The organism is Azospirillum sp. UENF 111221 (assembly GCF_058780625.1).
In genome coordinates, this window is the sequence record NZ_JBSNCH010000003.1 from 810,793 (window position 1) to 868,193 (window position 57,401).

The 57,401-nt window shown below is 65.1% G+C and carries 40 protein-coding genes and 3 pseudogenes (1 of these 43 running past the window's edge); 34 read left to right on the forward strand and 9 right to left on the reverse strand.

All coding sequences use genetic code 11. The annotated features are described in order from the left end of the window. Window positions 1-559 carry the 5' portion of a ribokinase gene (locus tag ACWPN3_RS11835; protein WP_492242939.1) on the reverse strand. It extends 353 nt beyond the left edge of the window, so only the first 559 of its 912 coding nucleotides appear in the window; it begins with the start codon at window positions 557-559; the stop codon falls past the left edge of the window. Between the two features lie 28 nt (window positions 560-587). Further along, entirely contained in the window at window positions 588-1,610 is a 1,023-nt protein-coding gene (locus tag ACWPN3_RS11840; RefSeq protein WP_492242940.1) for a TRAP transporter substrate-binding protein, read from the reverse strand. 221 nt (window positions 1,611-1,831) lie between these two features. Here ACWPN3_RS11840 and ACWPN3_RS11845 point away from each other — a divergent pair, with 221 nt between their 5' ends. Beyond that, entirely contained in the window at window positions 1,832-2,875 is a 1,044-nt protein-coding gene (locus ACWPN3_RS11845) for a LacI family DNA-binding transcriptional regulator (protein WP_492242941.1), read from the forward strand. On the opposite strand, the gene ACWPN3_RS11850 is transcribed toward ACWPN3_RS11845, so the two are convergent. Next, window positions 2,872-3,819, reverse strand: coding sequence for a LysR substrate-binding domain-containing protein (locus tag ACWPN3_RS11850; protein WP_109096764.1), 948 nt, complete (start codon window positions 3,817-3,819; stop codon window positions 2,872-2,874). The genes ACWPN3_RS11845 and ACWPN3_RS11850 overlap by 4 nt on opposite strands. Window positions 3,820-4,040: 221 nt before the next feature. Here ACWPN3_RS11850 and ACWPN3_RS11855 point away from each other — a divergent pair, with 221 nt between their 5' ends. The 11 genes from ACWPN3_RS11855 to ACWPN3_RS11905 all read left to right on the forward strand — a co-directional run bounded on the left by ACWPN3_RS11855 (window position 4,041) and on the right by ACWPN3_RS11905 (window position 19,156). Then, the gene (locus tag ACWPN3_RS11855; RefSeq protein WP_492242942.1) at window positions 4,041-4,790 is read left to right on the forward strand and encodes an SDR family NAD(P)-dependent oxidoreductase; all 750 of its coding nucleotides are present in this window, start codon (window positions 4,041-4,043) and stop codon (window positions 4,788-4,790) included. 25 nt (window positions 4,791-4,815) lie between these two features. Beyond that, complete coding sequence (locus ACWPN3_RS11860; protein WP_492242943.1) at window positions 4,816-5,673, forward strand: transketolase; 858 nt, start codon at window positions 4,816-4,818, stop codon at window positions 5,671-5,673. Next, window positions 5,670-6,686 carry a transketolase family protein gene (locus ACWPN3_RS11865; protein WP_492242944.1) on the forward strand — a complete coding sequence of 339 codons (1,017 nt, stop codon included), beginning with the start codon at window positions 5,670-5,672 and terminating at the stop codon, window positions 6,684-6,686. The genes ACWPN3_RS11860 and ACWPN3_RS11865 overlap by 4 nt, the downstream gene beginning before the upstream one ends. Window positions 6,687-6,810: 124 nt before the next feature. After that, the gene (locus tag ACWPN3_RS11870) at window positions 6,811-7,851 is read left to right on the forward strand and encodes a TRAP transporter substrate-binding protein (protein WP_492242945.1); all 1,041 of its coding nucleotides are present in this window, start codon (window positions 6,811-6,813) and stop codon (window positions 7,849-7,851) included. Between the two features lie 163 nt (window positions 7,852-8,014). Further along, window positions 8,015-9,922 carry a TRAP transporter large permease gene (locus ACWPN3_RS11875; RefSeq protein ID WP_492242946.1) on the forward strand — a complete coding sequence of 636 codons (1,908 nt, stop codon included), beginning with the start codon at window positions 8,015-8,017 and terminating at the stop codon, window positions 9,920-9,922. Window positions 9,923-9,981: 59 nt separating this feature from the next. Further along, complete coding sequence (locus tag ACWPN3_RS11880) at window positions 9,982-10,899, forward strand: NAD(P)-dependent oxidoreductase (RefSeq protein ID WP_492242947.1); 918 nt, start codon at window positions 9,982-9,984, stop codon at window positions 10,897-10,899. A gap of 50 nt (window positions 10,900-10,949) precedes the next feature. Further along, window positions 10,950-11,699, forward strand: coding sequence for a response regulator (locus ACWPN3_RS11885; protein WP_109096770.1), 750 nt, complete (start codon window positions 10,950-10,952; stop codon window positions 11,697-11,699). Between the two features lie 154 nt (window positions 11,700-11,853). Next, window positions 11,854-12,903: an ABC transporter substrate-binding protein gene (locus ACWPN3_RS11890; RefSeq protein ID WP_247872870.1), complete on the forward strand. Its 1,050-nt coding sequence runs from the start codon at window positions 11,854-11,856 to the stop codon at window positions 12,901-12,903. Window positions 12,904-13,039: 136 nt separating this feature from the next. Then, on the forward strand, window positions 13,040-15,229 hold the full coding sequence (locus tag ACWPN3_RS11895; protein WP_492242948.1) for an ABC transporter permease: 2,190 nt from the start codon (window positions 13,040-13,042) through the stop codon (window positions 15,227-15,229). Beyond that, window positions 15,226-16,314 (forward strand): ABC transporter ATP-binding protein, encoded by a 1,089-nt coding sequence (locus ACWPN3_RS11900; protein ID WP_492242949.1) that lies wholly within the window; start codon window positions 15,226-15,228, stop codon window positions 16,312-16,314. Before ACWPN3_RS11895 ends, ACWPN3_RS11900 begins: the two co-directional genes overlap by 4 nt. 106 nt (window positions 16,315-16,420) lie before the next feature. Beyond that, window positions 16,421-19,156 (forward strand): PAS-domain containing protein, encoded by a 2,736-nt coding sequence (locus ACWPN3_RS11905; protein WP_492261408.1) that lies wholly within the window; start codon window positions 16,421-16,423, stop codon window positions 19,154-19,156. A gap of 82 nt (window positions 19,157-19,238) precedes the next feature. Here ACWPN3_RS11905 and ACWPN3_RS11910 read toward each other — a convergent pair whose 3' ends face one another. After that, window positions 19,239-20,420: an ABC transporter substrate-binding protein gene (locus ACWPN3_RS11910; RefSeq protein ID WP_492261409.1), complete on the reverse strand. Its 1,182-nt coding sequence runs from the start codon at window positions 20,418-20,420 to the stop codon at window positions 19,239-19,241. Between the two features lie 72 nt (window positions 20,421-20,492). On the opposite strand from ACWPN3_RS11910, the gene ACWPN3_RS11915 reads away from it, so the two are divergent. After that, window positions 20,493-21,185, forward strand: coding sequence for an LbetaH domain-containing protein (locus ACWPN3_RS11915; RefSeq protein WP_492261410.1), 693 nt, complete (start codon window positions 20,493-20,495; stop codon window positions 21,183-21,185). Here ACWPN3_RS11915 and ACWPN3_RS11920 read toward each other — a convergent pair. Both ACWPN3_RS11920 and ACWPN3_RS11925 read right to left on the reverse strand, forming a co-directional pair. After that, the gene (locus ACWPN3_RS11920; RefSeq protein ID WP_492261411.1) at window positions 21,126-22,220 is read right to left on the reverse strand and encodes a hypothetical protein; all 1,095 of its coding nucleotides are present in this window, start codon (window positions 22,218-22,220) and stop codon (window positions 21,126-21,128) included. The genes ACWPN3_RS11915 and ACWPN3_RS11920 overlap by 60 nt on opposite strands. Before the next feature lie 43 nt (window positions 22,221-22,263). After that, window positions 22,264-23,187, reverse strand: coding sequence for a glycosyltransferase family 10 fucosyltransferase (locus ACWPN3_RS11925; RefSeq protein ID WP_492242953.1), 924 nt, complete (start codon window positions 23,185-23,187; stop codon window positions 22,264-22,266). A 346-nt stretch (window positions 23,188-23,533) separates the two neighbouring features. Here ACWPN3_RS11925 and ACWPN3_RS11930 point away from each other — a divergent pair, with 346 nt between their 5' ends. Together ACWPN3_RS11930 and ACWPN3_RS11935 are read left to right on the forward strand one after the other, a co-directional pair. Next, window positions 23,534-25,960 carry a glycosyltransferase gene (locus tag ACWPN3_RS11930; RefSeq protein ID WP_492261412.1) on the forward strand — a complete coding sequence of 809 codons (2,427 nt, stop codon included), beginning with the start codon at window positions 23,534-23,536 and terminating at the stop codon, window positions 25,958-25,960. 93 nt (window positions 25,961-26,053) lie between these two features. Next, the gene (locus tag ACWPN3_RS11935) at window positions 26,054-27,028 is read left to right on the forward strand and encodes a glycosyltransferase family A protein (protein WP_247872872.1); all 975 of its coding nucleotides are present in this window, start codon (window positions 26,054-26,056) and stop codon (window positions 27,026-27,028) included. A gap of 390 nt (window positions 27,029-27,418) precedes the next feature. Here the strand turns inward: ACWPN3_RS11935 and ACWPN3_RS11940 are convergent, their stop codons facing one another. Further along, a complete protein-coding gene (locus ACWPN3_RS11940; RefSeq protein WP_492261413.1) occupies window positions 27,419-27,796 on the reverse strand; it encodes a hypothetical protein in 378 nt (125 codons plus the stop codon). A gap of 1,008 nt (window positions 27,797-28,804) precedes the next feature. Here ACWPN3_RS11940 and ACWPN3_RS11945 point away from each other — a divergent pair. From ACWPN3_RS11945 to ACWPN3_RS11985, 9 genes and pseudogenes are all read left to right on the forward strand, one after another. Next, window positions 28,805-36,229: a beta strand repeat-containing protein gene (locus ACWPN3_RS11945; protein ID WP_492261414.1), complete on the forward strand. Its 7,425-nt coding sequence runs from the start codon at window positions 28,805-28,807 to the stop codon at window positions 36,227-36,229. A 379-nt stretch (window positions 36,230-36,608) separates the two neighbouring features. Then, window positions 36,609-38,243, forward strand: a complete 1,635-nt coding sequence (locus ACWPN3_RS11950; RefSeq protein ID WP_492242955.1) for a glycosyltransferase 61 family protein — start codon at window positions 36,609-36,611, stop codon at window positions 38,241-38,243. A gap of 64 nt (window positions 38,244-38,307) precedes the next feature. Continuing rightward, complete coding sequence (locus ACWPN3_RS11955) at window positions 38,308-40,161, forward strand: thiamine pyrophosphate-binding protein (protein ID WP_492261415.1); 1,854 nt, start codon at window positions 38,308-38,310, stop codon at window positions 40,159-40,161. Then, window positions 40,161-41,690 (forward strand): glycosyltransferase family 2 protein, encoded by a 1,530-nt coding sequence (locus ACWPN3_RS11960; RefSeq protein WP_492242957.1) that lies wholly within the window; start codon window positions 40,161-40,163, stop codon window positions 41,688-41,690. Before ACWPN3_RS11955 ends, ACWPN3_RS11960 begins: the two co-directional genes overlap by 1 nt. Beyond that, window positions 41,690-42,403, forward strand: a complete 714-nt coding sequence (locus ACWPN3_RS11965) for a NeuD/PglB/VioB family sugar acetyltransferase (RefSeq protein ID WP_492242958.1) — start codon at window positions 41,690-41,692, stop codon at window positions 42,401-42,403. The genes ACWPN3_RS11960 and ACWPN3_RS11965 overlap by 1 nt, the downstream gene beginning before the upstream one ends. Before the next feature lie 105 nt (window positions 42,404-42,508). Beyond that, on the forward strand, window positions 42,509-43,543 hold the full coding sequence (locus ACWPN3_RS11970; protein WP_492242959.1) for a glycosyltransferase family 2 protein: 1,035 nt from the start codon (window positions 42,509-42,511) through the stop codon (window positions 43,541-43,543). Window positions 43,544-43,564: 21 nt separating this feature from the next. Next, window positions 43,565-44,227 (forward strand): NAD-dependent epimerase/dehydratase family protein, encoded by a 663-nt coding sequence (locus ACWPN3_RS11975; RefSeq protein WP_492243191.1) that lies wholly within the window; start codon window positions 43,565-43,567, stop codon window positions 44,225-44,227. Between the two features lie 13 nt (window positions 44,228-44,240). Further along, window positions 44,241-44,501 (forward strand): hypothetical protein, encoded by a 261-nt coding sequence (locus ACWPN3_RS11980; RefSeq protein ID WP_492242960.1) that lies wholly within the window; start codon window positions 44,241-44,243, stop codon window positions 44,499-44,501. Between the two features lie 416 nt (window positions 44,502-44,917). Beyond that, window positions 44,918-45,867, forward strand: a pseudogene (locus ACWPN3_RS11985) (IS630 family transposase). 12 nt (window positions 45,868-45,879) lie between these two features. Here the strand turns inward: ACWPN3_RS11985 and ACWPN3_RS11990 are convergent. Then, a complete protein-coding gene (locus ACWPN3_RS11990) occupies window positions 45,880-46,014 on the reverse strand; it encodes a hypothetical protein (protein ID WP_492242961.1) in 135 nt (44 codons plus the stop codon). 256 nt (window positions 46,015-46,270) lie between these two features. On the opposite strand from ACWPN3_RS11990, the gene ACWPN3_RS11995 reads away from it, so the two are divergent. Genes ACWPN3_RS11995 through ACWPN3_RS12010 form a run of 4 tightly spaced genes read left to right on the forward strand, consistent with a single transcriptional unit; the run spans window position 46,271 to window position 48,325 of the window. Next, entirely contained in the window at window positions 46,271-46,720 is a 450-nt protein-coding gene (locus ACWPN3_RS11995) for a hypothetical protein (protein ID WP_492242962.1), read from the forward strand. Window positions 46,721-46,749: 29 nt separating this feature from the next. After that, on the forward strand, window positions 46,750-46,896 hold the full coding sequence (locus ACWPN3_RS12000) for a hypothetical protein (RefSeq protein ID WP_492242963.1): 147 nt from the start codon (window positions 46,750-46,752) through the stop codon (window positions 46,894-46,896). Beyond that, window positions 46,893-47,729 carry a substrate-binding domain-containing protein gene (locus tag ACWPN3_RS12005; protein WP_492242964.1) on the forward strand — a complete coding sequence of 279 codons (837 nt, stop codon included), beginning with the start codon at window positions 46,893-46,895 and terminating at the stop codon, window positions 47,727-47,729. Before ACWPN3_RS12000 ends, ACWPN3_RS12005 begins: the two co-directional genes overlap by 4 nt. Window positions 47,730-47,731: 2 nt before the next feature. Continuing rightward, complete coding sequence (locus tag ACWPN3_RS12010) at window positions 47,732-48,325, forward strand: DUF2478 domain-containing protein (protein ID WP_492242965.1); 594 nt, start codon at window positions 47,732-47,734, stop codon at window positions 48,323-48,325. A 114-nt stretch (window positions 48,326-48,439) separates the two neighbouring features. Here ACWPN3_RS12010 and ACWPN3_RS12015 read toward each other — a convergent pair whose 3' ends face one another. Continuing rightward, complete coding sequence (locus tag ACWPN3_RS12015; RefSeq protein ID WP_492242966.1) at window positions 48,440-49,672, reverse strand: benzoate/H(+) symporter BenE family transporter; 1,233 nt, start codon at window positions 49,670-49,672, stop codon at window positions 48,440-48,442. A gap of 114 nt (window positions 49,673-49,786) precedes the next feature. Here ACWPN3_RS12015 and pdxR point away from each other — a divergent pair, with 114 nt between their 5' ends. The 6 genes and pseudogenes from pdxR to ACWPN3_RS12045 all read left to right on the forward strand — a co-directional run. Further along, window positions 49,787-51,277 (forward strand): MocR-like pyridoxine biosynthesis transcription factor PdxR, encoded by a 1,491-nt coding sequence (pdxR, locus tag ACWPN3_RS12020; protein ID WP_492242967.1) that lies wholly within the window; start codon window positions 49,787-49,789, stop codon window positions 51,275-51,277. Between the two features lie 248 nt (window positions 51,278-51,525). Beyond that, the gene (locus ACWPN3_RS12025) at window positions 51,526-52,188 is read left to right on the forward strand and encodes a nitrogen fixation protein NifQ (protein WP_492242968.1); all 663 of its coding nucleotides are present in this window, start codon (window positions 51,526-51,528) and stop codon (window positions 52,186-52,188) included. Between the two features lie 151 nt (window positions 52,189-52,339). Beyond that, on the forward strand, window positions 52,340-53,779 hold the full coding sequence (locus ACWPN3_RS12030; RefSeq protein ID WP_492242969.1) for a TonB-dependent receptor plug domain-containing protein: 1,440 nt from the start codon (window positions 52,340-52,342) through the stop codon (window positions 53,777-53,779). A 75-nt stretch (window positions 53,780-53,854) separates the two neighbouring features. Beyond that, window positions 53,855-55,424 (forward strand): annotated as a pseudogene (gene istA, locus ACWPN3_RS12035) (IS21 family transposase). Continuing rightward, window positions 55,354-56,083 (forward strand): annotated as a pseudogene (gene istB, locus ACWPN3_RS12040) (IS21-like element helper ATPase IstB). Before istA ends, istB begins: the two co-directional pseudogenes overlap by 71 nt. Before the next feature lie 247 nt (window positions 56,084-56,330). Continuing rightward, window positions 56,331-57,401: recombinase family protein (locus ACWPN3_RS12045; protein WP_492261416.1), on the forward strand; the 1,071-nt coding region annotated here is incomplete at its 3' end.

Here is a 57,401-nt window from a genome sequence, read left to right on the forward strand (position 1 = left end):
CCAGCCATTCCGCCTCATCCTCGTTCACCACAAGGATGTCGACGGACTTCAGCACCGGCAGCGGCAGCGGGGCGGCCGGTGCGAGGTTCAGGATCACCCGTGCGCCCAGCCGGCGGGCGCGCAGGATCAGCGCCGCGGTCTCGCCGGGATCGGACTCCATCTGCACGATCAAAGTCGTGCCGGACGACAGAAGCGCGTCCTCGACCTGATCGGCGCGCGCCTGCAGGTTGGCCCCGCCGGCAACGACGATCTGGTTGCGGCCCGCCGCATCGGTGCAGACGGCGGCGGTGCCGGTCGCCCGGTCTGTCACCGCAACGCGGGACAGATCGACACCGGCGCCGCGCAGCCCGCCCAGCGCGGTTTCCTTCAGTCCGTCGCCGCCGACGGCCCCGACCATCGTCACCCTGGCGCCATCGCGGGCGGCGGCGACGGCCTGGTTGGCCCCCTTGCCGCCGGGATGCAAGTCCAGCGACCGCGCCAGCAGGGTCTGCCCGGCAAGGGGCAGATCCTCCATGGCGAAGATCATGTCGAGGTTGATGGATCCGAAGACGACGATCATGGCTCTGCTCCGCTGCCTTACCGCACCGTCACTGGGCGGCGCGCGCCTTGGCGATCTCGGCCTGGGCCTGCGCCATCAGGGCGGGATCAACCTTCTGCGAGAACTTCTCGACCACCGGGCGGATCTTGGCGCGGAACTTCTCGACCTCCGCCGGAGCCAGTTCGGTGACGGTCATGCCCTTCGCCTTCAGCTCGTCCACGGCCTTGCTCGCCTGCTCGCGCGAGACGCGGCGCTCGTAGTCGCGGGCCTCCAGCGTGGCGTCTTGGATCAGCTTGCGCTCGTCCTCGTTCAGCTTGGCCCAGAACTTGGCGCCGACCAGCACGGCCTGCGGGTTGTACATGTGGTTGCTGAGCGTCAGGTACTTCTGCACCTCGTTCAGCTTGGCGGTCAGGATGCTGGGGGCCGGGTTCTCCTGGCCGTCCACCGTCTTGCTCTCAAGCGCGGTGTAGACTTCCGGGAAGGGCAGCGGCACGGCGTTGGCGCCCAGCGTGTTGAACAGGTCGATGTAGATCGGCGACTGCACGACGCGGATCTTCAGGCCGGCGATGTCCTCCACCGTGGCGATCGGACGGCGGCTGTTGGTCAGCTGACGGAATCCCAGTTCCCAATAGCCGAGACCGACCAGCCCCTTGGCCGACAGCTTGTCCAACAGCGTCTTGCCCACCGGGCCGTCCATCACGGCATCGGCCACCTTCGGCGAGTCGAACTGGAACGGCAGGTCGACCATGACGAAATTGTCGTCCAGGCTGGACAGCAGCCCGGCATTCAGCACCGTCATCTCGACGATGCCGCCCTGCAGCGCGGAGATCATCTGCACGTCGCCGCCCAGCACGCCGTTGGTGAAGAGCTGGACCTTGATCTTGCCGCCGCTCTTTTCCTTCACGATCTCGGCGAACTTCGCCATGCCCAGGGCCAGCGGCGAGCCGTCGGCACCGGCGCTCGCCAGCTTCATGGTGTGCGCGCCGATCTCGGCCGCGTTGCCCATGCCGCTGAACAGCAGCATGCCTGCCGTGACGGCGCTCGCCAGAACCGACTGAAGACCGTAGCGCATACCATTCCTCCTGATGTGGCCCGTTCGTCGGCGGGCCTTCGCGGGTTGCCATGGGAAAACGGGCCGGAAAACGTGAGAGCGTCACAGGGCCGGCACCATTGATGTAAGCGCTTACATAGATCGCATCACGGACTGATGCAACAACAAACTTGACGTAACAATGAGGATGTGTAACCGCTTTCAATGAAACGGTTCCGCACAACCTTATGGAGATGCCGGCGATGTCAGAGCGCGATCCGAAGACCGGACCTGCGCCCCGCGCTCCCCGTGCCGTGGATGTTGCCGCGGCGGCGGACGTGTCGATCGCCACCGTATCGCGCGTCTTCAACAATCCGGAAAAGGTCGCCCCGGCGATCCGCGAACGCGTGCTGGCGACCGCCAAGGCGATGGGCTGGATGCCGCATGCCGCCGGCAGCGCGCTGGCCCGCCGCCGCACCTCCATCGTCGGGGCGGTGATCCCCACCCTCGACAACGAGGTGTTCGCCGCCCAGGTCGGGGCGATGCAGAAGGCCTTCGCCGAGCGCGGCATCACTCTGCTGTTGAGCTGCTTCAACTACGACCAGGATCAGGCGGTTCACGACGTGCAGGCGATGCTGGCCCGTGGGGTGGAGGCGCTTGCCATCGTCGGCGAGGCCCACCGGCCCGATCTGTTCGCCGGCATCCAGGCCCGGCACATTCCCTATGTCGTCACCTACAGCCACCGGCCTGACAGTCCACATCCCTGCATCGGCTTCGACAACCGGCAGGCATTCCACAGCATCGCCAGCCACCTGCTCGACCTCGGCCACGAAACCATCGGGGTGATCATCCAGCCGACGGCCGGCAACGACCGCGTCGCCGCACGCCTGGACGGGGTGCGCGCGGCTTTGGCCGAACGCGGCCTCGGCATCCGCCCGCAGCATCTGTGCGAAGGGGAATGGAGCATCGATTTCGGCCGGCAGAGCGTGCGCGCCATGCTGGCGACCGATCCGCCGCCGACCGCGGTGATCTGCGGCAACGACTACCTCGCCCTCGGCGCCCTGCTGGAGGCGCGGGCGATGGGGCTGACGGTGCCGCAAGGCCTTAGCATCACCGGCTTCGACGACATCGCCATCAGCCGCCAGCTCGATCCGCCGCTGACCACCATGCACGTCGACAATCACGAGATCGGCCGGCGCGCCGCCGACTATCTGCTCGCCTGCCTGGAGGGGAGCCGGCCGGCCGCGCTGCCGCCGCTGGTGCCGACCCTGATCCGCCGGGGAACGACGGCGGCTCCGCACACTTAACGCGGCGCCGCTCCTCCTTGCAGGGACGCGAGGTGGCGCTCCTCCCACTGGCGGCAGGCTTCCAACTCGTCGAACAGCCAGTCGCGGAAGAGCCGGACCTTCGGCAGGTCGAAGGACGACTTCAAGGTTACGAAGCCATGCCCCTGCGCCTTGAGCGGCCGGGGCGGGAACGGGATCACCAGCCTGCCCGACTCCAGTTCCCGCCGGGCGAGCAGCAGGCTGTCCAGGCAAACCCCCATCCCGTTCACCGCGGCGTTGATCGCCATGAAGGACCGGTCGAAGCGCAGACCGCGCTCCATGTCCAGCTGCACGCCGCGATGCCGGCGGGCCCAGTCGCGCCAGCCGACAATGTTGATTTCCGAATGGATCAGGATATGGCGGCTCAGATCCTGCGGCCGGCGGATCGGGTTCAGGCCATTGGCCAGTTCCGGAGCGCACATCGGCACGATGGTGTCCTCCGGGAACTGGGCCATCACGCAGCCGGACGGCGGCGGACCGGGTTTGTAGCGGATGTCGATGTCCACCGCCCCCGTCGTCAGGTCGATGGGTGAGACCGAGGCCTGCAACCGGATGTCGATGGCCGGGTGAAGCTCCTTCACGCGGTTCAGCCGCGGCATCAGCCATTGCGTGGCAAAGCTCGGCATCGAGCGCACGGTCAGGATGGTGGTGCCGACGCCTGCGGTGGTGGCGTTGCGCGTGGCGGTGTCGATGCGGGCGAAGGCGGCGATGATTTCCGCGGCATAGGCCCGCCCCGCATCGGTCAGCGTCACCGACCGATGCACCCGGTGGAACAGCGGAAAGCCCAGCTGTTCCTCCAGAATCTTCACCTGATGGCTGATCGCCGACGGCGTCAGGCCGAGATCCTGCGCTGCGGTTGCAAAGGATTGCAGCCTCGCGGCAGCCTCGAACGCTTGCAACGCCTTGATTGAGACCCGCTTCCGCATCGCAGCATTTCAGTGAATTCAATTCATGTGACTGCGATCTTATTCGTTTGTCAGGCTCATCTCAAGAACATAGTATTTCCTCAACGGTCTGCCCAACAAACCATCGGCGGACCACGCTAAACATCCCGATAGCCCGACCAAACTCCCTACAAATCCGATGCTCCGTCGCGGCCCCCGCATGGCCGCCACGGCGGAGCCTGCTTCGAGAAGAGGAAGCGACCATGCTGCTGTCCAACAAGGTCTGCGTGATCACCGGGGCGGCGTCGCGCCGCGGCATCGGCCGGGCGACCGCCAAGCTCTTCGCGCTGCACGGCGGACGCGCGATCATCCTGGACCTCGACGGTGCCCAGGCCGCCGAAGCCTCCGCCGAACTGGGCGAGGCGCACCGCGGCTTCGCCTGCGACGTGACCGACCGCGACGCCTGCTTTGCCGTCGCCAACCGCGTGGTGGAGGAGTTCGGCCGCATCGACGTGCTGGTCAACAATGCCGGCATCACCCAGCCGCTGAAGTTCATGGACATCGGCCCGAAGAATTACGAGGCGGTGACCGACGTCAGCCTGCGCGGCACGCTGTACATGAGCCAGGCGGTCGTCCCCCACATGCGGGAGCGCAAGTCCGGCTCCATCGTCTGCATCTCGTCGGTTTCGGCGCAGCGCGGCGGCGGAATCTTCGGCGGTCCGCATTACAGCGCGGCAAAGGCCGGCGTGCTGGGTCTGGCAAAGGCGATGGCGCGCGAACTGGGGCCGGACAATGTCCGCGTCAACTCGGTCACGCCCGGCCTGATCCAGACCGACATCACCGGCGACAAGCTGACCCCGGAGCTGCGGACGGAAATCCTCAAGGGCATTCCGCTGAACCGCTTGGGCGACGCCGACGATGTGGCCCGCTCCTGCCTGTTCCTGGCGTCCGAGCTGTCCTCCTACGTCACCGGGGCTACGCTCGACGTCAACGGCGGCATGCTGATCCACTGATCCCGAAATGCTGGAGACACCTCCCGTGGACACCGCACTCGACACCACTCCGCTGGGGCACAATGTGCCGCTGGCCGAACGCGCCTACCGCATCCGCCGCAACGCCCTGCTGATGGGCGAGGTGCAGGGCCAGGGCTATATCGGGCAGGCGCTGGACATCGCCGACGTGCTGGCGGTCTCCTACTTCCACGCCATGACCTACCGGCCCGAGGATCCGCACTGGGAGGGGCGCGACCGCTTCCTGCTGTCCAACGGCCATTATGCCATTGCGCTCTACGCCGCCCTGATCGAGGCCGGCATCGTCCCGGCCGAAGAGCTGGAGACCTACGGCAGCGACGACAGCCGCCTGCCGATGTCGGGTATGGCCGCCTACACGCCGGGCATGGAGATGTCGGGCGGTTCGCTCGGCCTCGGCCTCGGCATCGCGGTCGGCATCGGGCTGGGGCTGAAGCGCAAGAACTCCGATGCCCGTGTCTACACCCTGTTCTCCGACGGCGAACTGGACGAGGGCTCCGTCTGGGAAGCCATCATGTCGGCCGCCCATTACAAGCTCGACAATGTGATCGCCATCGTCGACGTCAACAACCAGCAGGCCGACGGCCCGTCGACCCAGGTGATGGCGTTCGAGCCGCTGGTGGACAAGCTGGAGGCCTTCGGCTGGTTCGTCCAGCGGGTCGACGGCAACGACATGGACGCGGTGGTCGCCGCCTTCGACGCCGCCAAGACCCACCCGGAGCCCAAGCCGCGGATGATCGTCTGCGACACCAAGATGGGCAAGGGCGTGCCCTTCCTCGAAGCCCGCGAAAAGAACCACTTCATCCGCGTCGACGCGCACGAATGGCAGCTGGCGCTGGACGCGCTCGACGCCGGGAGGACCGCATGAGCACCGCAACCGCCACTGGCACCGACACTGCCTCCAAGCCGCGCCTGAAGACCTCCGCCATGATCGCCTCCATCGCGGCGGAGGGGCAGCGGACGAAGCCGGCCCCCTTCGGCCATGCGCTGGTCGAGCTGGCGAAGCAGCGGCCGGAGATCGTCGGCATGACCGCCGACCTCGCCAAATACACCGACCTGCACATCTTCGCCCAGGCCTTCCCGGACCGCTTCTATCAGATGGGGATGGCCGAACAGCTGCTGATGGGGGCGGCGTCGGGCATGGCGCACGAGGGCATGATGCCCTTCGTCACCACCTACGCCGTCTTCGCCTCGCGCCGCGCCTACGACTTCGTTCACCAGACGATTGCGGAGGAGAACCGCAACGTCAAGATCGCCTGCGCCCTGCCTGGCCTGACCTCCGGCTATGGCCCCAGCCATCAGGCGGCCGAGGATCTGGCGCTGTTCCGCGCCATGCCGAACATGGTGGTGATCGACCCCTGCGATGCGCACGAGATCGAGCAGGTGGTGCCCGCGATGGCCGCGCACAACGGCCCTGTCTATATGCGCCTGCTGCGCGGCAACGTCCCGCTGGTGCTGGACGAGTACGACTACAAATTCGAACTCGGCAAGGCCAAGCTGCTGCGCGACGGCGCGGACGTGCTGGTCATCTCGTCCGGCATCATGACGATGCGGGCGCTGGAGGTGGCGCAGCGGCTGGAGGCCGACAAGGTCGGCATCGGGGTGCTGCACGTCCCCACCATCAAGCCGCTCGACACCGAAACCATCCTGCGCGAGGCGGCACGCACCGGCCGCATGGTGGTGGTGGCGGAGAATCACACGGTCATCGGCGGGCTGGGCGAGGCGGTGGCCGGCACCCTGCTGCGCGCCGGCGTCGCCCCGGTCTTCCGCCAGATCGGCCTGCCCGACGAGTTCCTGAAGGCCGGCGCCCTGCCGACCCTGCACGACCTCTACGGCATCTCCACCGATGCGATGGCGGCCAGCATCAAGGGCTGGCTGTAAGGGCCTCCGGGACGCGGGGAGTCTGCTTCCCCGCCCCTGCAACCGGCCCCTGCCGCCACCCGCTTGCCGCCCAAAAAGGCCAAACCCCAAAGAAGCCGAACCATAGAATTCCGGAGAGGAAACCATGCTCAAGATGCCGACCTTCCGCGCCACCTCCTTCCGTCCCAGCCGCCGCGCCGTTCTGGCAGCCGCCGGCGCCATGCCGCTGGTCACCATCCTGAAATACCCGGCGGACGCCGCCGAATTCCAGTTCAAGTACGCCACCGGCCAGGACCCGACCCATCCCGTCAACATCCGCGCCCAGGAAGCGATCGACCGCATCCGCGAGGCAACCTCCGGCCGGCTGGACATCAAGCTGTTCCCGGCCAACCAGCTGGGCAGCGACACCGACCTGCTGGGTCAGGTGCGCAACGGCGGGGTCGAGATCTTCAATCTCAGCTCGCTGATCCTCGCCACCTTCGTCCCGGTGTCCGGCATCACCAGCATGGGCTTCGCCTTCAACGACTACAGCGCCGTCTGGCAGGCAATGGACGGCGACCTCGGCAAGCACATCCGCGCCGAGATCGCCAAAACCCCGATCATGACGCTCGGCAAGATCTGGGACAACGGCTTCCGCCACGTCACCTCTTCCACCCGCGTCATCAAGACCGCCGACGATATCAAGGGCTTCAAGATGCGGGTGCCGCCGGCGCCGGCTCTGACCTCGCTGTTCAAGGCCATCGGCGCCGCTCCCGCCCCGATCAATTTCAACGAGCTGTATTCGGCACTCCAGACCGTGGTGGTGGAGGGGCAGGAAAACCCGCTGGCGATCATCGCCACCGCCCGCCTGTACGAGGTGCAGAAGACCTGCAGCCTGACCGGCCATGTCTGGGACGGCTACTGGGTGCTGGGCAACAAGCGCGCCTTCGCCAAGCTGCCGGCCGATGTCCAGGGGATCGTCGGCCGCGAACTGGACCGCTCCGCCGACGACCAGCGCGCCGACATCGCCGCCCTGAACGACAGCCTCCAGAAGGATCTGGCCGCCAAGGGGCTGACCTTCCACACCGTCGATCGCGAGCCGTTCCGCAAGGCGCTGTCCTCGACCAGCTTCTATCAGGAGTGGAAGGACAAGTACGGCGCCACCGCCTGGGAACTGCTGGAGAAGGTGTCCGGCAAGCTCGGCTGAGACCGTCCGGGCTGAGACTGGCGTCCATTGAGACTGCCGTCGATTGCGACCCGGCCGATCCGCACCCCCGCCCTCGACCCGGTCCCAATGGCACCGGCCCCAGGGGCGGCGGGTCCAGGTCGGCCGTCCCGTCCACCGATCGTCCTTCCGAAGGGCTGGCCTCATGAACACTCCCATCAATGCGGCGGCCACGGCCGCTCACGATTCCGGCGCTCACGGTTCCGGGCAGCGGTCCGGCATCCAGGCCCGCTGGCTGGGTCAGCTCGACCGGGGCATCGGCTTCCTCGTCGAACTTCCGGCGGCGCTGCTGGTGCTCGCCGAGGTCGGCGTGCTGCTGGTCGGCGTCATCTGGCGCTATCTCCTCCACAGCCCGATCATCTGGTCGGACGAGTTGGCCTCCATCCTGTTCCTCTGGCTCGCCATGTTCGGCTCGGTCGTCGCGTTGCGCCGGGGCGAGCATATGCGGATGACGGCGCTGGTCGGCATGCTGGGACCGCGTGCCCAGGCCTTCCTCGACGTGCTCGCCATGACGGCGGCGCTGGCCTTCCTGCTGCTGATGGCCGAACCCGCCTATGAATTCGCCTCGGAAGAGGTATGGGTCACCACCCCGGCGCTCGACATCGCCAATTCCTGGCGCGCATCGGCGCTGCCGGTCGGCATCGTCCTGATGATCTCGGTCGCCCTGCTGCGGCTGGCCCGTGTCGGCCGCGCCGCCGACGTGCTGTGGGCGGCGCTGGCGGTGGCCGCGACCATCGGTGCGGCGGTGCTGGCCGGTCCGGTCTTCGCCGGGCTCGGCAACCTCAACCTGCTGCTCTTCTTCGTCGTCGGCGTCGGCGTGATGGTGTTCCTCGGTCTGCCCATCGCCTTCTCTTTCGGGCTCGCCACCTTCGGCTACCTGTCGCTCGCCACCTCGACCCCGGCCATCGTCATGGTCGGCCGCATGGACGAGGGGATGAGCCACCTGATCCTGCTGTCGGTTCCGCTGTTCGTCTTCCTCGGCCAGTTGATCGAGATGACGGGGATGGCCCGCGCCATGGTTGGCTTCCTCGCCAGCCTGCTCGGCCATGTGCGCGGCGGCCTGTCCTATGTGCTGATCGGTGCCATGTATCTCGTGTCCGGAATCTCAGGCTCCAAGGCGGCGGACATGGCGGCGGTGGCGCCGGTGCTGTTCCCCGAGATGAAGGCGCGCGGCGCCAAGCCCGGCGATCTGGTCGCCCTGCTGTCCGCCACCGGCGCCCAGACCGAGACCATTCCGCCGTCGCTGGTCCTGATCACCATCGGCTCCGTCACCGGCGTGTCCATCGCCGCCCTGTTCACCGGCGGACTGCTGCCCGGCATCGTTCTCGGCGTGGCGCTCGCCGCCCTGGTCTGGTGGCGCTACCGCGACGAGGATTTGTCCCATGTCCGCCGCGCCAGCCGGGGCGAGATCGGCAAGGCGTTCCTGATCGCCCTGCCCGCCATCGCCCTGCCCTTCATCATCCGCGCCGCGGTGATCGAAGGCGTGGCGACGGCGACCGAGGTGTCGACCATCGGCATCGTCTATGCCGTGATCGCCGGGCTGCTGGTCTACCGCCAGTTCGACTGGCGCCGCATCTATCCGATGCTGGTCGATACCGCGGCCCTGTCCGGCGCCATCCTGCTGATCATCGGTGCCGCCACCGGCATGGCTTGGGCGCTGACCCAGTCCGGCTTCTCCAACACCCTGGCGACGGCGATGCGCGAGCTGCCCGGCGGCGTGCCGGTGTTCATCGCGGTGTCCATCGTCGCCTTCATCATCCTGGGCAGCGTGCTGGAAGGCATCCCCGCCATCGTGCTGTTCGGACCGCTGCTGTTCCCCATCGCCCGCCAGATCGGTGTGCACGAGGTCCACTATGCGATGATCGTCATCCTGGCGATGGGCATCGGCCTGTTCGCCCCGCCCTTCGGCGTCGGCTACTACGCCGCCTGCGCCATCAGCCGCATCAGCCCGGACGAAGGCATGAAGCCCATCCTGGGATATCTGGCGGCGCTGGCGGTCGGGCTGATCGTCGTCGCGGCGTTCCCCTGGGTGTCGATCGGCTTCCTCGGCTGACCCGCTCCGGCACCGGCCTCTCCCTCCTTCACAGTCTCCGTATCCAAGGAAACCGGACAATGACGACCGTCGGATTCATCGGCCTCGGATCCATGGGAATGCCCATGGCGAACAATTTGCTGGCCAAGGGCTTCGCCGTGCAGGGCTTCGATGTCCGCGCCGACAGTGTCGCCGCCCTGGCGTCGCGCGGCGCCCGGCCGGCGGCCAGCGCCGCGGCGGCAGCGGCCGGTGCCGATGCGCTGGTGCTGATGGTGGTGAATGCCGCCCAGGCCGAGCAGGCGCTGTTCGCCGACGGCGCGCTGGAGGCCTTGCCGGACGGATCGGCGGTGGTCCTGATGGCGACCTGCCCGCCGGGAGCGGTCGCTGCCCTGGCGGCGCGGGTGGAGGCGGCGGGACGCCGCTTCGTCGACGCGCCGGTGTCCGGCGGCGTGGTGGGCGCGGTCGCCGGCACCCTGTCGATCATGGCGGCGGCACCGGCCGCGGTGGTGGAGCGGCTGCGCCCGGTGCTGGCGGCGATGGGGGACAAGGTCTTCCATGTCGGCGAGCGGCCGGGCCAGGGCGCCACGGTGAAGACCGTCAACCAGCTGCTGTGCGGCGTCCACATCGCCGTGGTCGCCGAAGCCTTCGCGCTCGCCGCCAAGGTCGGCGTCGATCTCGACATCCTGCTGGAGATCATGGGCGGCTCCGCGGCGTCCAGCTGGATGCTGAAGGACCGCGGCCCGCGCATGCTTCAGGCCGATCCCGGCATTACCAGCGCCGTCGACATCTTCGTCAAGGATCTCGGCATCGTGCTGGAGGCCGGCCGCGACACCAAGGCGGCCTTGCCGCTGGCTGCCGTCGCCCACCAGATGTTCCTCGCCACCTCCGGCCGCGGAGAGGGGGCGATGGACGACAGCCAGGTGATCCGCAGCTATCACGCGCTCAATGGAACAGGCCAGGCTGCGGGACCGGTTGGAAATCCCGGCCAGACCGGTTGATCCCGGCGGAAAGGAATGCGATCCTGCGCCCTCATCAGCGGGCGGGCAGGATGTCATCGAACACGTCACCGAATGGCGGCAGGCGTCTGACGATCGGGATCGTCGACGACGATCCTGATGTCCTCCAGATGGTCGCCGACCTGCTCGCCGGGGAAGGGTACGAGACGGTCCGCTGCCCCGACGCGGCGACGCTGATGACGGTGCTCGGCGCCGGACGGCTCGACCTGATCGTGCTCGACCTGCGGCTGCCCGACCGCGACGGCATCTCCATCGCCGCCCAGGTGCGGGGCACGATGGATATCCCGATCATCATGCTGACCGGCCGCGGCGACGACATCGACCGCATCATGGGGCTGGAGGTCGGCGCCGACGACTACATCGTGAAGCCGTTCAACAACCGCGAGTTCATCGCGCGCGTTAAGGCTGTCCTGCGCCGCACAGCCCGCGAGAGCGTTCCCGTCCCCGCCCCCTGCAAGCGCGGCTACCGCTTCGCCGGCTTCACCCTGGATGAGGACGGGCGGCGGCTGTTCGACCCGGCCGGCAAGCCGGTGCCGCTAACGGTGGCAGAGTTCGATCTGCTGGTGGCGCTGGTCCGCGCCCATGGCCGGGTGCTCAGCCGCAACCAGATCCTCGACCTGACCCACCATGACCGGGACGACGTCTTCGACCGGACCATCGACGTGCTGATCCTGCGCCTGCGCCGCAAGATCGAACGCAACCCGCAGCAGCCCTGGCTGATCCGCACCGAGCGCGGGCTGGGATATGTCTTCGACTGCGACATCGAGGCGTTCGGCCACTGACCGCCGGTTCCACCGAAACCGGCCTCTGTTAACAAAGTTACAGCCACTCCCTTGAAGCGTGACATTCGCCGTTCACCCTGGCCGCTTACGCTGGCGAAGCGAACAAATGTGCGATCGTCAAAAATCAACCCGAACTCCAAGGGAGGAGTGTTCCGTGACATCCGCTGGCAACTGGATCAAGTCGGTCGGCCTCGGCATCCTGGCGGCCGGCTCCGTGATCGCCCTGACGGCGACCCCGGCCAAGGCGCAAGGCCCCCTCACCGTTCTCTGCGGCGTGCAGGAGGAATGGTGCAAGGCGATTGCGGTCGCCTTCGAGAAGAAGACCGGCACCGCCGTCGCCATGAGCCGCAAGAGCGCCGGCGAGGCGCTGGCGCAGATCCGCGCCGAGTCCGCCAACCCGAAGACCGATGTCTGGTGGGGCGGCCCCGGCGACCCGCATCTGCAGGCGGCCGAGGAAGGGCTGACGCTGGCCTACGAGAGCCCGCAGTTCGCGGACCTCCAACCCTGGGCACAGAGCCAGTACAAGCAGTCGCAGGGGCGCAGCGTCGGCATCTATGCCGGTGCGCTCGGCTTCGTCTACAACACCGAGCTTCTGGCCAAGCGCAAGATCAGCGCGCCGAAATGCTGGGCCGACCTGCTGCGTCCGGAATTCAAGGAAGAGATCCAGATCGCGAACCCCAACGCGTCGGGCACCGCCTACACCGCGCTGGCCACCCTGGTCCAGGTTCTGGGAGAGGACGGGGCGTTCGATTACCTGAAGAAGCTGAACGACAACGTCAACCAGTACACCAAGTCGGGCAGCGCCCCGGCGGCGGCCGTCGCGCGCAGCGAAACTCTGGTCGGCATCATCTTCATGCATGACGGCATCAACCAGAAGGTGAACGGTTTCCCGGTCGATGTCGCCGCCCCCTGCGAGGGCACCGGCTACGAGATCGGCTCGGTCAGCATCATCAAGGGCACGAAGAACCTCGACACCGCCAAGGCCTTCTACGAGTTCGCCCTGTCGCCGGAAGGTCAGGCCACCGGCGCCGAGACCAAGCAATTCCAGATGCCGTCCAACCGCAAGGCGGCGATCCCGCCCGAAGCGCCGAAGCTGGAGGCGATCCGCATGATCGACTACAATTTCCAGAAATTCGGCACCGCCGAAGAGCGCAAGCGCCTGCTGTCGCGCTGGGACGCCGAAATCAAGGCCGTCGCCAAGTAACGGTTGCCGAATGGCGGTTACAGCCTAACCGCCTCCGCGCCTTTCCTCCGATCGGGACATCCGTCGTCCCCCTCCCCCGTCACGGGGGAGGGAAGGGGCGGTCATACCCGGACCGCAAAAATTCGCAGGTGACGTGATGCGTCCTCGTTCAGCAGTCTGGCTGGCGCTGGGGTGGGTGGGCTTCGCCCTGCTGCCCTGGTTCGCCGGCAGCGGCACCCAACCCGCACTTGCACCACCGTCTCCAGGCCCGGCCGGCTCCGCCCTGATCGACGGACTGACCAACGGGCGCTGGTGGCTCCTGCCCGCCGCCCTGCCGCTGATCCTGGCGCTCGTCGCCACCGCCTTGCCCCGCCTTCACGCCCGGCAACCGGCGATCCTGCTGGCGAGCGGAGCCTTCGGGCTGGCCTGGGTCGCCGCACAGGGCTTCGCCATCGGGCTCAACGGCTGGGCTTGGGGTTGGCTCGGCGCCCTGTTCGGCCCGCTGCCGCTGGGTCAGGGCGGCTTCGGCGCTGGCGCGGCACTGACCGCGCTGTCCTTCCTGTTCCTGATGACCAACGGCTTCGCCGGTCTGGGCTTCATGAAGGGCGACCGCTTCACGGCGGGGGCCATCGGTCTGGTGCTGGCCGCCATCGCCGCCTTCGTTTTCCTGCCGGTCGGCTATGTCCTGAGCGGGGCTGGCGACACCGGCAGCGGCGCCTTCTCGGCCGCGGCGCTGTGGTCACGCCTCGCCGCTCCCGACATCTGGCGCCTGTCCTGCCTGACCGAAGCGAAAGCCTGCGGGGTGGTGTGGAACAGCGTCTTCCTGGCGGTGATGACCGGCATCGCGACGACCCTGCTCGGGCTGGCCTTCGCCCTGGTGGCGGTGCGCACCGGCTTCCGCGCCAAGAAGCTGCTGCGCGTTCTGACCGTGCTGCCGATCATCACGCCGCCCTTCGTCATAAGCCTTGCCGTGATCCTGCTGTTCGGGCGCAACGGCACCGTCACCCTGGCGCTGGCCGACTGGTTCGGCATCCCGGTCTCGCGCTGGATCTATGGGCTTCCCGGCGTCCTGCTGACCCAGACGCTGGCATTCACGCCGATCTCCTTCCTGGTGATGATCGGCGTCGTCCAGGGCATCGGCCCTTCGCTGGAGGAAGCCGCGCAGACCCTGCGGGCCAGCCGCTGGGTCACCTTCCGCACCGTCACCTGGCCGCTGATGCGTCCGGGCGTCGCCAACGCCTTCCTGATCAGCTTCATCGAGAGCCTGGCCGACTTCGGCAACCCGCTGATCCTCGGCGGCAATTTCGAGGTGCTGTCAACCAAGATCTATTTCGCGGTCGTCGGCGCCCAGAACGATCCCGGCCGTGCCGCAGCACTCGGCATCATCCTGCTCTGCATGTGCCTCGGCGCCTTCTGGGTGCAGCGGCAATGGCTCGGCAAGAAGTCCTACGCGACGGTCGGCGGCAAGGGCGACAACGGCATCCCGTCGCAGCTTCCGCGCGGCATCAAGATCGCCGCCTATGCCACCGCCCTGCCCTGGGCCGCCTTCACCTTCGTGCTCTACGGCCTGATCCTGTTCGGCGGCTTCACCGAGAACTGGGGCCGCAACAACAGCCTGACCCTGCGCCATTATCTGGCCGCCTTCGACCTCAGCTGGGGGCCGGGCGGGCTGATCTGGTCCGGCCGCGCCTGGGGCTCGCTGTTCACGACCATCGAGGTCGCCGCCCTGTCGGCGCCGCTGACCGCCGCCGTCGGCCTGCTGACCGCCTATCTGCTGGTGCGCCAGCGCTTCAAAGGCCAGGGCGCCTTCGAGTTCCTGACCATGCTGAGCTTCGCCATCCCCGGCACGGTGATCGGCATCAGCTACATCCTCGCCTTCAACCAGCCGCCGATCGAGCTGACCGGCACCGTCACCATCCTGATCGTCTGCTTCGTCTTCCGGAACATGCCGGTCAGCATCCGGGCCGGCGTCGCCGCCATGTCGCAGATCGACCGCAGCCTCGACGAATGCTCCCTGACGCTGGGGGCCGGCAGCGTTCAGACGATCCGCCGGGTGATCCTGCCGCTGCTGCGCCCGGCCATCGTCGCCTCGCTGGTCTACAGCTTCGTCCGGGCCATCACCTCGATCAGCGCGGTGATCTTCCTGGTCAGCCCGAAATACGAGCTGGCCACCGCCTACATCGTCGGCCGCGTCGAGCAGGGCGATTTCGGCCTCGCCATCGCCTACAGCTCGGCCCTGATCGTGCTGATGTCGGTCGTCATCGCCCTCATCCAGCTGCTTGTCGGCGAACGCCGCATCGGCCGCCGCACCGCCACCCCCGTCACGCTTCAGGAGAAGCCGGTATGAGCATCGCCAGCAAGCCCGCGGGCGTCGAATTCCGCAACGTCAGCCGCCGCTACGGCAACACGGCGGCGGTGGACAACGTCAGCTTCACCATCGAATCGGGCACCCTCGTCACCCTGCTGGGGCCGTCCGGCTGCGGCAAGACCACCACGCTCCGCATGATCGCCGGGCTGGAGATGGCGAGCAGCGGGACCATCCTGATCGGCGGCAAGGACGTCACTCGGCTGTCGGCGACCGACCGCAACGTCACCATGGTGTTCCAGTCCTACGCGCTGTTCCCGCACATGAGTGTGGCCGACAACGTCGCCTACGGGCTGGTGGTCAGCGGCGTGCGCAAACGCGACGCCGCAGCCAAGGCGGCCGAGGGGCTGGAACTGGTCGGGCTTGGCGGCTACGGCCAGCGCCTGCCGAGCGAGCTGTCCGGCGGGCAGCAGCAGCGCGTCGCCGTCGCCCGCGCCCTGGTGCTGGAGCCGGAGGTTCTGCTGTTCGACGAGCCGCTGTCCAACCTCGACGCCAAGCTGCGCCGCAAGATGCGCGACGACATCCGCGAGCTTCAGCAGAAGCTCGGCCTGACCTCCGTCTACGTCACCCACGACCAGGAGGAGGCGCTGGCCGTCTCCGACCGGATCATCGTGATGAACAAGTCGGTGATCGCCCAGACCGGCACGCCGGACGAGCTGTACCGCCGGCCGAAGAACCGCTTCGTCGCCGACTTCATCGGCGGCGCCAACCTGATCGACGGCGAACTGGTGGGCCGCAGCGGCGGCATGGCTACGGTGGCGCTCGGGGCTCTGACGCTGTCGGTTCCCGATCCCGGACTGCCGGCCGGCGAGGTGCTGCTGGCTGTCCGGCCCAACGCGATCCGCCTGCGGACCGTATCGGCCGGCGGGAGCGGTGGAGAAAATGGCGACGGCATCCCGGTGACGGTCCGCAAGGCCACATATCTCGGCTCGCACATGGAGTATGGGCTGGTCAGCGAGTTCGGCGACCTGTTCGTGGTCGATCCGAACGTCGCCAGCCCAGTGCCGGCGGGAGCGAGCGCGCTCGCGACCTTCACCGGCGACGGCATCGCTGCCGTCGCGCGCTGACGCCTTCCACCCCGTCTCCTACCGCCCCGTCTTGCGCCGGCCGCCGCTTTTACCGCTGGCGTCGGTGGGGCGGCCGGCGCTAGCCTCCAACCCGATGGTCAGACGCATGCTGTCCCCCGTTAGTGTTCGCGGTCGGCTGCTCGCCGCCTTCGGAGCCATGGTGGTCCTGACGACAGCGGTCGGCGGGGTCGGCTGGTTCGGGCTGGGGGAAACGGAACGCGCCCTGCTCTCTCTCCAGCGCGAGGGGTTGGGCAACATCGCGCTGGCAATGCGGATGGCGGAGCTGAGCACCGGCCTCGCCGCCCGCGCCCCCTTCATCGCCGCCATCGAAGCGACGCCCAGCCTGGACGAGGAGCGCAGCCAGCTCGAACTCAAGCTCGCCGACTTGACCGGGCTGGTCAACCGGCTGCCGGGGCTGGAACGCGCCTCGCTGCATGTCCCGTCCGACGTGCCGTCGCTGGTCCGGCTCGCCGGCCGGCTCGACGGCACGCTGCGCAACCTGATGGACGTCACCGGCGAGTTCATCGCGGTGCGGGCGGAGGCGTCGGCGATCCGGCTCGGGCTGGAACGCCAGCGCATCCTCGGCGAGACGTTGGCCGGGGCTGCAGCCAGGACCTTCGAGCATCCCGGCTTTCCCGGCCTCGAGGGAACCGGTACGCCGCCCTTGCCCTTCTCGGTCCTGCGGCTGGCCGACCGCACGCGCGACGCCGTCTCCGCCGCCCTGACGACCACCAGCCCGCCCGACCTCGTCCGCTGGTACGCCGGCTTCGACGCCGACCGGCAGAGCCTGCGGGCAATCGACACCACCGCCCCGGCGCTGGCGATCATGGCCCCTTCGCTCGACCAGCTTCTGACCGTGCTGGACAGCCAAGCGGCCGTCTTCGACATCCGCACGCGCCAGCTCGGCATCGAGCAGCGCAGCCGCTTCCTGGTCGCCGCCGCCAACACCCTGTCGGTCCAGTTGAACCGCGAGGTCGAGAGCGTCACCAGCACGATGCAGACGGCCGCGCGCAGCCGGGGCGACGCGACCTTCTCCGCCCTGTCCTCGGGCAAGGCCAGCATCCTCGCACTGGGCGCCCTGTGCGCGCTCGCCGCCATCGCCGCGGCGGTCTATGTCATGCGCGACGTTGCCGGCAACCTGCGCGCGGTGACGCGGGCGATGTCGGCGCTGGCAGGCGGCGACAGGCTGGTCAGCGTTCCCGCCACCGGCCGGCCGGACGAGATCGGCGACCTTGCACGCGCCTTCAGCGTCTTCAAGGAGAATGTCGCGGAGCGCGACGCGCTGGCCCGCAAGCTCGGCGAAAACTCGCGGATGCTGGAAGCCGTTTTCGTCAACATGAACGACGGGCTGTCGGTGTTCGACGAGAAGGGCCGGCTGGTCACCTGGAATCCGCGCTTCCTCGACCTCAACGGCTTCACCCCGGCCGAGGTCGCCGGCCGCGAGCTGGCGGAACTGCAACGCAGCCTGCTGCGGCGCGGGGTCGGTATCCGCATGCTCGACGGCAGCAGCGTCGATCTCGACGCGCTGACCCGGCTGCGCACGGAACAGGCGGTCCGCTGCGAGCATCACTTCCCCGACGGACGGGTGGTGGAGCTGCACAGCAGCCCGATGCCGTCCGGCGGCTTCATCACCACCTATTCCGACCTGACCGAGCGCAAGGACATCGAGAAGCAACTGCGCCACGCCCTGAAGATGGAGGCGGTCGGCCAGTTGACCGGCGGCATCGCCCACGACTTCAACAACCTGCTCGCCGCGATCATGGGCAATCTGCAGATGATCCACGACGAGTTGCCGGAGCAGGATCCGGTGCGCGGCAAGGCGCTGCGGGCGCTCGACGCCGCAGAGCGCGGCGCCACGACGATCCAGCGGCTGCTGGCCTTCTCGCGGCAGCAGGCGTTGCAGCCGCAGGCCGTCGACCTGAACGAACTGGTGGAGGGCATGCTCGACCTCCTGGCTTATGGTCTGGGCGGCGGCATCGTCCTGAAGACGGCGCTGACGCCGGGGCTGCCGCCCGCCCTGGTCGATCCCGGCCAGTTGGAGAACGCGCTGCTCAATCTCGTCGTCAATGCCCGCGACGCCCTGCCCGACGGCGGCACCATCGTCATCGCCACGGAAGCCGCCACGCAGGATTCCGGACAGGATGGAAGCGACGCCATCGTCTTGTCTGTCCGCGACGACGGCAGCGGCATGCCGCCCGCCGTGCTGTCGCGCGTCTTCGAGCCCTTCTTCACCACCAAGCGCTTCGGCCGGGGCAGCGGGCTCGGCCTGTCGATGGTCTACGGCTTCGTCCGTCAGTCGGGCGGCAAGGTCGACATCCAGAGCGAGGCCGGCGTCGGCACGCTGGTGGCGATGGCCTTCCCGCGCGCCCGAATGCTGCCGGAAACACTGGTCCTGCCGCGCGACCTCGGCCCGGTCGAAGGCGGCCCCGAGCGCATCCTGGTGGTGGAGGACGATCCCGCCGTCCGCACGACCACCGTCGACATGCTGACGGCGCTGGGCTACCGGGCGGTACCGGCGGCCTCGGCGGAAGAGGCGCTGGTCCTGTTGGAAGGGGCGGCTTTCGATCTCCTGTTCACCGACGTCATCCTGACGGGCGGCATGAACGGCCCCGCCCTGGTCGCCATCGCCAAGGTCCGGCAACCGACGCTCCAGATCCTCTTCTGCTCCGGCTATGCGCGGGACTTCCTGGTGGAAAGCGCCAGCCTGCCGCTCGACATCCACTTCATCCAAAAACCCTACCAGAAGCCCCTGCTCGCTGCCCAGATCCGGAACGTCCTGGCTGGCGCCCCGCCCGCGGCCCGCGGCCGGGTGGAGACTTCGGCCCTGCCGGGACAGGCCTGACGCCGAACGAAATCCCGATTACGGGAAAAGCCCGCCTCCCCCGGCATGGGGGAAACGGGCTCATCGAAGCCGGGCCGCCTGCTCAGTTGGCGGCGGACTTGATCTCGGAATCCCAGCGGCCCAGCAGCCGCTTGCGCTCCTCGGCCATGCCGTATTTCTGGAAATTATAGTCGATCAGCCGGACATCCTCGAATTTCGGCGCGTCGGGCGGCAGCACAGACTGCTTGTTGGACGGCGTCATCTGGAAGTTGGTGGCACCGTAGTCCTGTGCTTCCGGCGTTAGGGCGAAGTCGTAAAACTTCTTGGCAGCCTCAAGATTTTTGGCGCCCTTGAGGATGCTCATCGAGCCGATCTCATAGCCGGTCCCCTCGCAAGGAGTGGAAATTTCCACCGGGAATTTGTTCACTTTCTGGATCACGCTGTCGTTGACCCAGGAGATGCCGACCAGCGTCTCGCCCCGCGCCACCGCCGCTGCGGGTGCGGCACCGGACTTGGTGTATTGGTTGATGCTCTCGTTCAGCTTCTTCAGATAGTCGAAGCCGGCATCCTCCCCGAAGATCTGCACCAGGGTCGCCACCGCGGTATAGGCTCCCCCTGACGAATTGGGGTTGGGCATCTGGATCTCGCCCTTGAATTCCGGACGCAGCAGGTCGGCCCAGCATTTCGGCGGCTGGATGCCCCGCTTGGCAAGCATCTCGGTGTTGTAGACGAAACCGAGCGCACCGGCATAGATGCCGACGCTGCGTCCCTGCGACTGCTTGTACTGGCTCTCCGCCCAGGATTGCAGGTCCTTCATCTGCCCGCTCTCGTAAGCAACGCTCAGGCCTTCCTCGGCCGCCTGGAGATGCGGGTCGCCCGAGCTGCCCCACCAGATGTCGATTTTCGGATTGGCCGCCTCGGCACGGATCTGGGCCAGAGCCTCGCCGGCGCTCTTGCGGGTCATGGCGACGCTGATGCCGGTCTTCTTCTCGAAGGCGACGACCATGGCCTTGCACCATTCCTCCTGCACACCGCACATGACGGTGACGCTTCCCTGCGCATAAGCCGGGATCGCGGCAAGCGCAACCAGTGCGCCGATGCCGACACCGACAGACTTCATCTTGGCAACCGCACCAACCATGAGAAGAATCCTCCGAGTGAACTTGTGTTCTTGTTTTCTCTGACGATACCGCGCCGCCCAAAAGCTTTGGCACATCAGGGAAAGGCTGGTATCAATGGCGAGGAGGGGCAAAGGCAACTTCCCGTCTTCCTTCTGCTTCTCCATATTTGCGCATGCCGCATTGTTTGCCGGCACCATTGTTTCCAATTGTTCATACAAGGGCCGGATGAATGGCGGATGTCACCGTTATGGGAAATCGGCGAAACACTGTTAACCGAAGGCTCCCGGAGGCCGGCGACCTTGAGTGACCCCCTCGTCGCCGCCACCAACCGGGCCCGCGGATGCGCTGGCTTCCTGTCGGTCGAGGCGGTGGCAGCGCTCGCCGGCGACGGCGTTCTGGCGCTCGATCCGTTTTCGACCCTGGTCTCGCCGGGCGTCACCCTGGCGGCCGGCGTCACGCTCTGGCCCGGCACGATCATCCAGGCGACGGAGGGAGGCGAGGTGACGGTCGGCAGCGGCACCCGGCTCTTTCCCGGCACGCGCATCGTCGCTGTCGGCGCGCGTGTGACAATCGGTGCCGACACCGAAATCGGCGAAGAGGGTGGCTTCACCATCAAGGCCGATCACACCGACGGCCTGATCGAGATCGGCAGCCGCGTCCGACTGCTCGGCGCCGGTTCGCTCGCACTCGACAACCACATCGGCGATGGAGCCCAGGTCCTCGGCGCGATCCGGATGCAGAATTGCAGGCTCCAGGCCGGCGGCAGTCACCGCGACCCGGATCCGGACCGGCGGGGTGGCGTCCTCAAGGGCAGCGGCGTCGCCCGCGGCCTCACCGTACCGACCGGAATGGTCATCCAGGCTTTCGGCCTATTCAACGAAGCCCCTCTGCGCCCTCAGTCCTTCTTCCATCCGAAACATCGGACATGACGCCACATGAAATCGACCCCGGTTTTCCTGACGGCGAGTTGCCGGATTCAGGGGCGGTCCGGCGAAACCGGACCGCTCAATGCGGCACGCATGATTTCGATATATCGCTGTGGATGAAGTTGACGCCACACCCACTCCCCGGCCGTTGCGTCGCCGTATTGGTCGAGCCATCGCTCCAGATTTCCCTGCTCGCGCACCTCGTCCCAGCGGTCCACAACGACCACCGGCAATGAGTTCGAACAGAGGATTTATCGAGGACGACAGCGTGATGACGATTGCCCCCAGGTAAAGAGCCTCCCAGGTTCTGTGGCAATCGATCCCGTTTCCTTTCGCGCTCAGCACGAACGGAAATCTCGTGTAATGCCTCCACAGGTCGATTTGGGGCACCCGCGTCTTCAGGCCAAGAACATTCGGGCAGTGCGACAGGCTGCGGTACGCATCCAGCCGCTCCGGCGTGTTCGGGTTGAAATCGCACAACACCTTGAGAGGTTGCGTCCTAGCCGGTGCGCGGGCGGCTCGCAGAGCGACGATGTCACGGAAAAGACCAGCCGCGGATGCCGAGGGGCCGGGGGTATGGAGATCGAGCCCGATTGGAACCGGTCGTATCCGGGGGGACTGCGTTCCGTCGTGGTTCTGGGTATACCAGGCCTTCAACCAGGGACAGGACAGGAGGCTTTTGACCGTTTCCGGCTTGAGATCGAAAGGAACCGTCGCGTCGCCATCCGTCGTCACAAGGACGAATGGCGAGTTGATCGTGGAAAGGACCGAATTTGCGAAGTGATCCAGATCGCAAGGCAGACCGTCGCGTGCCTTTGTGCCCAGCCGGATCCAGACGATCCCTTGTGCATTCCCGTAATGACGGCTGAAGAAATCCTCATTCTGGACGGATTCCGTATCTGCCCTCCAATACCAGTCGGGGCCGCTGACGTCGCAGAACCGGCTGATCCCCTTCGACCAGAACACGGGCAGCTTCTCGGGCTCTCCGGCGCCCGGAGACACGTCTCCAAGGATCGATTGCAGGTCCGGGGACAACATCAATGATGACCTCTGCAAAGCGGAAGAGCGGAACGGACTGCCATCATGCGGGCCCATCCCGTCGGAGGCGCTGTGCGACCAATTGTCCCAATCGGCAGAACGCTTCCGTTTCACCGTCCTCAAGCAACCTCAGGAAGGAAGGCCGCAACGGCTTTCTCCTCCATTCGAAATAGCGGGAATATTCGGCCTCGTCTCTCGCCAGATCGGTGAGATAAGCCGCGAGCGCCTTCGGGCCTGAGAATTTCCTTACATCGATATAGCAATGATCTCCTGGAGAGAATTCATCGATGTTGGGAGCTCCCATATAAATCGGAACAGACCCACAGAGGAGAGGCTGAAAAAACTTTTCGGTCACATAATCATTTTCTATAGTATTTTCAAAAGATATGCTGAATTTGTATCTGGATACCACATCCATTTTTGTAGAAAATCCTCTGTCTTCGACAGATAGATGTTTGTTTCTGAGGAAATTACCAAATGAATCCACAGACATATACTTCATAAATTCCGCAGCATAGGCATTGCGGCCACTCAGGTCACTCGGCGCGGACTGGAACATCACAGCCTCGGCGGTTCCGGTCTTGAAGGGGATCGGCTTCGACACTGCCGCCTCCCACTCTTCCCGCTTGGGCAGGTAGGAGCACCAGACGTCGGCCGAGCGCTCGAAGGTCATCTGGACATCGAAAAAGCGCATGATCGCAGGATCGTTCCGAACAGGCGTATGCCCACGGCTTTCCATCGACCATGCCACCCAGATTTGACCGCGGCGCTTGGGGACCGTCCCAATCTCGTTCCATTGCGGCAGATGGAAGACGACAGCATCCGCGTCGCCCAGGAGCTCCCGGTTGTTGGTGAAACGATACTCCGAAGAGCAGGGGAAGCTGGCCCAGTCCGGATAGGAACCGAAAAAGCTATTATAGAACAATATTATAGCTTTTCGCCCCGCTGCTGCGCCATCCAGCGACATGTCATTCCGCTCCGTTCAAGCCGAGGGAGAGCCATCACAAAACGCTTTCCCTACAGACTCAATATAATATATGGCTATGACATCCTAGAAATACCTATAAGGCACCGCCATAAACCGCAAAAAGCGGAATTGAATTTTGAGAAAGAACATCCAGAGTGGAGTTGCTGGAAACCTTTGACTTCTGGATTATTAGGATTGAAATACAAATTGTCACTTAAAATATCTGCGCAATCCTTGACGCCCGTTAGGCAAGTTTAATATTTTTGGAATCCGTCTTGAGCCCTTTCATCAGACTCCATCGATGTGATTTTTCCTTCTGCTCCGCCTTGACGATATCTGGAAGGACATGAGCGACTTGGACCTCGTCATCCCGTCTGTGATCCACCAGACATGGAAGAGCCAGGAGATTCCGAGCGAGTTCCTGGCCCTTCAACGAAGCTGGATCGACCACAATCCAGGCTTCGCCTATCGGTTCTGGACCGACGATGACATCGAGCGTTTCGTTGAGGCCGAGCATCCGGCGCTGCTCCCGGTCTTCCGCGGCTATGCCGATCCGATCGCGCGGGTCGATCTGGCACGCTATCTGATTCTGCGCCGGTTCGGCGGGGTGTATGCCGATCTCGATTTTGAATGCCTTCGCCCGATCGGCGGGCTGCTGGACGGTCGGAGCTTCGTCGTCGGGCTGGAGCCGGAGGAACATGACGGCTTGACGAAGGCAGTCGAACGCGGGCTCTCCCGCATCCTCTGTCCGTCCTTTCTCGCATCCGTTCCCGGTCACCCGTTCTGGGATCATCTGATTGACCGGCTGGTCGAAGCGCGCCACTGCGCGGATGTGCTCGACGCGACCGGCCCGTTCCTGCTGACACGCGCCCATGCGTCCTACGAAGCCGCCCATCCGGGCGGGACGGAGGCTGCGGCCGCTGTGACGGTGCTGCCGCCGAGCCAGCTCTATCCGGTCACCAAGGACGATTGCTGGAGCGGCAGGCTGTTCGATCTCGTCTTCTGGGAGCAGGCGACGCGAAACGCCTACGCCATCCACTATTGGGAAGGCACCTGGTTCCGCGGCGATGCCGAACGCAAGCCGAAATTGCCGGATCGGGTCACGGCGGTGGTGTCGAACGGTTCTGCCGCCCCGCCGGCCGGCTCCGCGGCGACCGCGGAAGATGCGGGCGGTCCGCCGCTCATCTCATGCCTCATGGTCACCAAGGGCGGGGATGGCGGACGGACGGGCATGCTGGCCCTGGCGATCGACAGCTTCGCGCGGCAGAGCTGGCAGAACAAGGAACTCGTCATCGTCTGCGACGCAGCCACCCGCGATGGAGATGGGCCGGACGCTCCGCTGGACGCGCTGGACGCCATGATCCGGGCCGCCGGCAGGACGGATATCCGCCTTGTCCGGGTCGACGGGCCGGGCCGGGCGCTCGGGGAGCTGCGCAACATCGCGGTCGACAGCGCAAAGGGCCGCTACGTCTGTCAATGGGACGACGACGATCTCTACGACCCGATGCGGCTTGAGGTCCAGCACATGGCCCTCGCCCGGACCGGTGCCCATGCCTGCCTGCTCGGGCGTTGGATGATCTGGTGGCCGGGCCGGCAGAAGCTCGCGGTTTCCTGCGAAAGATACTGGGAAGGATCGCTGCTGTGCGAGAAGGCGGTGATGCCCCGCTATCCGCATCTGCGGCGCGGCGAGGACACCCCGCTCGTCGACCAGCTCCGGCAGACCGTGCGCGTCGTCCGCCTGGACATGCCCCGGCTCTACACCTACGTCGTGCATGGCGCCAACACCTTCGCCACCGACCATTTCGACGAGCATTGGCAAGTCGCCACCAGCCGTTTCACCGGCGACCGCTACGAGTTGGTCCTGCGGGAGATGGCCAAACGGCTGCCGATCGACGCAGTCCGGCGACAAGCCGCGGAGATATCCGGGCCGGGCCCTGCCTCCCAGCCCCCTCCCCCATCGGATCGGACGGGACACGCTCCCGCGGCCCCCATAGGGTCCACAGGGGCGTTCCGGACCGCCAAGGTCCTGGTGTTGACACCGGTCAAGGATGCGCGCAGCCATCTGCCGCGCTATATGCAGCTGCTCGACCAGCTCGACCATGACCCCGGCTGCCTGTCTCTCGGTTTCCTGGAAAGCGACAGCGTGGATGGGACCCATGCGTGGCTGGCCGAACGTTTGCCGGCCCTGCGCGACCGCTACCGCCGCGTGACACTGCTGCGCCAGGATTACGGGTTCCATCCGGAGGGACCGCGCTGGCTGCCGGCGGTGCAGCGTACCCGCCGCGAGATCCTCGCGCGTTCGCGAAACCGCCTCCTGCAGGCCGCCCTTGCCGACGAGGACTGGGTGTTGTGGCTGGATGCGGACCTGATTCACTATCCGCCCGATTTCCTGGGGCGTCTGCTGGCGGCGGGGCGGGACATCGCGACGCCGCATTGCGTCCTGCCGAACGGCACCACCTTCGACCTCAACAGCTTTGCCCTGGAACCGGACGGCGAACGGCCGGAGCATCTGATCGACGGCCTGTTCCAGCCGCCGAGAGGCATCGGGCGCCGCTACCTCGACTCCTTCCCGGACAAGGACGCCGTGGCGCTGGACGGTGTCGGCGGCACGGCGCTGCTGGTGCGGGCCGACCTTCATCGGGAGGGGCTTTGCTTCCCGCCCTACAGCCATCGGGGCTACATCGAGACGGAAGGGCTGGCAGCGATGGCGAAAGACATGGGGATCACCTGCTGGGGGCTCCCGGCGGTGAAGATCGTCCATGCCGACCATTGACGCGGCGGTTTTCCAGTTCCGCTCGTCGGGCCACGGCAGTGGCGGCAGCCGGCGCTTCGGCCCCGACAACTGCTCATTCAAGGGATGACTCCAGTGTTAGAACCCGAACCGGCCCAATCGGGCCCATCGCCGGCCGCGGGCGGCCCGGCACTGCCCGCCTTCGCGGCGAGCATCGTCATCTGCACCTATCGGCGTCCCGAGCTGCTGGATGCCTGTCTGGCCAGCCTGCTGGATCAGCAGCTCCCGGACGGTTTCCACGAAATTCTGGTGGTCGACAATTCAACCGGCTGCGAAGCCCGCCCGGTCGTGGAACGCTGGCAACCCTTCTTCACCTTGCGGCGCACCCCGCTGCGCTATTTGCTGGAAGAGCGCAGCGGGGTCGCCTTTGCCCGCAACCGGGGGGTGGCGGAGGCGGTGTCGCCGCTGATCGTCTTCATCGACGATGACGAAACGGCCTGCGACGGCTGGCTTGGGCAGATGGTCGAACCCTTTATCCGCTTCGGCGACGCGGTGGATATCGTCGCTGGAGAGGTCGAGCCGGATTTCGGCGACCAGCCTCGTCCCGACTGGCTGAGCGACGACCTGCTGCAATTCTTCTCATGCCGTTGGGGTTGGGACACCCAGCCACGCTTTCTCCAGCTGCCGGAATGGTTCGGTGAAGGGAACTGCGCCTTCCGCAAGGCTCTGATGGCCGGCCGGCAATTCCCGACCGACATGGGGCGCAAGGGCGGCGGACTGATGTCCAACGAAGGCATCATCTTCCAGGACATGCGGCGGGAGGGAGCCAGCGCCTATTACGTGCCAAGCGCCTTCGTGCTGCACCATATCCATCCCGACCGGCTGAACCGGAGCTGGCTCATGCGGCGCATGTTCTTCCAGGGCGTGTCCAACCGCAAGACGGTGGACCGCATGGGCGTGGACGTTCCGCAGGCCGACTTCATGCTGAATCTGGCCAAGCTGGCCACGCTGGATGTCGAGGCGCTGGAAGGCGAGAGCATCCGCGCCGTCGCGGGTCTGTATCACCAGATCGGCTACGCGATGGGAAGCGTGCTGCATGGAGACGGCTGAGGACGGATTGCTCCGCCGACACCGTCCCAATTCCCCGGCCTGCCCGATCCCCGCCCCGAAGCCGCGAAAGAAATGGCAACGGGCCAAGACCTAAAACATCTCAAGCCGGCCGCTTTTTCATACGTTGTCACAGCATTGCACGAATTTCAGTCTCGTGAAATATCGTTGTTTAAACCTGATACAATTGGTTCGTTGATAACGACACTGATCTTTTGATATGGCGGAGCGGGAAGGTTCGGCGTGCCTAAAAGGCAGGTCCTTTTCGTGAATTGAATGTTACCAGAAAGTTAACTGGTTTTCGCTTCGCGCGAATTGCAAGGAGATCGACGTGGCCGGCACACTTGACCTGAATAATCCAAATGATATGTATGGATCGACGCAGACCGTTGGTCAGTATTCTACGATCATTGGTAGTGGTAGCGTCGACGTAATTACTTTCGGTTCCAACGGGAATACTGTATCGATCTCCTTGCTGGAAACTCTGATCGGTAGCGCCGGGACCGATTTCGCTACGGTGAATTCCCAGGGCATCACCCTGATGATCGGCGCGCTCGAGACGCTGACAGGCGGTGCCGGCCAAGACGTCATCAGCGTGATGCCGACCGGCATCACCACGCAGGTCGGCGCGATCGAAACGCTGACCGGCAGCAACAGCAGCGATGTGATCAGCCTGGGTTCGGCCGGTAACACGATGCTGGTGATCGATCTCGAGACGCTGACCGGCGGCGCCGGCACCGACGTCATCACGGTGGACTTCAACGGCACCACGATGGCGGTCTCGGGGCTCGAGACCCTCGTTGGCAGCGGCGCCAACCAGGATCTCGATCACGCTGGCGGGCACGCTCGGCAGCACCCTGCAGATTTCGCTGCTCGACACGCTGCTCGGCAGCATCGGTACCGATGTCGTCAAACTGGGCGCGGGCGGCAACACCCTGCGGGTGATGGACGTCGAGACGCTGACGGGCGGAGCCGGCCGCGACGTCGCCACCTTGATCGGCACGCTCGGCAGCACGCTGCAGGTCTCGCTTCTGGAGACCCTGGTCGGCGGCGTGGGCAATGACCTGGTCAGCCTGGGCACCGCCGGCAACACCATGCTGGTCAGCAACGTCGAGACGCTGACTGGTGGCGCCGGCACAGACGTGATCACGCTGACCGATGTCGACAACACGACGACGGTCAGCGGGATCGAAACGCTGTTCGGCGGCACCGATAGCGATGTCATCATCCTGGCCGGGACGAGCGGCAACACGCTGGCGGTCGCGAGAATCGAGACGCTGACCGGTAGCGCTGCCAACGACGTGATCACGCTGTCCGCTACCGGCAACACGACGACGGTCAGCGGGATCGAAACGATATTCGGCGGTACCGGCAGCGATGTCATCATCCTGGCCGGGGCGGGCGGCAACACGCTGGCGGTCACGGGGCTCGAAACGCTGACTGGCAACAGCGGCACCGATGCGGTCACCCTGGGCAACGTCGGCAACACCATGCTGGTGAGCAGCATCGAGACGCTGACCGGCGGCACCGGTCGCGACGTGGTCACGCTGGGGGGCACGCTCGGCGCGACGCTGCAGGTTTCGCTGCTGGAGACCCTGGTCGGCGGCGCCGGCAACGACGTGGTCAACCTGGGCGCGGCCGGTTCGACAATGCTGGTCAACGGCATCGAGACGCTGACCGGCGGCGGCGGCAGCGACGTGGTCACGCTGGGGGGCACGCTCGGCGCGACACTGCAGGTTTCGCTGCTGGAGACTTCTGGTCGGCGGCGACGGCAACGACGTGGTCAACCTGGGCGCGGCCGGTTCGACCATGCTGGTCAGCGGCATCGAGACGCTGACCGGCGGCGCCGGCAGCGATGCCATCACCATCGGCACGGCCGGTGCAACCCTTCTGGTGAGCGGCATCGAGACGCTGATCGGCGGCGTCGGCACCGAAATCGTCACCTTGGACGCAGGCGGCAACACGCTGCTGGTTTCCGCCATCGATACGCTGATCGGCGGCGCGGGCAACGACGTGGTGACGTTGGCCAACACGGCCGGCAACACGGTTTCGCTTGCCGGCATCGAGACGCTGACCGGCAGCATCGGCACCGACGTGCTGACGCTGGGAACCGGCGGCGGCACGGTGACGGTCTCGCTGTTTGAAACGGTGAGCGGCGGCATCGGCATCGACGTGGTCGGCCTTGGCGATCTGGGCAACACCGTGTTCGTGTGCGCCGTGGAGACGCTGACCGGCGGTGCCGGCAACGACGTCGTCACCCTCTGCTCGAACGGCACGACCCTGCTGGTGAACGGCATCGAGACGCTGACCGGCGGCGCGGGCATCGACATCGTCACGCTGGGCGGGACGCTCGGCGCGACGCTGCAGGTCTCGCTGCTGGAAACGCTGGTCGGCGGCGCCGGCAACGACGTCGTCACGCTGGACGGGACCGGTTCGTCCATCCAGGTCTCGCTGCTGGAGACGGTGATCGGCAGCGTCGGGACCGACATCATCACGCTGGGCGGAACTCTCGGCACGACGCTGCAGGTTTCGCTGTTGGAAACCCTGGTCGGCAGCGCGGGCAACGACGCGATCAACTTCGGCAGCGCCGGCAACACCTTGGTGGTTGCGGGTCTGGAAACGTTGACCGGCGGGGCCGGCACCGATGTCGTCACCATCGGCTCGGCCGGTTCGACCCTGGTTGTCGGCGGCATCGAGACGCTGATCGGCGGCTCCGGCATCGAAGTCGTCACACTGGCCGCTACCGGCAACACGCTGGTGGCTTCGGCGATCGACAGCCTGATCGGCGGGGCCGGCATCGACGTGGTGACGCTGGCCAATACGGGCGGCAATACGGTGACGCTGGCCGGCATCGAGACGCTGATCGGCGACGTCGGCAACGACGTGCTGGCGGTCGGCACCGGTGGCGCCACCGTGACGGTTTCGCTGTTCGAGACGCTGACAGGCGGCGTGGGCATCGATGCGATCAGCCTGGGCAGCACCGGCAACACCTTGGTGGTCGCGGGTCTGGAAACGCTGACCGGCGGGGTCGGCACCGATGTCGTCACCATCGGCTCTACCGGTTCGACCTTCCAGGTCAGTGGAATCGAGACGCTGATCGGTGGCATCGGCACCGACATCGTCTCCATCGGCACGGCCGGTTCGACCATGCTGGTCAGCGGCATCGAGACGCTGGTCGGCGGTATCGGCACCGATGTCGTCACCATCGGCTCCGCCGGCAGCACGCTGGCGATGACCGGCATCGAGACGCTGATCGGCGGTGTCGGCACCGACATGGTCTATCTGGCGACCACCGGCAGCACCGTCACGCTGACGAGCATCGATATTGTGATCGGCAGCACCGCCAACGACGTGGTGACGCTGGCCAATACGGGCGGCAACACCGTTCAGATGCTCGGGATCGAGACTCTGACCGGCAGCATCGGCGTCGATGTTCTGACGCTGGGCAGCGGCGGTGGGACGGTCACGGTCTCGCTGTTCGAAACGGTGAGCGGCGGCGCCGGCCTTGACATCGTCAACATCGGCACGGCCGGCAGCACGCTGGCGGTGTGCGCCGTGGAGTCGCTGACCGGCGGCCTTGGCACCGATGTCATCACCCTCTGCCCGAACGGCAACACCATTCTGATCGCGGCTGTCGAAACGCTGATCGGCAGCACGGCCACCGACGCCGTCACTCTGGGCACCGCCGGCAACACCATCCTGGTGTCGGCGCTGGAGACGCTGACCGGCAGTGTCGGCACCGATGTCGTCACCCTCGGTTCGGCTGGCAGCACGATGCTGGCGACCGGGCTTGAGACCCTGACCGGCGGCGCCGGCACCGATCTGGTGTTCATCGGCCTGACCGGCAGCACCCTGCTGGTGTCCGGCATCGAGACGCTGGTCGCCGGATCGAACATCGACACCGCGAACACCCTGGTCGACATCGTCACTCTGGGTACCGCCGGCAACACCATCCTCCTGCGCGGGCTGGAGACGCTGATCGGCGGGGCCGGCACCGATGTCGTCACCATCGGCGACACCGGCACCACCATGCTGATGTCGAATGTCGAGACGCTGTCCGGCGGCACCGGCATCGACGTCATCAGCCTGGGCACGGCCGGCAACACCCTGGTGCTGGTCGGCCTGCTCGAGACCCTGACCGGCGGCGTCGGCACCGACGTCGTCACCCTGGGCTCGGCCGGGACGACCCTGCTTGTCAACGGTCTTGAGACGATCACCGGCGGCACGGGTTCGGAACTGATCTATCTCGGCTCGGGCGGCAACACGCTGCTGGCATCCGGGATCGACATCCTGATCGGTGGTGTCGGCACCGATGTCGTCACGCTGGGCACGGCCGGCAACACGGTGCTGCTGCGCGGCATCGAGACGCTGACCGGCGGTGTCGGCACCGACGTCCTGACGCTGGGCAACACAGGCAACACTGTCACGGTTTCGCTGTTCGAAACGGTGGGCGGCGGCACCGGCGTGGACGTCATCAACATCGGCACGGCCGGCAGCACGCTGGCGGTGTGCGCCGTGGAGTCGCTGACCGGCGGTGTCGGCACCGATGTCATCACCCTTTGCCCGAACGGCAACACCATTCTGGTCGCGGCCGTCGAAACGCTTATCGGCAGCACGGCCACCGACTTCGTCACTCTGGGAACCGCCGGCAACACCATCCTGGTGTCGGCGCTGGAGACGCTGACCGGCAGCGTCGGCACCGACGTCGTCACCCTCGGTTCGGCCGGCAGCACGATGCTGGCGACCGGGCTTGAGACCCTGACCGGCGGCGCCGGCACCGATCTGGTGTTCATCGGCCTGACCGGCAGCACCCTGCTGGTGTCCGGCATCGAGACGCTGGTCGCCGGGTCGAACATCGACACCGCGAACACCCTGGTCGACATCGTGACGCTGTCGTCCACCGGCAACACCATCCTGCTGCGCGGGCTGGAGACGCTGATCGGCGGGGCCGGCACCGATGTCGTCACCATCGGCGACACCGGCACCACCATGCTGATGTCGAATGTCGAGACGCTGTCCGGCGGCACCGGCATCGACGTCATCAGCCTGGGCACGGCCGGCAACACCCTGGTGCTGGTCGGCCTGCTCGAGACCCTGACCGGCGGCGTCGGCACCGACGTCGTCACCCTGGGCTCGGCCGGAACGACCCTGCTTGCCAATGCGCTGGAAACCATCGTCGGCGGCACGGGTTCGGAACTGATCTATCTCGGCTCCGCCGGCAACACGCTTCTGGCGTCCGGGATCGACATCCTGATCGGCGGCGTCGGCACCGATGTCGTCACACTGGGCACGGCCGGCAACACGGTGCTGCTGCGCGGCATCGAGACGCTGACCGGCGGCGTGGGCACCGACATCCTGACGCTGGGCAACACGGGCAACACCGCCACGGTTTCGCTGTTCGAGACGATCATCGGCGGCACCGCCACCGATGCCATCACCTTGGGCACGGCCGGCAACACCCTGCTGGTTTCGGGTCTGGAGACCCTGACCGGTGGCGTGGGCACCGATGTCATCACCCTCGCCTCGGTCCTCGGCAACACCACGCTGGTGTCCGGCATCGAGACGCTGACCGGTCAGGTCGGCACCGACGCCATCGCCCTGGGCACCGCCGGCAACACCATCCTGGTGTCGCTGCTGGAGACGCTGACCGGCGGCGTCGGCACCGATGTCGTCACCCTCGGTTCGGCCGGCAGCACGATGCTGGCGACCGGTCTGGAGACCCTGACCGGCGGGGCCGGCACCGATCTGGTGTTCATCGGCCTGACCGGCAGCACCCTGCTGGTGTCCGGCATCGAGACGCTGGTCGCCGGGTCGAACATCGACACCGCGAACACCCTGGTCGACATCGTGACGCTGTCGTCCATCGGCAACACCATCACCCTGCGCGGGCTGGAGACGCTGATCGGCGGGGCCGGCACCGACGTCGTCACCATCGGCGACACCGGCACCACCATGCTGATGTCGAATGTCGAGACGCTGTCCGGCGGCACCGGCATCGACGTCATCAGCCTGGGCACGGCCGGCAACACCCTGGTTCTGGTCGGCCTGCTGGAGACCCTGACCGGCGGTGTCGGCACCGACGTCGTCACCCTGGGCTCGGCCGGGACGACCCTGCTTGTCAACGGTCTTGAGACGATCACCGGCGGCACGGGTTCGGAACTTGTGTTCCTGGGCTCGGGCGGTTCGACGGTCTCGGTGTCGGGCATCGACATCCTGATCGGCGGCGTCGGCACCGACGTTGTCACGCTGGGCACGGCCGGCAACACGGTCCTGCTGCGCGGCATCGAGACGCTGACCGGCGGCGTGGGCACCGACGTCCTGACGCTGGGCAACACGGCCAACACCGCGACAGTTTCGCTGTTCGAGACGATCATCGGCGGCACCGCCTCCGATGCCATCACGATCGGCACCACGGGCGGCACCCTGCTGGTTTCGGGTCTTGAGACCCTGACCGGTAGCTCGCTCTCCGACGTCGTCACCCTCGGCTCGGCCGGCAACACCCTCGCGGTGACGCTGATCGAGACGCTGAACGGCGGCTCGGGCGCCGACGTCGTGTCGCTGGGCACGGCGGGCAACACCCTGCTGGTCTCGGCTCTGGAAACCATCACCGGTTCCACCGCCACCGACCTGATCACCATCGGCACGGCCGGCAGCACGCTGCTCGCCAACCTGCTGGAGACGGTCACCGGCGGTCTTGGCACCGACGTGATCTTCCTGGGCTCGTCCGGCAACACGATGCTGGCTTCGGGCATCGAGATCCTGGTCGGCGGCACCAACACCGACGTCGTCACGCTGGGCACCACGGGCAACACCCTGCTCCTGCGTGGCCTGGAGACCCTGACCGGCTCCGTCGGCACCGACGTCGTCACCATCGGCGACACCGGCACCACCATGCTGGTTTCGGGCATCGAGACCCTGGCCGGCGGCGCAGGCCTCGACCTGATCCAGCTGAGCACGGCGGGCAACACCTTGCTGGTTTCGGGTCTGGAGACCCTGACCGGTAGCGTGGGCACCGACATCATCACGCTGGGCACCGTGGGTAACACCCTGGTGGTCAACGCGATCGACACGCTGACCGGCGGCACGGGTTCCGACCTCGTGTTCCTGGGTTCGGGCGGTTCGACGCTGCTGGCGGCTGGCCTGGAAATCCTGGTCGGCGGCACGGGCGTCGACGTGGTCACGCTGGGCACGGCTGGCAACACGGTGCTGCTACGCGGCATCGAGACGCTGACCGGCGGTCTGGGTACCGACGTCATCACGCTCGGCAACACCGCCAACTCGCTGATCGTCGGCGGCATCGAGACGCTGATCGGTGGCCTCGCCTCCGACATCGTCACGCTGGGCACGGCGGGCAACACCCTGCTGGTTTCGGGTCTGGAGACCCTGACCGGTGGCGTGGGCACCGACATCGTAACCATCGGCTCGGCCGGCGGCACGCTGCTGGTGAGCGGCATCGAAACGGTGATCGGCGGCACGGGCCTGGAGGTGATCTTCACCAGCACGGCTGGTTCGACCCTCACCGTCTCGGGTGCGGACTTCGTGATCGGCAGCGCCGGCACCGACGTCCTGACCCTGGGCACGGCCGGCAACACCACCACCATCCGCGGCATCGAGACGCTGATCGGCGGTGCGGGCAGCGACCTGGTGATCCTGGGCGACACCGGCAACACGCTGAACCTGGGCTTGGGCATCGAGATCCTGGTCGGCGGCACTGGCACCGACGTGCTGACCATCGGCACCTCGGGCACGACCCTGCTGACCCGCGGCATCGAGACGCTGATCGGCGGCGTGGGCACCGACGTCATCACGCTCGGTGACACGGTGAACACCATCACCGTGACGGGCATCGAGACCCTGACCGGCGGTGCGAACACCGACGTCGTCTTCACCGGTTCGGCCGGCGTGACGATGACGGTCTCGGGCGTCGAGTTCCTGGTCGGCGGCACCGGTTCGGATGTCGTGACCCTGGGCTCCTCGGGCAACACGGTCATCACCCGCGGCATCGACACCCTGTCGGGCGGTGCGGGCAGCGACCTGGTGTTCCTGGGCGACACCGGCGTCACCATGACGCTGGGTTCGGGCATCGAGATCCTGGTCGGCGGCGCTGCCACCGACGTCATCACTCTGGGCACCTCGGGCAGCACCCTGCTGACCCGTGCGGTCGAGACGCTGATCGGCGGCGTGGGCACCGACGTCATCACCCTGGGCGACACCCCGAACACGGTCACCGTGACGGGCGTTGAGACCCTGGTCGGTGGCGCCAACACCGACATCGTCTTCACCGGTTCGGCCGGCGTGACGATGACGGCCTCGGGCGTCGAGTTCCTGGTCGGCGGTACCGGTTCGGATGTCGTGACCCTGGGTGCGGCGGGCAACACCGTCATCACCCGCGGCATCGACACCATGATCGGTGGTGCGGGCAGCGACCTGGTGATCCTGGGCGACACGGGCGTCACCATGCGGGCCGAGAGCGGGATCGAGATCCTGGTCGGCGGCGCCGGTTCCGACCTCGTCAGCCTCGGCGATGGCGGCAACACGGTCCTGCTGCGTGGCATCGAGACCCTGACCGGCGGCACCGGCAACGACGTGATCACGCTGGGCAACACCGGTGTGACGATGTCGGTCTCGGGCATCGAGACGCTGATCGGCGGCACGGGCACCGACGCCATCACGGTGACCGGCGGTGCGGGCATCCGCTTCCAGGCCGGCACGGGCGACAGCCTGAGCCTGGCTTCGGGCAGCGGCACCGACACGGTGGTGTACTCGTCCTTCACCGACATCTCGGCGCTGGGCGCGAACACCGGCTTCGTCTCGGTCTCGAACTTCCAGTCGGGCACCGACAAGGTGCAGCTGACCGGTACGGCCCGGACCGCTGCGGATAAGAACGGCGATGCCTCGCTCTCGACGGCCTCTGCTGCGACCAACGGCGTGAACATCGGCTCCAACGAGCTGGTGAGCCTGACCTCGGTCGTCAGCGGCAGCCTGACGGACGCTTCGCTGGCCAGCTTCCGCTCGGCCCTGGGGACGCTGACGAACTCGTCGGCTGGTGCAAGCACGCTGGTTCTGGCCAACAACGGCACCAGCTCCGGCCTGTACCAGGTGGTCGACACCAACGGCGACGGCCAGGTGGCCGCCACCGAGGTCCGGCTGCTCGGCGTCTACAACGGCACCGTCCTCTCGCTCTCCGACATCAACCTCGGTTGATGATGGGGCTCGGTTGATGAAGGGGGCGTGAGCCCAAGCCTGCTGAAAGGAGGGGGCGCCCGCAGGGGCGCCCCCTTTCTCTTTGTGCGGACGGTCGGCTGTCGTCCGGCGCACGGACGGACGATCCTTCGCACTTCAATGCTGAAGGTTAAAGACCGGTCGAAACGGGTCAGGCACTCTTGCAGCGGAGCACGTAACTTTCTTACGGCGTGTCGGCAAATGCCGGGAGCAAGAAACCGTCAAAGGACTCCCAGCAAAATCGCAACCAGCAGCAGTGGTATGTTTAAAATAATGCCAGTGTCATATTGATTGATTTGAAAATATTTCATATAATCGCAGACTATTATTTTCTGTTCTCGCTTGGTGGCAAGGCAAGCCTATGGATGTCGATCCGAGTATGATGCACAAGCTCACCATGGATTATGTCGCTGCCGCTCGCTCACGCGACTATGGGCGTGCGAAAAGAATCCTGAGGAAATTTGTCGCATTGGAGCCTGCTTCAGCAAGATTTTATATCCACATCTCCGGGGTCTGTTCGGAGGAAGGCGATTTTGCCGAAGCAATCGGCTTGTTGAGCCATTCCAAGATTCTGGACCCGAATGATGGGTCTCTTCACCTCGCGCTTGCCTATTGCTACGAAGCAGTGGGGCAAATACATCTCGCCAAAAGCATTATCGAAAAAGAACTCGCAAGAGATCCCGGATCGTTCATCCTCCGCCAACTGTCTTTTTCTCTTGCGATGAAGGACAATGACCATGCGGTGGCGGCGGAGATTGCCGAAGATTTGCTGGAACACCCGGAAATAGACAAAGAAAAATTCGTGGATACCGCTGACCTGCTGATCTCCCTGATGGGACCGGCAGCGGCACTCCAGAAATTCAAAAACCTGTCGGTGAGAAGCACCAAGCCAAACATCGACAGCTCAGTAGAGGCTTATAAACACCTGTTGACGGAAGGGATCAAATCCCCGGATAGCGTCGATGTCTGCCGCATTCAGGATATGGAACAGGAAAACCTGTGCCATCGACTTCCTTTGTCTGAACATCGAAAGCTCCTGCATATTCATGACGCTTACATTGGTATCTCCAGCCAGACGCTAATGGTACAGAACAAGCTGTGCCGGGATTTCTGTTACCATATCGAGAGCGATGCCTCGTCGGACATCGTGAGACTCCCGAACACGAGATTCGGCACAAAGAAGAAATTCAATTTCATTGATGTCAAGGAAGCAATACTCGTCGGCGGAGGAAGCAATTACTATCATTGGATGATAGACTATCTACCGAACCTGGGAATTCTCGAAAAGACCGGAATTCTCAGGAATGTCCCCGTCATATTCAATGCGAACCTTACAAGCTTTCAAAAGCAGTCCCTGGAACATATCGGTTTCGACTTCTCCAGACATCTCGATCCGGGTGATACGAAAATATTCCGCTGCTCGCAGCTTTGGGCAACCGTCAGGCTCCCCGGCAGAAGGCACATCATGGGCGTCCCCGATTGGTGGCAGTCGGAGGTCGACATTGAAACGTTGTCCTGGCTGCGAGACTCGTTTCTCGGGAAATCGGCTGGTGAAGGTCGGCAAGGGAAGCGAAAGCTGTATCTGTCTCGCGGAAACTCTCGCTCCAGACGTCTGTTGAACGATGGAGAGGTCGTCGACCTCATGATGGCTGCCGGCTATGAGATCGTCCACCCGGAACTGCTTTCGGTTGCAGACCAAGTCAGCCTGTTCGCCAATGCCAGTCATGTCGTTGGCGTGCATGGTGCCGCATTCACAAATATTGCCTTCATGCCTTCGGGATCGAATATTCTGGAGATAGTGGGAAATTTCAAGCCTCCAGAATTTTATAAAAAAATCTCTGATTTGCTTGGTCTTAAGCATGAATTTATTGAGGGATCGATCAATAAAATACACAAAACAACGTTTTCGTCGGATCCGCGTTTTGGCGATATTTTGATCGATATGTCAAAGCTCAAGAGAAAGCTATCGGTATTCGACGACAGTTTTTGCAAATGAATTGGCCACCCCCCGAAATCGGCCAGGGTTATACAACCGGCCAGCCGTTCCGTACGAGTGTCAGATGACGATCAGGGTTTCCGACTATATCGCCTCGTTCATTGCAGAAACTCTCGGCCTGCGAGATGTTTTTCTCATCTCGGGTGCCGGAATCATGCACCTGACCGACAGCATCGCCCGCCATCCCACTCTGCGGGCGGCTTGCCTTCATCACGAACAGGCGGCCGCCATGGCGCTGGACGCCTATGCCCGCATCAACGGACATTTCGCGGTCGGCTGCTTCACCACCGGGCCGGGGGCCACGAACGCCATAACCGGCCTGGTCGGAGCATGGCAGGACAGTGTGCCCTGCCTGTTCCTGTCCGGGCAGGTCAAGCTGGCAGCCGCCTCCCACACCGCCGGCGTGCCGGGCCTGCGTCAGTTCGGCGTGCAGGAATTGGACATCGTTCCCATTGTTTCGTCGATCACCAAATATGCGGTCATGCTGACCGACCCACTCCGAATTCGCTACGAGCTGGAAAAGGCGGTCCACATGGCCCGCTCCGGGCGCCCCGGTCCCGTGTGGATCGACATTCCGATGGATGTTCAGGCGGCCTGGATCGAGCCGGACGATCTGGCCGGGTACGACATCGGAGAGTGCGGAGCCGGCGTTCCGCGTCCTGCATCCGACGAGGTGACGCAGGTATGGGAGCGGCTTCGCCTTGCCGAACGACCCGTCATCATCGCCGGACAGGGCGTCCGATTGGCGGGAGCGTGCGATGCTCTCCGGTATCTGGCCGAACGCCACCAAATCCCGGTAGTCACCCCCTATCTCGGGCTCGACGTCATGAGCCACGATCTCCCCGTCTATATCGGCAAGCCGGGCGTCCGGGGCGACCGTGCGGCGAATTATGCCATGCAGAATGCCGATCTGATCCTGGCGATCGGCACCAGCCTGCCCGTTTCCGTCGTCGGCTATGACCATGCGCAGTTTGCCCGCGCCGCCACCCGGATCGTCGTCGATATCGACCCCACCGCCCATCGAAAGCCGACGATCTCCATCGATCAGTTGGTGGTTGCCGATGCGAAGGACTTCATCGACCTTCTGCTTGAGACGGCGGAGCATGCCGCCCCCTCCGCCCCGCCATCCACGGCAACCGCGTGGCTGGCGCGCTGCGTCGACTGGAAGACCCGCTACCGGGCGGACCTTCCCGATCCTGCCGACACCCTTGGCGGTGTTCACAGCCATAGCCTGATTGCGGCCTTGTCCCGACGGTCGCAGGATGGTGACATCTTCGTCTGCGACACCGGGACGGCCATGTATGCCACGGCGCAGGCGATCCGGCTGACCGAACAGGGGCAGCGCTTCATCACCTCGGGCGGCATGGCCTGCATGGGCTATGCACTTTCGGCCGCCATCGGAGCGGCTTTCGCCGGAGGCGACCGGCGCGTGCTGGCAATCACCGGCGACGGCTCGCTTCAGATGAACGTTCAGGAGTTGCAGACCCTTTTCCATCACCAGCTTTCCATCAAGCTGTTCGTGCTGAACAACGCCGGCTATCTGTCGATCCGATCGACCCAGCAGAAGTACTTTGCCGGCCGCCTGATCGGGGAAGGCGCTGAAACGGGTGTCAGCATGCCGGACACGCTCAAGCTTTGTGCCGCCTATGGCCTGCCGGCGGAACGGGTGACATCTTTGGAGGAGCTGGACGAGGCGCTGGAGCGGGCCCTGGCCGCATCGGGCCCCTATGTCGTCGATGTCGTCATGCCGGACAACCAGCCGGTGGTTCCGGCGCTCTCCTCCAGAATCGAGCCCGACGGCAGCATGTCCTCCAGCCCACTGGAGGACATGTATCCCTTTCTTCCGCGCGCCGAGCATCATGCCAACATGCTGATCGACAAGGCATCCCGGCGAAAAAACGACGTTGGTGACGCCTGATGCAGCAGGTGCAATCCAACCAGATCGAAACCCTCGACGCGGTTAGACGGGAAATCGTCGCGGCCCAGGCCTTTCTGGGCAAGGCCCTTTCGGATGGTGTTCCTGTTCCGCCGAAGCCGGTCAACCCGACGATCAGCATCGGGATTCCCATCTACAACCGGCATGCCGAGACCCAGGATCTCATCGCCGTTCTGTGCTGGCAGATTTGCCAGCTCGATCAACACATATCGGTCGATATTCACGACAACGGTAAGGATGAACGCAACGTCCGGTTCATAGCAGGAATTTGCGAAATATTTCCATTCGTCAGGTATCGACGCTGCTTCTGCAATGTCGGAGCGGATCTGAACATTTCATCGCTCTATATGCTCAGCGAAACCCCGTTCCGGTGGATTCTGGGCGACGACGATCTGCCGGCCCCAGGCGCCTTGGGACAGGTCGCGGATGTCGTTGCCCGCCATGGCGACAAGACCGTGACCTTGTTCCATCTCGGCAATCTGATTGTCGACGCAGAATTACGCGACATCACCCACGATAAGGACATGCCAAGCTCTCAATATGAGCCTGGAATTCATTTTCTTGACATGGATCGATCCGTTCTGGGCATCGGCCGCGAATTTCTTAGAATGAGCGCCAACATCGTCAAGGTCCTTCCTTTCCATGACATCGTGGAACGTCATCTGGTTGGGCTCGGCCTTTCGCCCATCTGCTTCAATCTGAACGCCCTGACCCACGGCAAATGCTGCTTCATCAATCATCCCTTTCTCATCTATCGCGAAGGAGATAAATCGCACTGGATTTCCAGGTGGCCGCATATCGCACACTATAATTTTCCACGATTTCTTGGCGCGATGGCGCTGAACGGGCTGCTTTCCACCGCGACGGTGGACAGCTTTTTCAATGCACGGCCGGATTTCGTCTTCGGTGAAAATGCGGAACGTGCATCGGCCTTCAACCACAGGAACTGGCATCGGATGCTCGCGGCGACCGAGCTTGAAAATGCCGAGGCCAATCTGGCCAGCAACGATCTGATGAGCGGGCTTTTGAAGGATTGGGCGAACGGCCGACCCGTGGAGATCGATTGCCTGGTCCACGGGCGGGCTTTCCGGCCCGAATGTTTCGGCGAAATCGCGCCCGGCTTTTTCGAGATCGACGAGCGGCTGATGTATGTCATCACCTCGGCCGACGGCAGCGGCAGTTGCGCCGGATTCCGCCTCTTCGGCATTCCTGCCTTCGGGCAGGCGGTGTGCGAGCTTCAGACCTGGGTGCGCGACGATGGGCAGCCTCCGGTGGTCAGCAGCCTGGGCATCAGGCCATCCGGAGAAAACTGTCCCTTCCGGCAGATTGCGGCCATCTCTCCCGCACCGGGCCGGCCGATTCTGTTCAAGGTTCCGCTGGGACAGGTCGATGGTCCGGTCGATCTGGAAATCCGCTTCACGCTTGACAGCAGGCAGCCGGCAGGAACAACCGCACTGTGTGTCTTGAAACGGCTCGTCATCTCTCTGTCGACAATTGAAGGATGCGCTTGATGGTGCCGCTTGAAGGGCAACCGACCGGATCGGGAGCGGAGCGCGTCGTGATCCTTGGCGGAGGCGCAATCGGCACCATGGCAGCCGATCTCTGCACCGTCACCGGCCGGGAGCTTGTGGGCTTCCTCGACAATAACAAGGAGCCGCAAACACATGTTTACGGCACTCCGATCCTCGGCCCCTTCGATCTGCTGGAGAGGGATGCCGGGTTGCGCGCGGCCTGCCATTTCATCGTGGCGGTCAGCGATGCCGGGCTGCGCCGCGAATGGCTCGGGCGGATCGCTGCAGCAGGGGCGCGGCTGATCACGCTGATCCATCCGTCGGTCTCCTGCTCGCCTTCGGCCTGCCTGGGTGAAGGCATCATGATCTTCCCTTTCACCACGATCTATCCCGGAGCACAGATCGGCGAGGGTTGTCTGATCGAAGGCCATGCCTGCGTTGGGCCGGAGGTGTCGGTCATGCCGGTCTGCGTGATCGCAGAGGGGTCGATCTTAGGCCATCAAACCCACATCGGTGCCGGCAGCTTCATCGGCGCCGGAGCCGTAACACGTCCAAACGTCACCATTGGCGAGGGGTGCCTGATCGGGGCGAACAGCACGGTCATCCGCGATATCCCGTCATTCAAGGTTGCGGTCGGATCGCCGGCACGCGTGCTGCGGGACAATCTTTCTCTCAATCCCGCGCTTGCGGAACGGAGCCGGCAGAACCGCTGACGGAAGCATTCCTGGGTGCCAAACCCAGCCTCACCAGCATCATGACAGTTCCATTGCCGTGCTTCGGCACAGACTTGAAATTCCTTCTCCAGCCATTGGACAGCCATGATTCCTCTTCTGTCGATCGTCATTCCCACTTACAACCGCGACAGCTTCCTTTCGACACTGCTGACGGAACTGGCCAGACAATCGGCCGGTCTGCCTGCGGGAACGGTAGAGGTCGTTGTGCTGGACAATGCCAGTTCCGACCGCACCAACAGCGTGTGCCACGATATCGCGGCCGAACTTCCCTGCTTTCGCTACATTCGCAACCCGGTGAACATAGGCGCCGATGAAAACGTCCTGCGCTGCCCGGAGGCGGGAAGCGGCGAATGGCTGTGGATCTTCGGCGACGACGACATTCTGCATGATGGGGCATTGGCCCGTATCGTCGACCTGCTGAGGGAAACGCCCAGCGATATGGTGCTTCTGAACTACAGACAGGTTCATCGGGATGGTCTGACTTTGCTGGCCGAGAAGGTTTGCCCACTCGACGACGACATGACGCTCCCATCGTTGGGCCAATGGCTCGAACAGCCTGCCTCGCTTTGTCTGCTTGCCTTCATCACGTCCGCAATTGCCCGCCGGGCGCCGATGGTGAAGATCGACCCGTCGCCATACCGGACAAAAAGCTATTTCACCTTCCTCGGTGTCCGTTTCGAGCCGTTTGGGGACCGACCGGTGCACATCGTTGCAAATCCCTGCATCACCCAGCGCCAGTACAATTATCGTCCGGAACATGCCGATGCCCCGACCATAGGCATCGATACTTTTACTGGAATCGCCATTTACCGACTTCTCTTGCAGATCGCCAAGCGCAGCCATCTGCGTCCAGGAGAGCTATGGTCCGCCTCGGTCATCGATGGCATCGGTCAGGAGCTGCCGGTCATGAATTTTCTGGACTGGTTGATGAAGCACTCAATCGTCCCATCGCTTTCCGCCAATTTCCACGCGATGACGCCAGAGCAATGGAAGGCTCTCATGGACTTTTACCGGAACGAATCCGGTGAACTGCCCGAGCGGATCAGGAACCGCCTGCTGACAGCGATCAATGCCGCAATCGAGGCCCACAATGCGCTGTTCCGTTTGAAAGGAGCCTGACCCGTGACCTGACGCCGGATGATGTTTCGGACGGCGATCCTCGGCGCAGGGGGCTTTCTGGGTGCCTGGCTGACACGGGAACTGCTTGCGTCAGGCCATGCGGTTCTGGCCGTCACCCGGCCGGGCGGTGGTGAATGGCGCCTTGCCGGACTGGCTTGCGCCAGAGCTGCCGCAGATTTGGCGGACACCGACGCCCTGCGTTGGCTTCTGCGCGAGTTCCGGCCCCAGTCGATTGTCAATATGGCTTGGTCCGGTGTCGCCAACGCCCATCACGACGATCCGGCGCAAGCCGGCAACGTCGCCATGACGGTGCGGCTCGTCGCTTTGGCCGCAGAGTTGCGCTTGAGCTGCTTCGTCGGCGTCGGATCCCAAGCCGAATATGGGCCGCAGAACCGTATCCTGCGGGAGTGCGATGAGTTGAGGCCGACCACGCATTATGGCAGGGCGAAGGCAGATGCCGGTCGGGAGGCTGCAAGAACTCTGTGCCGACAGCGGGATGCGTTTCGCTTGGCTGCGCGTCTTTTCGACCTATGGAGCGATGGACAACGGGAAATGGCTGATCCCGATGGCGATCAGTCAGCTTCTGCACGACAAGCCCGTTCCCTTGACGGGCTGCGAGCAAAGATGGAGCTTTCTGCATGCCAGCGACGCCGCCGCCGCCTTCCGCGCGGTGGTGGAGCATGACAAAGCGAATGGCATGTTCAACCTTGGCCATCCCGAGGCTCCGCCCTTGAAGGAAACGCTGATCCGGCTTCGCGATCTCGTCGACACGCATGGCATCCTCGACTTCGGCCGCCTGCCTTACGGCCCGAACCAAGTCATGCTGCTCCAACCGGATGTCCACCGTTTGCACCGGCTTGGCTGGCAGCCGAAAGTCGAACTCAATGCCGGATTGCGGGAGACCGTTCGCTGGTTCACAGATCGGCCCACCCCTCAAGGCTTTCCGCTCGCCCCCTGACAGACATGAGCACAGTCCTCAGCAGCAAAGTTGGATCGTGCCCCGGCCGTGGTTTAGATGCTTAATGTTTGGTCCCGGCATGCGCTGGTCCGCATGAAAAGCCCCCACATCAGTGTCGCCGCAGACAGGCCGCGCCCGTCCGGTTCCGGCTGCATGGCGTTCAGCACCCGCGCCATCTCTCCCTCCAGATGGTGGAAGACCGTCACCACCCGCCCCCCTCCGGTGTCAGGACGGCGCCACCGCCTGTGCGCCGCCGGCCCTGCCATCGACCAGTGGACGGCCGAACAGGTTGTTCATGGCGTCGACGGCGTTCCAGGCCGCCTTTTAGAGCGGATTGACGTGCATGTGAATCGGGTGATTCCCGTGAGGTCGGAAATGTGATTCAAGATTCGGGCTGGTGAAGGAGGCTGGCCCGCATGTCCAAGGCGCTTTCCGTCGATCTGCGTCAGCGCGTTGTCGATGCCGTTCATGCCGGGTCTTCCTGTCGGGCGGCGGCGGCGCGCTTCGGTGTTGGCGTATCGTCTGCGATCCGCTAGGTGGCACGGGCGCGCACGCGGGGTGACCTGACACCGGACAAGCGCGGCGGGAACGTGCGCTCGCGCCGGATCGATGAGCACCGGGAGTTCCTCCTGGCTCTGATCACGGCGGAGCCGGACCTGACCCTGGCGGAGGTAGCCGAGCGTCTGGACGCGGCAACGGGCTATCGCCCCTTGCCCAGCATCGTGTGCCGGTTCTTCCAGCGCCACGGCGTGACGCGGAAAAAAAGACGGCGCATGCCGCCGAACAGAACCGGCCGGACATAGCAGAACAGCGCGAAGCCTGGTTCGACGGCCAACCGGACCTCGATCCGGAGCGTCTGGTGTTCATCGACGAGTGCGGCACCTCCACGAAGATGGCCCGGATGTACGGCCGCGCGCCAAGGGGCGAGCGATGCCGCGCTCCGGTCCCGCATGGCCACTGGAACACGACCACCTTCGTCGGCGCGCTCCGGCTGTCCGGCGTCACCGCGCCGATGACGCTGGGCGGCGCCATGAACGGTGCGGCCTTCCTCACCTACGTCGAACGCGTTCTGGTGCCCACGCTGACGCCCGGCGACATCGTCGTGATGGACAACCTGCCACCCCACAAACTTCCCGCTGTTCGAAACGCCATCGAAACAGCCGGGGCGACGGTGATGCTCCTGCCGCCCTACAGTCCCGACTTCAATCCGATCGAGATGGCCTTCTCCAAAATCAAGACCCGGCTGAGAAAAGCCGCCGCCCGAACCCTGCCCGATCTCTGGGAAGCCATCCGCGACGCCATCGACGCCGTCACCCCCAATGACTGCCGATCCTACTTCACCGCCGCAGGCTATGAACCAGAATGATCGGAATTCGCTCTAGGTGATGCCGTCCGACCGCGCCGCGGCGGAGATGCCGCCCTCCCGCGCCACCGCCTCCAGCAGCCGGATGCGATCCGCGCCGACCGGCGATGCGTTGGCCGCAGCGAGGGAAAGCTGTGCGCGAACGGGCATGGTCGAACTCATGATTTCGTTATGTAGCTCAATTATTTAACAATATAACACATATGGTTATTGCCCGCTTTTCCCGTCAGGGAACAACGCCGGCATCGCGAAAGTCGCCGTTGGCGTTCACCGCCGATCATGGCGACGAGACGGGAGCAGGCTCTGCCCGGCTTTCACTTCTGCGGTCACGCAACAGGATGATTGCCCGATCCTCACCGAGCCTGATACGCTATATTCAATCGAATATAGAGGTGCGGACATCCCGATGGTCCATCTCCCGGTTATTCGCAGGTCCGCCGCTGGCACGGTCGGCGCGCTGCTTCATGACGAAAGGGCCGCCGCCTTCCCCAATCCGGGGCTGGCGCCCACCGGCGCGCACCGAGCCCGCATCCGGGACATCGCGCCGAACCTGCATTGCTCGGTCATGGGTTCCTGCCTGAGCACCGGCGAATTGCGCCAGGTCTTCGTCAATCTGGGTGACGCCGACGCCCGCACCGCAACCGATCACACCCTGCATGGTCGTGGCGTCCAGTTGGCCGGGCAACACAGCACGGCCGGCAAACTGCTGCACAAGACGCTGGACCGGCGCCATGACACGGCGGTCCGCCGCTTCGCCAAGGCCGGCACGGCCGAGGATGTCCGCCGGCTCTGGCTCCAGTCATTCGAGCAGGGTGACATCCCCGGTGCCTTTATGTCGGCGGACGGCCCAGCCTGATCAGCCAGGCCGACATCGCCTTCTTTCCGGTGGACTGCGTCAGCCATGCCGCCGCCGGACGCATCAAGACGCTGTGCCGTCAGGCCGGCAAACCTTTCGTCCCGCTGCGCAGCGCCAGCATTGCCAGCTTCATCGCGGCCATCGCCGCCCCACAGATCGAGGTCGAGGATCCATGAGTCCGCTCCGCCGCCTTGCCACCCTGACGCTGCTGGCAGCCACCGCCGCCATGTCAACCGCCCCTGTGTCCACGGCCCATGCCGAGGAACTGGTTCTCTATGGGGCGGGCAGTCTGCGCGCCGCGATGACCGCCATCGCCGCCGACTACGCCAAGGCGACCGGCAACAGCGTGCGCACCGCCTTCGGGCCATCCGGCCTAATGCGCGACCGGATCGAGGCGGGCGAGGCGGTCGATCTCTTCACCTCGGCCGACATGGGACATGCGCTGACCCTGCGCAAGGACGGGCGGGCCGCCGCCGCGGTGATGTTCACCCGCAACCGGCTGTGCGCCTTCGCCAAACCCGAGGCAAGGCTGGAGCCGGCCTCCTTCGCCGAGCGGCTGCTCGACCCGTCGGTCCGGATCGGCACCTCGACGCCTAAGGCAGACCCCGGCGGCGACTACACCTGGGAGATTTTCCAGCGGATCGGGCGGAACCATCCCGGCGCCTTCGCCACCCTCGACGCCAAGGCCAAGAAGATCGTCGGCGGCAGCACCGCCGCGGACCCGTCCGATCCCGATCCGATCGCCTCGGCCTTCGCACGCGGCGACATCACGGTCATGATCGCCTATTGCAGCGGTGCCGAACAGCGGCGCCAGGCCACGCCCGACCTCCAGGTGGTGCCGGTTCCGCCGCCCTACGCCACCGGTCCCGAATATGGCTTAGCGATCACCGACCTCCGGAAGCCGGCCGCCGTCGGGCTGATGCTGGCGATCCTGTCGCCGGAGGGACAGACGACGCTGGCGCGCTTCGGTTTCGACCCGGTCGGCCTGCCATCGGGCGGGGAGCGCTGACCATGCCCCGTCCCCTCCACGGACACCCGTCCTTCGCCGGCATGCCTCCGGTCCGGCCCCGGTTCGACGACCGCTCCGACGTCGCGGCGGTCGTCTATGGCCGCACGGACGACCCCGACAGGCTGCTCTCCGGCTTCCTGCTCGACCTGCAGACCCAGGGCTTCGACGCGGTGGGGATCGTGCAGGTCCGCCGGGAGGCACCGTTGGACGGCAGGGCGGCGCATGGCTTCCGTCTGCTTTCCGGTCAGGGTACCCTTTCTCCCGATGAGGATCCCGGCGGCGAAAGCCTCGCCGGTATCGGACGGCGGCTGGCCGTTCTGGTCGAAGGGTGGCCTGACATCGTCGTGCTGAACCGCTTCGGCTGGCAGGAACTCAACGGCTCCGGCCTGCTCGACGTGTTGCACCTCGCGATGCTGCGCGAAGTGCCCGCGGTCATCGCGGTGCCCGAGGCACTGTTCCCCCACTGGCTCGACCTTGCCAACGGGCTGACCGTCAGGCTGCCCTGCGACCGGGCCGCGCTGGACCGCTGGTGGGTGTCGCTGTGGCGGGCGCCGCCGGGCGGACGTCATCCGACGGCGTGCGAACGCGACAAGTAACCGCGGCCGGCTCCACGCCACCGCCGCCAGACAGCAAGGTCGTCGGAACCGCCGTAACATTCAGCCCATGCACGACTTGGCACCGGATCGAGATGACGGAAGTGGTCATCGCCGTCACTTCGCGGTCCTTTCGGTCATGGGGAGGCCGGCCTGCTCACGGCGCGGCAGGCGGCCGTTCAGGACGAGGTGGGCGACAAGACCGATCACCAGCCCCCAGAAGGCCCCGCCGACGCCGAGCAGCGTGATGTTCGCCGCGGATGCCAGGAAGGTGATGAGCGCCGCTTCACGCGATGTCGGATCGGCCATCGCTCCGGCAAGGCTGCCGCCGATGGTGCCAAGCAATGCCAGACCGGCAAGCGTGGTGATGAAGGTGGCCGGGAAGGCCATGAAGACGGCGGCGAGCGTCACCCCGAACACGCCGACCAGCACATAGAAGCAGCCGGCCGCGATGCCCGCGATCCAGCGCTTTCGCGGGTCTTCATGCGCTTCCCTCCCGGTGGCGATCGCCGCCGTGATCGCCGCGATGTTGAAGGCGTGCGAGCCGAACGGGGCCATGACGAGCGAGCCAAGGCCGGTCACAGCGACGATCGGATTGGCGCTGGTCTTGAAGCCGTCGTTCCGCAGCACCAGCATCCCCGGCATGTACTGGCCGGTCAGCGTGATGAGAAACAGCGGCAACGCGACAGACAGCAGCGCATTCAGCGAGAACGCCGGCATCGTGAAGACGGGCATGGCGAACTCCGGCTTCAGACCTGACAGATCCACCCGGCCTTGCGTCAGCAGGAACACCAGCCCGAGAACGAGGATTCCGACCACGGCATAACGGGCGGAAAAGCGTTTCAGCACGACATAGGCGACAATCAGCAGTCCGACGAGCAGTGGATCGACGCTCGCGCCACCGAAGGCACCGACGCCGAATTGCAGCAGGATGCCGGCCAACAGCCCGGAGGCGATCCCCGGCGGGATCAGCCGGATGACCTTCTCGAAACAGCCCGAAAGACCGAGCGCGACGAAGGCCGCTGCCGAGATCATGTATGCGCCGACCGCTTCCGCATAGGGAGTCGTCGCCAACGCGGTGACGAGAAACGCCGCCGCCGGCGTGGACCAGGCGGTAATGATCGGCTCGCGAAAGCGCCAACTCAGGAACAGTCCCGTCAGTCCGACGCCGACGGAAACCGACCAGACCCACGAGGCCGTGAGTTCGGGGCTTAACCCAGCGACCTTCGCCGCCTGAAACACCAGGATGAAGGTGCCGCCATAGTTGACGATCACGGAGATCAGCCCCGCCACGATGGGATGGGTCAGGTCGTTCAGGCGGATGGACGAAGGGGAAGCATGTGAGGACATGATCCTGATGGGTCTCCTGAAGTTCGGGGCACACAGGCCAAGACAGCTGCATTGACAAATAGCCGGCCAATGGCCTGAATTGCCCATCCACTTCGTTCGAGAGACCCAGACCATTTGTTCAAGCATTCCCAACTGGAATCCGTGAAGGCATGGATTGCCCATCCCGCCCATTCCGCGATGCCGCTCCATGCGCGGATTCAACGGGCAATCCGGCACCTGATCGTCGATGGCGCGCTCGGGCGGGGAAAGCCGCTGCCAGCCTCACGCCCGCTCGCCAAATCGCTCGGTGTGTCGCGCGACACGGTTGAAGCCGCCTACGCCCAGCTTCATGCCGAGGGCTTCATCGACCGCCGGGTCGGCAGCGGCAGCTTCGTCGCCGAGATGACGGAGTTCACGCCGGGGCTCCGGCTATCCCGGCGTGACGCACTCACGCGCAATCAGGCCCCGAACCTCAGCAAACGCGGGGCCGCAATGTCCCGCAGCGGCGGGGTGCGCGAGATGATGATTCCGCGACCCTTCGCGCATGGCGTGCCGGAAACCCGTAGTTTTCCGCTTCAGCTCTGGGAAAGGCTGGAGCGACAGGTGCGCAAGGAGGCCAGCGCGCAGACGCTGTTTCATGGCGATCCGCAGGGGACCGAACCGCTGCGCCGCGCCATCGCCGACTATGTGAATCTTGAACGGGGAGCCCGCGCCACGGCCGACCGGGTGCTCATCCTCACCAGTTCGCAGCAGGCCATGTCGCTTTGCGCCAACATGCTGCTCGATCCCGGCGACCGCATCTTCATCGAAGATCCTGCCTATTACGGCGCACGCAAAGCATTCGATGCGGCGGGATTGGAATGCGTGCCGGTTCGTGTGGATCGGCAGGGCATCGTCGTCGATCAGATCATTGCCGAGCCCCGTAAGGCGAAAGCCGTTTCCCTGACGCCTTCCCACCAATTTCCAACCGGAGCCACACTGGCGCTGGACCGCCGCCTTGCACTCATCGAATGGGCCTCACGGAATCAGGCCTGGATCATTGAGGACGATTACGACAGCGAATTCCACTATGCGGGCAAGCCGACCGCCTGTTTGCAGGGGCTCGATGCCCACGACCGGACCATCTACATCGGCACCTTCACCAAGTCGCTGTTTCCGGGTTTGCGGATCGGCTACGTCGTGCTGCCGCCCCAGCTCGTAAAGCCGATGACTGTGGCGCGCACCCTGCTTGATGGGCATTCGGCTCCGATGCCGCAACTGACGCTTGCCCGTTTCATGGAGGGAGGGCATTTCGGCGCCTATGTGCGCACCATGCGCGCCATCTATGCCGAACGTCTCGATGTGCTCGTCGACCTCGTTCAAAAGCATCTGTCCGATTTCGTCGAGCCGCGCGTTCCAATCGGCGGACTGCAAATGCCGTGTCTGCTCATTGGCGATCTGTCGGAGCGTATGGCGATCGACGCCGGGCGGCGCGTCGGGGTCGAGCTTCTGGGATTGACGGCACTTCACGCAACGAGCGACGCCAAGGACGGTTTCCTGATGGGCTTTGCCGCTTACACGCCGGCCGAGATCGAGAATGCCGTCAAGAAGCTGGCGAACGCCTTTCTGGCGGTGGCCAAACCGTAGAAGACCGCCACTGCATTCCTTTGCCGAGGCGTTGCAACCGTCCATTAAACCCCATGCGCACTCAATGATCGAAAATTGCCGAGTGCTGGTGCAGGTCCTGACCGATGGCAAGCATGCCATCCCGAAGGCCCTGGAGAAGCCGATGGTCCATCGGGCATTCGTGTCGGAAGCGCCGCCGGTGCGTGGCGCGTTTCCCGTTGCCGTACTAAACATCAGATACGGATGAGCGCGATCAATGAGAGGCGGACATGACGGACTCGGCGGCTTACCATCGCCTGATGGCGTGCTCGGCATCAGGCAGCCTTGCCGATACGCAGGATCTCGGGCGCATGCTGCTGCGCCGCTGCAGCGACGCTTCGGCGCCCTACCCGTGCGCGTTGGGGCTGCCCCCGGACAGGCTGGGCGCCCTGGTCGAGACCGTCTTCCCGGAAGCGGCCGCCGGCTGGACGCCGGGGCGCTGCTTTTCCCGGCACGTCCATCGTCTGGCCGAAGCGGAAGCAGAGGATCACCCCGCCTGCCTCGTCTCCATCGACTTGGCCGCGCCGGAGATCCTGCGGTTGAAGCGCGAAGAGGAGGACTTCCTCGGCCTACTGCTGCGCAATCGCAGCACGGACCTGCCGATTGCCGCGGTTTTCGCCGCCATCATCGCGCGCGCCTGTGTGGAAAACGATCATCTCTGGCGCTCCCTCGGGCTGGCGGGGCGCAACGCCCTGGCGGATCTGCTCCGGCGCCATTTCCATCCGCTGGCGTCCGCCAACACCCGCAAGCTGCGCTGGAAGCGCTTCTTCTACGAGCGTCTCCACGCCGAAGGCCGGCCCACCGACCGGCCAACCGTCTGCGATGCCTGCTCCCATCATTCCGACTGCTATGGCGACATCATCCCGACGAGGCCGCACGGCATGCCTAAGTAGCGGATCATCCTGTTCCCAAGGCAGAGAGGCTTTTTGACAGAGAGGCCGCAATCGATATATCCGTATAGATATATCGATTGCGGATGGCAGGTGGGGCCTGTGGGGGAATACCGCATCGGTGAGAGGGAAACGGCTTATCATTGGGGGCAAGATGCGTAATTCCTGTCTGTATATTACGTTTACGATTGGGGCGCTGACCGCCGGTGGGGCGCTCGCCGCCGATGCCGCCAGCGATCCGGCCGTCAATGCCGGGGCCGGCATCTTCACGCTCGGCCAGATCAACGTGTCGGCCCAGGCGGCCGGACAGCCGATCGGCGGCTCCAGCCTGTCGGCGGACGAGATGCAGACCTTCAACAAGCAGTCGCTCGATCAGGCGATGGACATCATTCCCGGCGTCACGTCGTCAACGACCGGCGGGCAGCGCAACGAACGGCTGATCTACATCCGCGGCTTCGACCGCTACCAGATTCCGGTGATGATGGATGGCGTGCGGATATATCTTCCTGCCGACAACCGGCTCGATTTCGGCCGCCTGCTGACCCCCGACCTGTCGGAAATCCAGGTGTCGAAGGGCTACGCCTCGGTGCTGGACGGACCGGGCGCCATGGGCGGCGCCATCAACCTCGTCACCCGCAAGCCGACCCGCGCCTTCGAAGCGGAACTGCGCCAGGGGCTGTCCTTCGACAACCGGGCGGCCCTGGGCGGCTACACCACCTACGGCATGGCCGGCACCCGGCAGGAGCGCTTCTACCTGCAAGCCAGCGGCACCAGGACCGAGACCACCCACAGCCGCCTGCCGGAGAGCTTCAGGCCGGTGGCGTCGGAGAATGGCGGCAACCGCAACCAGTCGCAGACCAAGGACTGGTCGGTCAACCTGAAGGCCGGCTTCACGCCCAACGACACCGACGAATACTCGATCAATGTCCAGAAACAGTCGGGCAGGAAGGGCGCTCCGCTGAACGTGAACGGCACCGTCGCCAACCAGCGCTATTGGAACTGGCCCTATTGGGATTTGCAGAGCGTCTATTGGCTGTCGAACACCAGGATCGGCAGCGCGTCCTATGCGAAGACCAAGCTCTACTACAACACCTTCCAGAACGGGCTTTACTCCTTCGATGACGCCGCCCTGACGCGGCAGGCGACGTCACGCTCCTTCCGCAGCTATTACGACGACAAGGTCTATGGCGGCAGCGTCGAGCTGGGCACCGACCTGATCCCGATGAACACGCTGAAGGGCGCCCTGCATTTCCGCCGCGACGACCACAAGGAATGGCAGCGCCTCTACCCCGGCAATTTCCTGGAGCCCAAGCAGCGGGATCTGGAGGACACCTGGTCGGTCGCGCTAGAGAACAGCTTTCACGCCACGGAGTCCTTGGACATCGTGCTCGGCGCCAGCCACGATTGGCGCCGCCTGCACGAGGCGCAGGACTGGAACGGCACCGCCGCCGGCTCGATGATCGACTACAAGCGCGCCGACAGCGACGCCACCAATGCCCAGGGTGCCGTGGTCTACCGCTTCTCCAGGACTGGCGAGGCGCATGCCAGCATCTCTGTGAATCGGCATGGAATAAGGACCCCGTATAGGGGGTGATCGGCATCCAAACGGGACCCCCGATGCTTTGGGTCCACACTGGCCGCCATGGAGGACATGGAGGCCTGTCGAGGGATGCTGATTGTGGAAACGATCGCGAAGATCCGTCGTGCCTACTTCGTGCAGCAGAAGCCGATCAAGGTGATCTGCCGGGAGTTCGGGCTTTCCCGGAAGGTCGTGCGGAAGGTGATCCGGTCGGAGGCCACGGAGTTCCGCTACACGCGCACGAACCAGCCTTTGCCGAAGATCGGCCCCTGGCGTGAAGAGCTGGATGCTCTGTTGCTGGCCAACGAGGGGAAAGCATCACGCGAGCGCCTGACGCTGGTCCGGCTGTTCGAAACGTTACGGTCCCGCGGCTATGAAGGCGGCTACGACGCTGTCCGTCGTTATGCCCGGGTTTGGCGGCAGGAGCAGGGCCCCTCCGTCGCCCAAGCCTACGTGCCGTTGAGCTTTGCGCCAGGCGAGGCCTACCAGTTCGACTGGAGCCATGAGGTCGTCCTGATCAACGGAACGACGGTCACGGTGAAGGTGGCCCATGTCCGCCTGTGCCACAGCCGGATGCTGTTCGTACGGGCCTATCCGCGCGAAAGCCAGGAGATGGTGTTCGACGCCCACGACCGGGCCTTTGCCTTCTTCAAGGGAGCCTGTACGCGGGGCATCTACGACAACATGAAGACGGCGGTCGACACGATCTTCGCCGGCAAAGAGCGTGTCTACAACCGGCGCTTCCTGCAGATGTGCAGCCACTATCTGGTCGATCCGGTCGCCTGCACCCCGGCATCGGGCTGGGAAAAGGGACAGGTCGAGAACCAGGTCGGCTTGGTCCGCGAGCGCTTCTTCACCCCCCGGCTGCGGGTGAAGAGCTACGACGAACTCAACGGCTTGCTCCTGGACCGCTGCGTCGCCCACGCCAAGGCATATCGCCATCCTGAAATGCGGGAGCGGACGGTCTGGGAGATGTTCGAGACAGAGCGGCCGAGCTTGGTTCCTTATGCCGGGCGCTTCGACGGCTTCCATGCCGTACCGGCTTCGGTGTCCAAGACCTGTCTGGTGCGCTTCGACAACAACAAGTATTCGGTCGTGGCCGGCGCGGTGGGCCGTCTGGTGGAAATCCGCGCCTATGCCGAGCGGATCGAACTGCGCCAGGATGGACGGATCGTCGGTGAACACGCCCGGTGCTTCGGGCGCGACAGAACGGTGTTCGATCCCTGGCACTATGTCCCGGTCCTGGCGCGCAAACCGGGGGCCTTGCGCAATGGGGCACCGTTCAAGGATTGGGTCCTGCCGGCCGGTCTGGAACGCGTCCGGCGCAAACTCGCCGCCGTCGAGGACGGCGACCGGCAGATGGTGGACATTCTCGGCGCCGTGCTGAGCGACGGACTGCCAGCCGTCGAGGCGGCCTGCGCCGAGGCCTTGCGCGAGGGCGTTCATTCCGCCGCCGTCATCCTCAATATCCTCGCGCGGCGCCGGGAACCGGCGGCGGCGATCACGATCATGACCTCCGATGCCCTGCGGCTCCGGCACGAGCCGGCCGCCGATTGCGCCCGCTACGACAGCCTGAGGAGACCCCTGTGATGGAGCGTGCCGAGATCCTGGCCACCATGAGCGAACTCAAGCTCTACGGCATGAAGGCCGCCTACGATGAACTCATTGCCACCGCCGTCAAGCGCCAGCACGAGCCGCAGCGGGTCGTCGGCGACCTGCTCACCGCCGAGATCTCCGAGAAGCAGGCGCGCTCGATAAAGTACCAGATCACCATCGCCAAGCTGCCGCGCGCCAGGGACATCGACGATTTCGCCTTCGACGACACGCCGGTCAACGAAACCCTGGTGCGCGATCTCGCCGGCGGCGCCTTCCTGGCCCAGCAGCGCAACGTCGTGCTGGTCGGCGGCACCGGGACCGGCAAGACCCATCTCGCCATCGCGATCGCCCGGGCCTGCATCCGGGCCGGTTCCCGGGGACGCTTCTTCAACGTCGTCGATCTCGTCAACCGGTTGGAGGCTGAAACCAGGGCCGGCCGGCAGGGGCGCCTGGCCGATTATCTCGCGCGGATGGATTTCATCGTCCTCGACGAACTCGGTTACCTGCCCTTCGCCCAGTCCGGCGGTCAGCTGCTGTTCCATCTGATCAGCCGGCTTTACGAGCGCAGCTTCGTGATCGTCACCACCAACTTGGCGTTCGGGGAATGGCCGTCCGTCTTCGGTGACGCCAAGATGACCACCGCCTTGCTCGACCGGCTTACCCACCACTGCGAGAATCCTTGAGACCGGAAACGAAAGCTGGCGCTTCAAAAACCGCGCCTGACCTGGGTCGCCCAGGTCGCCCACAGCGCCTCCCCGCGCGTGCCGCTCCGTCGCAGATGAGGGCACTGCGCGGCACGCGCGGGTCCCCTCCATGGACGACCTGGGCGACAAGTCCTCACCAGCTCAACGGGGTCCCTTTTCCGCGCCGATCCAGGGTCCCAATCTCAAGCCGATTGACACTCAACTTCCACAATATCAAGCTGTACACGCCCCACCTCGGCGAGATCACCACGCTCCACATCGCCATCATGGGCATGATGGCGCAGGTACAGCTCAAGGAGACCGGTCAGAAGACCCGACGCAGTCATCTCGGCCTCGCCAAGGAGGGACGCATTCCCGGAGGCAAAGCCTATGGATACGACATCGTCGACGGTGACAAGGCTGGTGGCGGGTACCGCCGCATCAACCCGGACGAAGCCGCCGTTGTCCGCCGCATCTTCACGCTGTACGCCGACGGCATGAGCCCCCGCGCCATCGCCCGCCTGTTGAACGACGAGAATGTTCCAGGTCCCAGGGGGAGGAGATGGGTCGATACCACGATCCGCGGACAGGTCGCCCGCGGAACCGGCATCCTCAACAACGCCAACTATGCCGGCGTCCTGGAATGGGGACGTTGCGAGTTCGTCAAGGATCCGGGCACCGGCAAGCGCGTCGCCCGCATCAACCCTCAGGAAAAGCGGGAAATTGTTGAAGTCCCCGAGTTGCGCATCATCGACGACGTTCTATGGAACCGCGTCAAGGCGCGACAGGAGGCGGTTGCCACCGAGATCGGTCGGGATGAGCAGGGCAACGCTCTGAACCGCGTGCATCGGCGGCGCTTCCTTCTGTCCGGCGTGCTGGTGTGCGGCGTCTGCGGCTGCCGCTACACCATCATGGGCAAGGACCGCTACGGTTGCGCCGGCCACCGGAATTCCGGCACCTGCCCGAACGACCGCACCATCACCCGGCAGGCGATCGAGGGCCGTGTTCTTGCCGGGCTGAAGGAGCGCCTGCTCGGCGCCGACGTGGGCGCCGCCTTTATTGAGGAAATGGTGGTGGCGCAACGGCGTGATCAGGCCGAAGCCCGGAACCGGCGCGGCGACCAGGAGCGCGCCCTCGTCGGCATCGACCGGAAGATCGCGTCGATCCTGGAGGCGGTGGAGAACGGGATGTACAGCCCGGCCCTGAAGGAGCGGCTGTCCGCCCTGGAGGCCGAGCGCGCCACACTCGCCGCCGAGATCGACGCCCTGGGCACGGAGGCGCCGGAGATGCTGCTGCCGGCCAACCTGCCGGAGTTGTACCGGCGGAAGATCGCAGAGCTCGAGTCCGTGCTCGGCGAC

Bases quoted from the DNA above. Each gene is read 5' to 3' on its own strand.
- ACWPN3_RS11875 (WP_492242946.1), top strand. From the start codon at position 8,015: ATGAACACTCCCATCAATGCGGCGGCCACGGCCGCTCACGATTCCGGC.
- ACWPN3_RS11905 (WP_492261408.1), top strand. From the start codon at position 16,421: ATGCTGTCCCCCGTTAGTGTTCGCGGTCGGCTGCTCGCCGCCTTCGGA.
- ACWPN3_RS11895 (WP_492242948.1), top strand. From the start codon at position 13,040: ATGCGTCCTCGTTCAGCAGTCTGGCTGGCGCTGGGGTGGGTGGGCTTC.
- ACWPN3_RS11880 (WP_492242947.1), top strand. From the start codon at position 9,982: ATGACGACCGTCGGATTCATCGGCCTCGGATCCATGGGAATGCCCATG.
- ACWPN3_RS11930 (WP_492261412.1), top strand. From the start codon at position 23,534: ATGAGCGACTTGGACCTCGTCATCCCGTCTGTGATCCACCAGACATGG.
- ACWPN3_RS12005 (WP_492242964.1), top strand. From the start codon at position 46,893: ATGAGTCCGCTCCGCCGCCTTGCCACCCTGACGCTGCTGGCAGCCACC.
- ACWPN3_RS11970 (WP_492242959.1), top strand. From the start codon at position 42,509: ATGATTCCTCTTCTGTCGATCGTCATTCCCACTTACAACCGCGACAGC.
- ACWPN3_RS11955 (WP_492261415.1), top strand. From the start codon at position 38,308: ATGACGATCAGGGTTTCCGACTATATCGCCTCGTTCATTGCAGAAACT.
- ACWPN3_RS11960 (WP_492242957.1), top strand. From the start codon at position 40,161: ATGCAGCAGGTGCAATCCAACCAGATCGAAACCCTCGACGCGGTTAGA.
- ACWPN3_RS11965 (WP_492242958.1), top strand. From the start codon at position 41,690: ATGGTGCCGCTTGAAGGGCAACCGACCGGATCGGGAGCGGAGCGCGTC.
- ACWPN3_RS11885 (WP_109096770.1), top strand. From the start codon at position 10,950: ATGTCATCGAACACGTCACCGAATGGCGGCAGGCGTCTGACGATCGGG.
- ACWPN3_RS11855 (WP_492242942.1), top strand. From the start codon at position 4,041: ATGCTGCTGTCCAACAAGGTCTGCGTGATCACCGGGGCGGCGTCGCGC.
- ACWPN3_RS12010 (WP_492242965.1), top strand. From the start codon at position 47,732: ATGCCCCGTCCCCTCCACGGACACCCGTCCTTCGCCGGCATGCCTCCG.
- ACWPN3_RS11850 (WP_109096764.1), bottom strand. From the start codon at position 3,819: ATGCGGAAGCGGGTCTCAATCAAGGCGTTGCAAGCGTTCGAGGCTGCC.
- ACWPN3_RS11900 (WP_492242949.1), top strand. From the start codon at position 15,226: ATGAGCATCGCCAGCAAGCCCGCGGGCGTCGAATTCCGCAACGTCAGC.
- ACWPN3_RS11910 (WP_492261409.1), bottom strand. From the start codon at position 20,420: ATGGAGAAGCAGAAGGAAGACGGGAAGTTGCCTTTGCCCCTCCTCGCC.
- ACWPN3_RS11865 (WP_492242944.1), top strand. From the start codon at position 5,670: ATGAGCACCGCAACCGCCACTGGCACCGACACTGCCTCCAAGCCGCGC.
- ACWPN3_RS11845 (WP_492242941.1), top strand. From the start codon at position 1,832: ATGTCAGAGCGCGATCCGAAGACCGGACCTGCGCCCCGCGCTCCCCGT.
- ACWPN3_RS11840 (WP_492242940.1), bottom strand. From the start codon at position 1,610: ATGCGCTACGGTCTTCAGTCGGTTCTGGCGAGCGCCGTCACGGCAGGC.
- ACWPN3_RS11870 (WP_492242945.1), top strand. From the start codon at position 6,811: ATGCTCAAGATGCCGACCTTCCGCGCCACCTCCTTCCGTCCCAGCCGC.
- ACWPN3_RS11920 (WP_492261411.1), bottom strand. From the start codon at position 22,220: ATGTTGTCCCCGGACCTGCAATCGATCCTTGGAGACGTGTCTCCGGGC.
- ACWPN3_RS11995 (WP_492242962.1), top strand. From the start codon at position 46,271: ATGGTCCATCTCCCGGTTATTCGCAGGTCCGCCGCTGGCACGGTCGGC.
- ACWPN3_RS12015 (WP_492242966.1), bottom strand. From the start codon at position 49,672: ATGTCCTCACATGCTTCCCCTTCGTCCATCCGCCTGAACGACCTGACC.
- ACWPN3_RS11990 (WP_492242961.1), bottom strand. From the start codon at position 46,014: ATGCCCGTTCGCGCACAGCTTTCCCTCGCTGCGGCCAACGCATCGCCG.
- ACWPN3_RS11950 (WP_492242955.1), top strand. From the start codon at position 36,609: ATGGATGTCGATCCGAGTATGATGCACAAGCTCACCATGGATTATGTC.
- ACWPN3_RS11925 (WP_492242953.1), bottom strand. From the start codon at position 23,187: ATGTCGCTGGATGGCGCAGCAGCGGGGCGAAAAGCTATAATATTGTTC.
- ACWPN3_RS12025 (WP_492242968.1), top strand. From the start codon at position 51,526: ATGACGGACTCGGCGGCTTACCATCGCCTGATGGCGTGCTCGGCATCA.
- ACWPN3_RS11980 (WP_492242960.1), top strand. From the start codon at position 44,241: ATGTTCAACCTTGGCCATCCCGAGGCTCCGCCCTTGAAGGAAACGCTG.
- ACWPN3_RS11975 (WP_492243191.1), top strand. From the start codon at position 43,565: ATGTTTCGGACGGCGATCCTCGGCGCAGGGGGCTTTCTGGGTGCCTGG.
- ACWPN3_RS11915 (WP_492261410.1), top strand. From the start codon at position 20,493: ATGTCACCGTTATGGGAAATCGGCGAAACACTGTTAACCGAAGGCTCC.
- ACWPN3_RS12030 (WP_492242969.1), top strand. From the start codon at position 52,340: ATGCGTAATTCCTGTCTGTATATTACGTTTACGATTGGGGCGCTGACC.